General features: G+C 64.2%; 45 protein-coding genes, 3 tRNA genes and 1 pseudogene. 26 read left to right on the top strand and 23 right to left on the bottom strand.

Going from position 1 to position 53,210, the window contains the following annotated elements; all coding sequences use genetic code 11:
- Positions 1-185 precede the first annotated feature (185 nt).
- The 10 genes from IZU87_RS12920 to ffh all read right to left on the bottom strand — a co-directional run bounded on the left by IZU87_RS12920 (position 186) and on the right by ffh (position 10,970).
- On the bottom strand, positions 186-1,991 hold the full coding sequence (locus IZU87_RS12920) for a single-stranded-DNA-specific exonuclease RecJ (RefSeq protein ID WP_213114779.1): 1,806 nt from the start codon (positions 1,989-1,991) through the stop codon (positions 186-188).
- Positions 1,992-2,150: 159 nt separating this feature from the next.
- Complete coding sequence (thrC, locus tag IZU87_RS12915) at positions 2,151-3,542, bottom strand: threonine synthase (protein WP_043336430.1); 1,392 nt, start codon at positions 3,540-3,542, stop codon at positions 2,151-2,153.
- Between the two features lie 115 nt (positions 3,543-3,657).
- Positions 3,658-4,974, bottom strand: a complete 1,317-nt coding sequence (locus tag IZU87_RS12910) for a homoserine dehydrogenase (RefSeq protein ID WP_107335882.1) — start codon at positions 4,972-4,974, stop codon at positions 3,658-3,660.
- Between the two features lie 172 nt (positions 4,975-5,146).
- Complete coding sequence (locus tag IZU87_RS12905) at positions 5,147-5,917, bottom strand: DsbC family protein (RefSeq protein ID WP_213114777.1); 771 nt, start codon at positions 5,915-5,917, stop codon at positions 5,147-5,149.
- 39 nt (positions 5,918-5,956) lie between these two features.
- Positions 5,957-6,862: a site-specific tyrosine recombinase XerD gene (gene xerD, locus IZU87_RS12900; RefSeq protein ID WP_213114778.1), complete on the bottom strand. Its 906-nt coding sequence runs from the start codon at positions 6,860-6,862 to the stop codon at positions 5,957-5,959.
- A gap of 270 nt (positions 6,863-7,132) precedes the next feature.
- On the bottom strand, positions 7,133-7,489 hold the full coding sequence (gene rplS / locus IZU87_RS12895; RefSeq protein WP_043336437.1) for a 50S ribosomal protein L19: 357 nt from the start codon (positions 7,487-7,489) through the stop codon (positions 7,133-7,135).
- Between the two features lie 196 nt (positions 7,490-7,685).
- Positions 7,686-8,438, bottom strand: a complete 753-nt coding sequence (gene trmD / locus IZU87_RS12890; protein ID WP_213114776.1) for a tRNA (guanosine(37)-N1)-methyltransferase TrmD — start codon at positions 8,436-8,438, stop codon at positions 7,686-7,688.
- Positions 8,439-8,463: 25 nt separating this feature from the next.
- Positions 8,464-9,030 carry a ribosome maturation factor RimM gene (gene rimM, locus IZU87_RS12885; protein WP_082388946.1) on the bottom strand — a complete coding sequence of 189 codons (567 nt, stop codon included), beginning with the start codon at positions 9,028-9,030 and terminating at the stop codon, positions 8,464-8,466.
- Between the two features lie 7 nt (positions 9,031-9,037).
- Positions 9,038-9,289 carry a 30S ribosomal protein S16 gene (gene rpsP, locus IZU87_RS12880; protein WP_043336448.1) on the bottom strand — a complete coding sequence of 84 codons (252 nt, stop codon included), beginning with the start codon at positions 9,287-9,289 and terminating at the stop codon, positions 9,038-9,040.
- A 223-nt stretch (positions 9,290-9,512) separates the two neighbouring features.
- Complete coding sequence (ffh, locus tag IZU87_RS12875; protein ID WP_213114775.1) at positions 9,513-10,970, bottom strand: signal recognition particle protein; 1,458 nt, start codon at positions 10,968-10,970, stop codon at positions 9,513-9,515.
- A gap of 384 nt (positions 10,971-11,354) precedes the next feature.
- Here ffh and IZU87_RS12870 point away from each other — a divergent pair, with 384 nt between their 5' ends.
- The 3 genes from IZU87_RS12870 to IZU87_RS12860 all read left to right on the top strand — a co-directional run bounded on the left by IZU87_RS12870 (position 11,355) and on the right by IZU87_RS12860 (position 15,082).
- Positions 11,355-12,152 (top strand): cytochrome C assembly family protein, encoded by a 798-nt coding sequence (locus tag IZU87_RS12870; protein ID WP_043336454.1) that lies wholly within the window; start codon positions 11,355-11,357, stop codon positions 12,150-12,152.
- A 99-nt stretch (positions 12,153-12,251) separates the two neighbouring features.
- A complete protein-coding gene (locus IZU87_RS12865) occupies positions 12,252-13,529 on the top strand; it encodes an HlyC/CorC family transporter (RefSeq protein WP_043336457.1) in 1,278 nt (425 codons plus the stop codon).
- Positions 13,530-13,846: 317 nt separating this feature from the next.
- Positions 13,847-15,082, top strand: coding sequence for a multidrug effflux MFS transporter (locus IZU87_RS12860; protein ID WP_213114774.1), 1,236 nt, complete (start codon positions 13,847-13,849; stop codon positions 15,080-15,082).
- A gap of 122 nt (positions 15,083-15,204) precedes the next feature.
- On the opposite strand, the gene IZU87_RS12855 is transcribed toward IZU87_RS12860, so the two are convergent.
- Both IZU87_RS12855 and IZU87_RS12850 read right to left on the bottom strand, forming a co-directional pair.
- Positions 15,205-17,097 (bottom strand): MFS transporter, encoded by a 1,893-nt coding sequence (locus IZU87_RS12855; protein ID WP_213114773.1) that lies wholly within the window; start codon positions 17,095-17,097, stop codon positions 15,205-15,207.
- The gene (locus IZU87_RS12850; RefSeq protein WP_043336466.1) at positions 17,094-17,738 is read right to left on the bottom strand and encodes a TetR/AcrR family transcriptional regulator; all 645 of its coding nucleotides are present in this window, start codon (positions 17,736-17,738) and stop codon (positions 17,094-17,096) included. Before IZU87_RS12850 ends, IZU87_RS12855 begins: the two co-directional genes overlap by 4 nt.
- A 295-nt stretch (positions 17,739-18,033) precedes the next feature.
- On the opposite strand from IZU87_RS12850, the gene IZU87_RS12845 reads away from it, so the two are divergent.
- Positions 18,034-18,744, top strand: a complete 711-nt coding sequence (locus tag IZU87_RS12845; RefSeq protein ID WP_279878444.1) for an SOS response-associated peptidase — start codon at positions 18,034-18,036, stop codon at positions 18,742-18,744.
- A 140-nt stretch (positions 18,745-18,884) separates the two neighbouring features.
- On the top strand, positions 18,885-21,869 hold the full coding sequence (locus IZU87_RS12840) for an insulinase family protein (protein WP_213114772.1): 2,985 nt from the start codon (positions 18,885-18,887) through the stop codon (positions 21,867-21,869).
- Between the two features lie 164 nt (positions 21,870-22,033).
- Here IZU87_RS12840 and sbcB read toward each other — a convergent pair whose 3' ends face one another.
- From sbcB to minC, 4 genes are all read right to left on the bottom strand, one after another.
- Positions 22,034-23,509, bottom strand: a complete 1,476-nt coding sequence (sbcB, locus tag IZU87_RS12835) for an exodeoxyribonuclease I (RefSeq protein ID WP_043336470.1) — start codon at positions 23,507-23,509, stop codon at positions 22,034-22,036.
- Positions 23,510-23,675: 166 nt separating this feature from the next.
- Entirely contained in the window at positions 23,676-23,936 is a 261-nt protein-coding gene (gene minE, locus IZU87_RS12830; RefSeq protein ID WP_213114771.1) for a cell division topological specificity factor MinE, read from the bottom strand.
- Positions 23,933-24,751, bottom strand: a complete 819-nt coding sequence (gene minD / locus IZU87_RS12825; protein WP_054557277.1) for a septum site-determining protein MinD — start codon at positions 24,749-24,751, stop codon at positions 23,933-23,935. Before minD ends, minE begins: the two co-directional genes overlap by 4 nt.
- An 82-nt stretch (positions 24,752-24,833) precedes the next feature.
- Positions 24,834-25,592 (bottom strand): septum site-determining protein MinC, encoded by a 759-nt coding sequence (minC, locus tag IZU87_RS12820; protein ID WP_213114770.1) that lies wholly within the window; start codon positions 25,590-25,592, stop codon positions 24,834-24,836.
- Positions 25,593-26,117: 525 nt separating this feature from the next.
- Here minC and IZU87_RS12815 point away from each other — a divergent pair.
- Positions 26,118-28,961, top strand: a complete 2,844-nt coding sequence (locus tag IZU87_RS12815; protein ID WP_213114769.1) for a DUF349 domain-containing protein — start codon at positions 26,118-26,120, stop codon at positions 28,959-28,961.
- Positions 28,962-29,112: 151 nt separating this feature from the next.
- Here the strand turns inward: IZU87_RS12815 and phbB are convergent, their stop codons facing one another.
- Positions 29,113-29,859 carry an acetoacetyl-CoA reductase gene (phbB, locus tag IZU87_RS12810; protein ID WP_213114768.1) on the bottom strand — a complete coding sequence of 249 codons (747 nt, stop codon included), beginning with the start codon at positions 29,857-29,859 and terminating at the stop codon, positions 29,113-29,115.
- Between the two features lie 370 nt (positions 29,860-30,229).
- On the opposite strand from phbB, the gene IZU87_RS12805 reads away from it, so the two are divergent.
- From IZU87_RS12805 to IZU87_RS12785, 5 genes are all read left to right on the top strand, one after another.
- Positions 30,230-30,306, top strand: a tRNA-Met gene (locus IZU87_RS12805).
- A 52-nt stretch (positions 30,307-30,358) separates the two neighbouring features.
- Positions 30,359-30,435 (top strand) — tRNA-Met (locus IZU87_RS12800).
- A 43-nt stretch (positions 30,436-30,478) separates the two neighbouring features.
- A tRNA-Met gene (locus IZU87_RS12795) sits at positions 30,479-30,555 on the top strand.
- A gap of 199 nt (positions 30,556-30,754) precedes the next feature.
- Positions 30,755-31,234: an EVE domain-containing protein gene (locus IZU87_RS12790; RefSeq protein ID WP_213114767.1), complete on the top strand. Its 480-nt coding sequence runs from the start codon at positions 30,755-30,757 to the stop codon at positions 31,232-31,234.
- Positions 31,235-31,368: 134 nt separating this feature from the next.
- Positions 31,369-32,334 carry a tetratricopeptide repeat protein gene (locus IZU87_RS12785; RefSeq protein ID WP_213114766.1) on the top strand — a complete coding sequence of 322 codons (966 nt, stop codon included), beginning with the start codon at positions 31,369-31,371 and terminating at the stop codon, positions 32,332-32,334.
- 564 nt (positions 32,335-32,898) lie between these two features.
- Here IZU87_RS12785 and IZU87_RS12780 read toward each other — a convergent pair.
- On the bottom strand, positions 32,899-34,053 hold the full coding sequence (locus tag IZU87_RS12780) for a MalY/PatB family protein (protein WP_043336521.1): 1,155 nt from the start codon (positions 34,051-34,053) through the stop codon (positions 32,899-32,901).
- Positions 34,054-34,173: 120 nt separating this feature from the next.
- Between IZU87_RS12780 and IZU87_RS12775 the strand changes: the two genes are divergently transcribed.
- From IZU87_RS12775 to IZU87_RS12735, 9 genes and pseudogenes are all read left to right on the top strand, one after another.
- Positions 34,174-34,599: a hypothetical protein gene (locus tag IZU87_RS12775; RefSeq protein ID WP_213114765.1), complete on the top strand. Its 426-nt coding sequence runs from the start codon at positions 34,174-34,176 to the stop codon at positions 34,597-34,599.
- Between the two features lie 482 nt (positions 34,600-35,081).
- A complete protein-coding gene (locus IZU87_RS12770; protein ID WP_043336528.1) occupies positions 35,082-35,519 on the top strand; it encodes a universal stress protein in 438 nt (145 codons plus the stop codon).
- 80 nt (positions 35,520-35,599) lie between these two features.
- Complete coding sequence (locus IZU87_RS12765; RefSeq protein ID WP_054557282.1) at positions 35,600-37,141, top strand: alanine/glycine:cation symporter family protein; 1,542 nt, start codon at positions 35,600-35,602, stop codon at positions 37,139-37,141.
- Between the two features lie 216 nt (positions 37,142-37,357).
- The gene (locus IZU87_RS12760) at positions 37,358-38,380 is read left to right on the top strand and encodes a zinc-binding dehydrogenase (RefSeq protein WP_213114764.1); all 1,023 of its coding nucleotides are present in this window, start codon (positions 37,358-37,360) and stop codon (positions 38,378-38,380) included.
- Positions 38,377-39,198 (top strand): hypothetical protein, encoded by an 822-nt coding sequence (locus tag IZU87_RS12755; protein WP_043336537.1) that lies wholly within the window; start codon positions 38,377-38,379, stop codon positions 39,196-39,198. Before IZU87_RS12760 ends, IZU87_RS12755 begins: the two co-directional genes overlap by 4 nt.
- Before the next feature lie 47 nt (positions 39,199-39,245).
- A pseudogene (locus IZU87_RS12750) lies at positions 39,246-39,635 on the top strand (acyl-CoA thioesterase); the annotation flags it as partial.
- Between the two features lie 95 nt (positions 39,636-39,730).
- The gene (locus IZU87_RS12745; RefSeq protein ID WP_054557284.1) at positions 39,731-40,210 is read left to right on the top strand and encodes an aminoacyl-tRNA deacylase; all 480 of its coding nucleotides are present in this window, start codon (positions 39,731-39,733) and stop codon (positions 40,208-40,210) included.
- A gap of 78 nt (positions 40,211-40,288) precedes the next feature.
- Positions 40,289-40,618 carry a hypothetical protein gene (locus IZU87_RS12740; RefSeq protein WP_043336543.1) on the top strand — a complete coding sequence of 110 codons (330 nt, stop codon included), beginning with the start codon at positions 40,289-40,291 and terminating at the stop codon, positions 40,616-40,618.
- Positions 40,596-41,123, top strand: coding sequence for a DUF501 domain-containing protein (locus tag IZU87_RS12735; protein WP_043336547.1), 528 nt, complete (start codon positions 40,596-40,598; stop codon positions 41,121-41,123). Before IZU87_RS12740 ends, IZU87_RS12735 begins: the two co-directional genes overlap by 23 nt.
- Positions 41,124-41,220: 97 nt before the next feature.
- Here the strand turns inward: IZU87_RS12735 and IZU87_RS12730 are convergent, their stop codons facing one another.
- A complete protein-coding gene (locus IZU87_RS12730; RefSeq protein ID WP_192839475.1) occupies positions 41,221-42,561 on the bottom strand; it encodes a sodium-dependent transporter in 1,341 nt (446 codons plus the stop codon).
- A 349-nt stretch (positions 42,562-42,910) separates the two neighbouring features.
- Between IZU87_RS12730 and IZU87_RS12725 the strand changes: the two genes are divergently transcribed.
- Positions 42,911-43,453, top strand: a complete 543-nt coding sequence (locus IZU87_RS12725) for an LOG family protein (protein ID WP_213114763.1) — start codon at positions 42,911-42,913, stop codon at positions 43,451-43,453.
- Positions 43,454-43,577: 124 nt separating this feature from the next.
- Here the strand turns inward: IZU87_RS12725 and olsF are convergent, their stop codons facing one another.
- Complete coding sequence (gene olsF / locus IZU87_RS12720; RefSeq protein ID WP_213114762.1) at positions 43,578-45,359, bottom strand: bifunctional ornithine lipid synthase OlsF; 1,782 nt, start codon at positions 45,357-45,359, stop codon at positions 43,578-43,580.
- Positions 45,360-45,571: 212 nt separating this feature from the next.
- Here olsF and IZU87_RS12715 point away from each other — a divergent pair, with 212 nt between their 5' ends.
- Entirely contained in the window at positions 45,572-46,540 is a 969-nt protein-coding gene (locus IZU87_RS12715) for an NAD(P)H-quinone oxidoreductase (RefSeq protein WP_043336555.1), read from the top strand.
- A 209-nt stretch (positions 46,541-46,749) separates the two neighbouring features.
- Here the strand turns inward: IZU87_RS12715 and IZU87_RS12710 are convergent, their stop codons facing one another.
- Both IZU87_RS12710 and IZU87_RS12705 read right to left on the bottom strand, forming a co-directional pair.
- Entirely contained in the window at positions 46,750-47,250 is a 501-nt protein-coding gene (locus IZU87_RS12710) for a 3'-5' exonuclease (protein WP_043336558.1), read from the bottom strand.
- 253 nt (positions 47,251-47,503) lie between these two features.
- Complete coding sequence (locus tag IZU87_RS12705; RefSeq protein ID WP_043336560.1) at positions 47,504-47,989, bottom strand: tetratricopeptide repeat protein; 486 nt, start codon at positions 47,987-47,989, stop codon at positions 47,504-47,506.
- A 317-nt stretch (positions 47,990-48,306) separates the two neighbouring features.
- Here IZU87_RS12705 and IZU87_RS12700 point away from each other — a divergent pair, with 317 nt between their 5' ends.
- The 3 genes from IZU87_RS12700 (at position 48,307) to yaaA (ending at position 50,767) form a co-directional block, all read left to right on the top strand.
- Positions 48,307-49,338: an NADP(H)-dependent aldo-keto reductase gene (locus IZU87_RS12700; RefSeq protein WP_213114761.1), complete on the top strand. Its 1,032-nt coding sequence runs from the start codon at positions 48,307-48,309 to the stop codon at positions 49,336-49,338.
- A gap of 80 nt (positions 49,339-49,418) precedes the next feature.
- The gene (locus tag IZU87_RS12695) at positions 49,419-49,871 is read left to right on the top strand and encodes a DMT family transporter (protein ID WP_043336565.1); all 453 of its coding nucleotides are present in this window, start codon (positions 49,419-49,421) and stop codon (positions 49,869-49,871) included.
- A gap of 107 nt (positions 49,872-49,978) precedes the next feature.
- Positions 49,979-50,767 carry a peroxide stress protein YaaA gene (gene yaaA, locus IZU87_RS12690; RefSeq protein ID WP_213114760.1) on the top strand — a complete coding sequence of 263 codons (789 nt, stop codon included), beginning with the start codon at positions 49,979-49,981 and terminating at the stop codon, positions 50,765-50,767.
- Between the two features lie 27 nt (positions 50,768-50,794).
- On the opposite strand, the gene IZU87_RS12685 is transcribed toward yaaA, so the two are convergent.
- A complete protein-coding gene (locus IZU87_RS12685; RefSeq protein WP_235507073.1) occupies positions 50,795-51,400 on the bottom strand; it encodes an isochorismatase family protein in 606 nt (201 codons plus the stop codon).
- A gap of 74 nt (positions 51,401-51,474) precedes the next feature.
- On the opposite strand from IZU87_RS12685, the gene IZU87_RS12680 reads away from it, so the two are divergent.
- Complete coding sequence (locus IZU87_RS12680; RefSeq protein ID WP_213114759.1) at positions 51,475-52,374, top strand: Tim44 domain-containing protein; 900 nt, start codon at positions 51,475-51,477, stop codon at positions 52,372-52,374.
- Positions 52,375-53,210 lie beyond the last annotated feature (836 nt).

The following is a 53,210-nucleotide window of genomic DNA, read 5'->3' as shown; positions in this document are numbered from 1 at the left end:
GCCCGGGATTGTCAATCGATGATCTTCGAAGCGGACTTCAAAAACCTCAAGCAAAACAACCACCTGCAAACCTCTTTCACCGCTGGTAACGCCATGCGTCCCCGGCAGCGGATGCGTACTTTACGCAGGAATCGGCTTGATGGCAAGGGCTTTTTGGCCAGATATCCCTGTCAATTCAAACAAGCTCATGCAGGCACTGCGTGCTCCAGCATCAACTGCAGTGACTCTCTCCCCCGCCAGCGATTGCGCGACAACTTGTAAGCACACTTCAGAGAGGCCCCCACGCCAAATGCCGGTGATTCCCCCGGTGACAGCGCACGGAACCAGATCGCCTTGAGGCGCGTACGCCCGAGCGAGAGTTCCAATGACAGGTGCGTGCCATCGGCGCCTACCGGCCTGAGGCTCTCGACCAGGAAGCTGCCCTCGAAGAGAGGCGCCTCGAACTCACGCCCGAAGGGCGCCAGACGCTCTAGCTCATCCAGCGTCTCCAGACTCAACTGCCCTTCCACCAGCTCACCATCGCTGAGAATCAAGGGATTGAGCGCCCTCTCCCCCAACTGCTCCGCGGCTGCCTGTTGCAGGGCACGAGTGAAGGTATCCTTTTCCGTCAGCGGCAAGCCCACGCCGGCGGCGCCGCGATGCCCACCGAAGCGCGGCAGACACTGCGGCGCGAGATCATGGGCACGCTGCAGCGCATCCCGCAGGTGCAATCCTTCAATGGAGCGCCCGGAGCCCGTCAACATGCCGGGCACCGCGGCTGGTGTCAGCACGACGGTCGGTCGCCCGAACTGCTGCACCAGGCGCGAAGCGACAATGCCCTGCACCCCGGGATGACCATCCTCAAGATGGACCACGATCACCTGATGCCCTTCCCGCAAGGAGGTGAGCGCCATGGCACGCGCCGACTCGACCATCTCGGCTTCGATCGCCTTGCGGGACTGGTTGTCCTGATCGAGCACTTCCAGCGCACGCTGCGCCGCGTCATCTTCACGCGCCAACATGAAATGCAGCGCGGCGTACGGGTCATCCAGACGCGAGCGGGCATTGATACGCGGCCCCATCTGGAAAGCCAGCGTCTCGGCATTGAAGGGCACGCTATCTGCCCCGAGCCGTTCTGCCATCGCGCGCCAGCAGGGTTCCTGCATGCGGTTGATCAGCGCGAGGCCCAGATTGACCACCGCGCGATTGATCGCACTCCCCCCCAGTGACACACAGTCCGCCACCGTCCCCAGCGCCACATACGACAGCCACGGCGACAGCTTGGGGGCATCGCTCGGCAACCTGCCCTGTTCGATCAAGACGTTACGGGTCAATGACATGGTCAGCCAGGCGACCATGCAGCCGGCAATGGTCGCATCGGGATAGGCGCAGTCATCTCGTGTCGGATTGACCGTCGCGTAGGCGGAAGCCGGCGGCCCTTCCTGAGGCAACGCATGGTGATCCGTCACCACCACCTCTATCCCCGCCTCCTTGAGCAACGCCAGACGCGCCTCATCACTGGAGCCGCAGTCCGCGGTCACGATCAGAGACGGACGCGGCGACAGCGTCATGATGCGCTCGACCAGCGGCAGACTGATGCCATAGCCATCATGGATGCGATGGCCGATCAGACTGTGCACGCGGTCGTAGGGCACATCGAACAGCTCGGTCAGCGTGCGCAGCATCACCACATGCGAGGTGATGCCATCCACGTCATAGTCGGTGAGGATGCCGATATGCTCCCCCTCGGCGACGGCGCGCGCGATGCGCTCTGCCGCGCGCCGGCCATCGGCCAGCCGCTCGGGATGCTCGATATGCCGCAGCGCCGGCGTGACCAGCGCCTCCAGGGGTGCCTTGCAGCTCTCCAGCGTCAGGCGCCCTGCCAGCACACGTGCCTGCAATTCGCTGAGCCCGGTCGCAATGCCCTGTTGATAGAGTCGCTCGTCACGCACGCGCGGCTGAATGACCCGCGCAATGCTGGCCGCAAGCGTGCGCTCGTCCGGATGACTCATGGAGTCTTGCGAGAATGGGGGCGACACGGGGGAAGTGACAGACATGAAGAGCTCCTGACAAACGACATGGCCGTCATCTCGGCAGCGGACTGCAGACATGACGGCCATGAAAAGATGACTGCCGATCACCCCGAACGGGCCAACCGGCAGTTGTTGCAATCACCCGCGGCGATTCTCGCGCACGAAGTCCTGCACTGCCGCCAACTCCGCCGGCAGTACGCTGTAACGCTCCTCGCGCTCCAGCAAGTCATGCAGATGCGGCGGCAGATCGACGCCAGCAAAGCCGGCACGCGCCACGGCCTCGGCAAACTTGGCCGGATGCGCCGTCGCCAGCGTGATCATCGGCGTCGCGCTATCGGTACGGCAGACCTCAGCCGCACGATAGCCGGTTGCCGTATGCGGATCGAGAATCTCGCCGGTGCGATGGTGCGCCTCACGGATGACCTCGAGGATCGTCTCGTCATCGACACTGTGACTGGAGAACAACTCACGCAGCTTCGCCAGCGGGGCATCCGCCAGTGCTGCCGGTTCCCGCGAGAAGTGCTCGAGCAGCTCACGGATCGCCTGACCATCGCGGCCATAGGCTTCGAACAGCAGACGTTCGAAGTTGGAGGACACCACGATATCCATCGACGGTGCCAGCGTCGCCTTCAGCTCCTGACGTGAGAAGTCATTGGAGGAGATGGTGCGATGCAGGATGTCGTTGGCGTTGGTGGCGATCACCAGCTGGCGTACCGGCAGCCCCATGCGCGAGGCCAGATAGCCGGCAAAGATGTTGCCGAAGTTGGCCGACGGCACCGTGAAGCTGACCTGACGCGCCGGAGCGCCCAGCGCCACACCGGCGGCCACGTAGTAGACGGTCTGGGCCATGATGCGCGCCCAGTTGATCGAGTTGACCGCGACCAGACGCGTGCCGTTCAGGAAGTCCTGATCGGCGAAGCTGGCCTTCACCATCGCCTGGGCATCATCGAAATTGCCTTCGATGGCGATGTTGAAGACGTTGGGCGCCAGCACGGAGGTCATCTGGCGACGCTGTACTTCGGAGACACGGTTGTGCGGATGCAGAATGAAGATATCCACATGATCGCAGGCACGGCAGCCTTCGATGGCGGCGGAGCCGGTATCACCGGAGGTCGCACCCATGATCACCGCACGCTCGCCGCGCTTGGCAAGGAAGTGATCCAGCAGGCGACCCAGCAGCTGCAGCGCGACATCCTTGAAGGCCAGTGTCGGGCCGTGGAACAGCTCCAGCAGGTAATGGTTGCTGTCGAGCTGATTGAGCGGCACGACGGCATCGTGACTGAAGGTCGCGTAGGTCTCGCGCACGATGTCACGGAAGGTCTCGTCATCGATGGCGCCATCGACGAAGGGCTTCATGACACGGAAGGCGATTTCCGCGTAGGACTCACCGGCCATCGCCGTCAGCTCTTCGGCGCTGAACTGCGGCAGGGTTTCCGGCACGTACAGGCCGCCATCACTGGCAAGCCCCGTGAGAACCACATCTTCAAAACCGAGCGCCGGCGCCTGGCCGCGCGTGGAGATATAACGCATGTCGTGTCTTCCCGTGGCTCTTGCCACCGTTATGATTCTTGCTCTTCCGGCCTGCGCCGGCTGCCCAGCGGGGCGGTGCCATCACCGTCGATAGCCCCACCCCGTTTGCCCGCGATCAGGCGTTGTCGTCGAGATCCTCGACACGTATGCGCACCACGGAACCCGCGACATCCACCAGCGCTTCCAGCTGGCGAATCGCTTCGTTCATGTGCAGTTCGCGCGCACGGTGCGTGAGCAGAATGATCGGCACCAGCTCCCCTTCGGTGGCTTCCTTCTGGATGATCGCCTCGATGGAGATGCCCTGCTCGGAGAGGATCGACGCGACACGCGCCAACACGCCCGGGCGGTCCACTGCTTGCAGACGCAGATAGCAGGCCGTCTCGATCTCTTCCATCGGCAGGATCGGCAGGGTGTCGCCGTGCTGATTGATCTCGGCGAAGGCCAGATACGGCACACGGTAGCGGTGGTCGGTGGCGATATCGCGCGCCACGTCGAGCAGGTCCGCGACCACGGCAGAGGCCGTCGGCTCGGCACCGGCGCCGGCGCCGTAGTAAAGGGTCGGACCGACAGCGTCGCCCATCACCTCGATGGCATTCTTGACGCCATGCACATTGGCCAGCAGACGCCCCTTGGGAATCAGCGTCGGATGCACGCGCAGCTCGAGGCCCTTGGCCGTGGCGCGGGTGATGCCCAGATGCTTGATGATGTAGCCCAGGTTATCGGCCTGCTCGATGTCCTCGGCCGTGATGCGCGAGATGCCTTCGGTGTAGGCCTTGTCGAACTGCAGCGGCACGCCGAAGGCAATCGAGGCCAGGATGGTCAGCTTGTGCGCGGCATCGATGCCTTCGACATCGAAGGTCGGATCGGCTTCGGCATAGCCCAGCGCCTGCGCCTCGGCCAGCACGTCCTCGAAGCTGCGACCTTCATCACGCATCGCGCTGAGGATGAAGTTGCCGGTGCCGTTGATGATGCCGGCCAGCCACTGGATGCGGTTGGCACCCAGGCCTTCACGCAGCGACTTGATGACGGGAATGCCACCGGCCACTGCGGCTTCGAAGGCCACCATCACGCCTTTCTCGGCGGCGGCACGGAAGATCTCGTTGCCGTGGACGGCGATCAGCGCCTTGTTGGCGGTCACGACATGCTTGCCGTTGGCGATGGCTTCCATCACCAGCTGATAGGCGACATCGTAGCCACCGATCAGCTCGACCAGCACGTCGACCTCGGGATTGCGCGCGACCTCGAAGATGTCGTGCGTGCGGCTGACGCCGGTGATATCGCAGTCAGGATTGTCGCGTCGTGCGCCGACCTGTTCGACGATGATCGGGCGTCCAGCACGACGCGCAATCTCATCGGCATTGCGAATCAGCACGTTATAAGTGCCGCCGCCTACGGTCCCTAGACCACAGATTCCTACTTTCACCGGTTTCAACGTCGCTTTCCTCTCTTGTTACGGTATCCAGCCTTGAGGGCCGCGCCACTGTCAGCGACGGCCTTGCCGATCTCACGTCGGTCTATTATCCAGACATCCTGCACGTACGTCTGTCGTGACCACGGTAGCAAGGCAGGACGCCCTGTCAACGCGCAGTCTTGTCGCCTGTGGCTCAGTCATCAATGCCCAGCATGCTGGCAAGACGCTCCACCGGCAGGTAGCCAGGCACCATCTGGCCATCCGGCATCACGATGGCCGGGGTGCCCTGCACCCCCATGCGCGTGCCCAGCTGATACTGGCTTTGCACCGGCGCATCGCAGCTGGCCGCCTGCTTGGGCACTTCGCCTTCATTCTTGATCTGGTTCATCGCCTCGGTGGGATTGTCCGCACACCACACCTGCGCCAGTTCGCGCGCGCCCTGCGAGCGCATGCCACCGCGCGGGAAGGCCAGATAACGCACTTCGATGCCACGTGCATTGAGTTCCGGCACTTCCTGGTGCAGCTTGCGGCAATACGGGCAGGTGGTATCGGTGAAGACACTGATCACCGCCTTGACCTCACCCGCCGGGCGGAAGATGACCATATCATCTTCACTGACCTCGGCCAGCAGCTCGAGGCGCTCGCCATTGGCCTTCTGCTCGCTGAGATTGACCAGCCCCTTGTCGCCATCATTGCGGTACATCTCACCCACGATCAGATGCTTGCCGTCGATATCGGTAAAGAAGCTCTCGCCACTGGTCAGGCGCACCTCATAGAGGCCGTCGATGGGGCTTGAGGCCAGTGATTCGACCGGCAGCGGCTGGCCATTGACGACGAGCTTGTCGCGCAGATCATCCAGCGCATCAGCCTGGGCCAATGGCGCCACAAGCGTCAGCACGGCGCCGGCGCTCAGGAGGCGGATCGCACGGGACAGGGCCTGCGGACGACGGAAAGACTTGCTCATCAAACACTCCTTGGCGTCCGCGCGCAGAGGGAAGGACACTCAGCCACGCGGATGATGTTCGGCATGCAGACGCTCCAGACGCGCCTGGGCCACATGGGTATAGATCTGGGTCGTGGAAAGATCACGATGTCCCAGCAACAGCTGCACGACACGCAGGTTGGCACCGTGATTGAGCAGGTGCGTGGCGAAGGCATGGCGCAGCGTATGCGGTGACAGAGGCTTGCTGATGGCCGCAGTCACGGCGTGACGCCGGATGCGATGCCAGAAGGTCTGTCGCGTCATGGCCTTGTCGTGTCGGCCGGGAAACAGTGCCGGACGCGCCTGGTCGGCCATCATCGCAGGTCGGCCAACGGACAGCCAGCGTGACAACCAGTCACAGGCCTCCTCGCCCAGCGGCACCAGCCGCTCACGATCGCCCTTGCCGGTGACACGCACGACGCCCTGGCGCAGATTGAGCGCATCGACACTCAGGTTGACCAGCTCGCTGATGCGCAGGCCCGCTCCATAGAGCACTTCGAGCATGGTGCGGTCGCGCAGCCCGATGGGCGTGTCGAGATCCGGCGCCTCCAGCAGGCGCTCGACCTCCTCCTCATCCAGCGTGCCCGGCAGGCTGGGAATCACGCGCGGCAGGCGCACCTCATGCAGTGGGTCCGCCTCGATCATGCCTTCGGCCAGCGCCCAGCGATAGAAGCGCCGCAATGCCGACAGCAGACGCGCCGTGGAGCGCAGCGCATGTGACTCACGCCGCGAGTCACAGAAGGCCTGCACCTGCTGCGGTGCCACGCTCAGCAACGGCACCGTGTCAGCGCCCGCCTCCGCCTGATCGGCCAACCAGCGCCGCCAGGCCGTGAGATCACTGCGATAGGCGCCGAGCGTATTGTCACTGGCACCCCGCTCTAGCCACAACGTATCGAGAAAGGCCTCGACCAACGCATCGTCGTCCATCATTCCCGCTTCCCCGTCCTGAATGACGCGCCATCCACGCTCGCCGTGGCCGTCATGTACCGCGGCACCTGACCTGCGTGAGCCTCGATTCTACCGTGATGCCCTGACGATGAAATGAACTCTCTGCAAGTCACGCCGGATTTCCCTGGTGCACAAACACGAAGACCCCGCCATGCGATGCATGGCGGGGTCTTCATATGGCGGAGGAGCAAGTGGCAATTCGCTCCCCCGCAGTACTGCCGAGTTCTGCAGTCAGGGAATGCGGAGCGCTTAGCCCAGCTTTTCCTTGATGCGTGCAGACTTGCCGCTACGCTCACGGAGGTAGTACAGCTTGGCCTGACGGACGTCACCACGACGCTTGACGTCGATAGCGGCAACCTGCGGGCTGTAAGTCTGGAAGGTACGCTCGACGCCCACACCGTGGGAGATCTTGCGGACGGTGAAGGCGGAGTTCAGACCGCGGTTACGCTTGCCGATCACCACGCCTTCGAAGGCCTGCAGACGCTCGCGAGTACCTTCGACGACCTTGACCTGGACGACGATGGTGTCGCCCGGTGCAAAGGCCGGGATTTCCTTGGCCATCTGCTCGTTTTCGATCGCCTGGATCAGTTTATTCTTGCTGCTCATCGCTAGCTCCAAATTCGTTAGCATCAATCCTGGGATTGATGTTCGTCATGACCCCGGCACCGCAAACGGCCTTGAACACGGGGATCGACCTTGTGTGTGACGCGCCACGGACCTCCCGCAAGATGACTCCGGGCCGTGCCGCACCTCCGCCACGGTGGCGGCCTTCTCCTGACAGCGAACCTTCGGTTCGCAGCGGTCAGGCCTTGCCTTTCCGGGCGTGCTGCGCGATGAACTCGTCGAGCAGCTTGCGCTCCTCACGAGTCAACGTGCGACTCTCCAGCAAATCCGGACGCCTGAGCCAGGTACGTCCCAGAGACTGCTGCAACCGCCAGCGCTTGATCAGGGCATGATTGCCACTGAGCAGAACATCCGGCACCCGCTTGCCGTCGATGACTTCAGGGCGGGTATAGTGCGGACAATCGAGCAGGCCATCGGTGAAGGAATCCTCCTCCGCGCTGGCTTCATGCCCGAGTACGCCCGGCACCAGGCGTGCCACCGTATCGATCAGGACCATGGCCGGCAGTTCCCCGCCAGACAGGACGTAATCGCCGATCGACCACTCCTCGTCGATCTCCTCTTCCACCACGCGCTCATCAATGCCTTCATAGCGTCCGGCCACCACGATCAGACGCTCTTGCGTCGCCAGTTCGCGGGCACCGGCCTGATCCAGCTTGCGGCCTTGCGGGGAGAGATAGATCACACGAGCGTTTTCACCGCCAGCGGCGCGGGCGTCACGAATGGCGCCACGCAGGGTCTCGACCTTCATCAACATGCCGGGACCACCGCCGTAGGGACGATCATCGACCGTACGGTGCCTGTCGGTGGCGTAGTCGCGAGGATTCCAGACATCGACCTCGAGCAGGCCCTTGTCGACCGCTCGGCCGGTCACGCCACTGGCGGTAATCGCCGTGAACATTTCCGGAAACAGGCTCACTACACCAATCCACACAGGCGTCAGCTCTCTGTGCTTAACATCAGAATTCGGGATCCCAGTCGACGCTCATGCGCCCAGTGGTGAGATCCACATCGCGAACCACCTGATCGGGAAGGTACGGCACGAGCCGTTCCTTCTCATCGATGCTGTCGTCGTTCGGCTTTATCACCAGAACGTCGTTGGCACCGGTTTCCATCAGGGTACTCACTTTCCCGAGGCGCTGGCCATCCAGCGTTACCACCTCGAGACCTTCCAGTTGATGCCAGTAGTACTCACCGACTTCCAGCTGCGGCAGGTGCTGCTTGGGCAAGAGAATCTCCGCCCCGGCCAGCTCCTGTGCTGCTTCGCGACTGTCGATACCTTCGAGCTGTGCCACCAGGCCCTTGCCATGGCGACGTGCCTGAGCGAGGCGGGCGGGAATCTGCTTCCCGTCCAGCTTCAGCATCCAGCCAGCGTAATCGAAGATGCCGTCAATCGGGCTGGTGTAGGAATACACCTTGAGCCAGCCTTTGACGCCATAGGGGCTGGTAAGCTTCCCCATCACCACGACATCATCGTCATGCGATGACGCTGCGGTCGGCTGCGGGTTGTTCGGTTGAGTAGGCATCCTGGAATCAAGCCTGCTGCTTGCCAGCTTCCTTGATCAGCTGAGCGACACGGTCAGAGACCTGTGCGCCCTGCTGCTGCCAGTGAGCGACGCGCTCGAGATCGACGCGCAGACGCTCTTCCTGGCCGCGAGCGACCGGGTTGAAGAAGCCGACGCGCTCGATGAAGCGGCCATCACGGGCTGTGCGGGAATCAGCCACAGCGAGGTGGTAGAAGGGACGCTTCTTGGCGCCACCACGTGCCAGACGAATGGTAACCATTGCGTAATCTGTCCTTCGTGTTGAAGTGAAAATCGTGCCACAGAACTCGTCTTCGCATGGAGGGTCCACACGAAGAGGCGACATTCTACGGAAATTGGCAAGCCTTGGAAACCTTTTTCCAAGGCCATACACACGCTCCGCGACACGGGACGTGCCACGGAGCGCAATTCCTGGTGTCAGCGCCCATGTCTCATCAGCGCTGCATCGGGCATCGGGTCAGCAATCAGCGACGCGGGAAGCGTCCGCCGCCCATGCCGCCCATGCCGCCGGGGCCACCCATACCGCCCATGCCACCCATACCGCCGGGGCCGCCAGGACCACCGCCAGGACCACCGCCACCGCCCATCATGCCGGACATGCCACGCATCATCTTCTGCATGCCACCTTTCTTGCCGGCCTTCTTCATCATCTTGGCCATCTGCTTGTGCTGCTTGAGCAGACGGTTGAGGTCCGGCACCTGGGTACCGGAGCCCATGCAGATGCGGCGCTTGCGCGACCCGTTGATGAGATCCGGGTTGCGGCGCTCCTTGGGCGTCATGGAGTTGATCATCGCCTCCAGCTTGCCCAGCTCCTTCTCGCTGGCCTGGCTCTGGGCGACTTCCGCCAGCTGCCCCATGCCCGGCAGCTTGGACATCAGGCTGCCCATGCCACCCATGTTCTTGAGCTGCTGGAGCTGGTCACGGAAGTCCTCGAGATCGAAGCCTTCGCCTTTCTTGACCTTGCTGGCCAGCTGCTCGGCCTTGCTCTTGTCGACGGTGCGCTCGGCTTCCTCAATCAGCGACAGCATGTCGCCCATGCCGAGGATACGCGAGGCGATCCGGTCCGGGTGGAAGGGTTCGAGGGCGTCGACCTTCTCCCCCATGCCCATGAACTTGATCGGCTTGCCGGTGATGTGACGTACGGACAGGGCCGCACCGCCACGCGCATCACCGTCGGCCTTGGTCAGCACGACACCGGTCAGCGGCAAGGCTTCATGGAAGGCCTTGGCGGTGTTGGCGGCATCCTGACCGGTCATCGCATCGACGACGAACAGCGTCTCGTCGGGGTTGACGCTGCGGTGCAGGGCGGCGATCTCGTCCATCATGTCGGCATCGACATGCAGGCGACCGGCGGTATCGACCAGCACCACGTCGTGGAACTGGATACGCGCGTGCTTCATCGCCGCTTCGGCGATGGCCACCGGCTGCTGGGAGGAGTCAGAGGGGAAGAAATCGACCCCGACTTCCTTGGCCAGCGTTTCCAGCTGGTCGATGGCGGCCGGACGATAGACGTCCGCCGAGACCACCAGCACCTTCTTCTTCTCGCGCTCGCGCAGGTAGCGTGCCAGCTTGGCGACGGTGGTCGTCTTGCCCGCACCCTGCAGGCCTGCCATCAGGATGACGGCCGGACTGCCCTTGAGCGTCAGACCTTCATTGGCCTCGCCCATGATCGCTTCCAGCTCCTGCTGGACGATCTTGACGAACTGCTGGCCCGGCGACAGGCTCTTGGACACTTCCTGACCGACGGCACGTTCGCGCACTCGCTCGATGAAGGCCTTGACCACCGGCAGCGCGACATCGGCTTCAAGCAACGCCTTGCGCACTTCGCGCAGGGTGTCCTTGATGTTGTCTTCCGTCAGCTTGGCCTGGCCGGTAATCGACTTCAGCGTATGCGACAGGCGATCACTCAAACTTTGAAACATGGGCCTCTCCGGCTAGGGACGTCTGGGGTCCGCGCTGCGGGGACGAGGGCGTAAGCCACCTCGTGACCGGCGCACGGCATGACGCCCCAGCGCGTGAATGGTTATCCTGTCGCGCATTATACGCACAGGGCGGCCGTGTCTCCATGCATGCAAGACTTGCAAGTCGCCATCCTGGCGATGACATGCATGAAGGAAGCAGCGCCGACAATCGTCATGCAATGCGGAGTCTGTCGCCGCGCAGGCCTCATCGCCCGCGAGAGCACGCGACAGGACACCGCGAGTGGATGCAATCCCGGCGGCGCATTCGGTATAGTCTCTGCAGATAGACAGTGCCTCAAGCGAGGCCTGATCTCCCGCTACCCTCCGGCACCTGGACAACAGCACATGCAGGCTCTGCCTTTTGCCTTTCTGGCCATCATCTTCTATCTCGGCGCCGGCCTCTGGCAGGGCCTTACCCTGACACGCCGCGTGCCGGCACGCACGCGTCTGGTGCGCAGTCTGGCGCTGATCGCCGTCGCCTGCCATGCCGTCATCGTCTGGGTCACGCTCAACCACGGTGGCGCGCTGCACCTCGGACTGTTCGAGAGCGCGTCGCTTGTCAGCTGGGCCATCTGCCTGCTGCTGGTCATCGCCAGTCTGTTCAAGCCGGTGATCGCTGGGGGCGCGGCGCTGTTCCCGGTCGCCGCCGCCTGCGTGCTCGGCGTGATGAACCTGCCGAGCGCCACCACCGAGAACCCGCTCTCCCCCGGTCTGGTCGCCCACATCTTCACCTCGGTGGCGGCATTGGCCTTCTTCAGCATCGCGGCCATGCAGGCTGGACTGCTGTCGCTGCAACAGCACGCGCTCAAGAAGCGCCATACCCGCGGCATCGTCCAGGTGCTGCCGGCACTGACCAGCATGGAGCGTGCGCTGTTCGAGCTGATCTGGGCCGGCATGATCCTGCTCAGCGTGTCGATCATCAGCGGCACCATCTATCTGGACAACATGTTCGCCCAGCATCTGGCTCACAAGACGGTGCTCAGCCTCGGTGCCTGGATCATCTTCGCCGTGTTGCTGTTCGGGCATCACGTGCTGGGCTGGCGCGGCCAGCGTGCCGCCCGCTGGACACTGGGCGGCTGCCTGGTACTGGCGCTGGCCTTCTTCGGCACCAAGTTCGTGCTGCAAGTGGTATTTTCCCACTAAGCCCTGCCACCCCGACAGAGATCGCTCGCTGCGCCTGATGCATTGCAGCGAGCGTGTCAGTATCATGCGCCTAAATCCGCCACCGAGGACCCTTCACTCTTGAGCGACGACACCCCGTTGGGGCTGCTGTTCGGCCTACTGGTCATCCTGATCATCCTGTCTGCCTTCTTCTCGAGTTCCGAGACCGGCATGATGTCGATCAACCGCTACCGTCTCAGTCACCGTGCCAAGGGCGGTGAGCGCGGCGCCAAGCGTGTTACCCGCCTGCTTTCCCGTCCGGACCGCCTGATCGGCGTCATCCTGATCGGCAACAACTTCGTCAACAACCTGGCCGCCTCGCTGGCGACCATCATCGCGATCCATTACTTCGGTGATGTCTCGGGCCCGGCCGTCTCGACCGCCGTGCTGACCATCGTGGTGCTGATCTTTGCCGAAGTGACGCCCAAGACCATGGCCGCCGTGAACCCGGAGCGCATCGCCTATCCGGCCTCGCTGGTGCTGGAACCGTTGCTCAAGCTGCTCTACCCGCTGGTCTGGCTGGTCAATGGCATCTCCAATGGCCTGCTGCGCCTGTTCGGCGTGCGCGATGTCAGCGGCGGCGCCGACAGCCTGACCCGTGACGAGCTGCGCACCGTGGTCCACGAAGCCGGCAGCATGATCCCGCGTCGCCACCAGGGCATGCTGCTGTCGATTCTCGATCTCGAGAACGTCACCGTCGATGACATCATGGTGCCGCGTCAGGAGATCTTCGGCATCGACCTGGACGATGACCTCGACATCATCCTCAGCCATATCCGCGCCAGTCAGCACACGCGGGTGCCGGTCTACAAGGGTGACATCAACAACATCATCGGCATCCTGCACCTGCGCAACGCGGCGCGCTTCCTGTCGCTGGACGAGGTCACCAAGGCCTCCATCATCCAGGAAGCCCGCGAGCCCTACTTCATCCCGGAATCCACGCCGCTGCATACCCAGCTGCTCAACTTCCAGAAGCAGAAGCGCCGCATCGGCATCGTGGTCGACGAGTATGGCGATGTGCAGGGGCTGGCGACGCTGGAGGACATCCTCGAGGAGATCGTCGGCGAGTTCACCACCGATGTCGCCGGTACGCATCAGGAGATCCACCCGCAGGACAACGGCAGCTACGTGATCGAAGGCACCGCCAACATCCGCGAGATCAACAAGGCCATCGGCTGGCAGCTGCCGACTGACGGCCCCAAGACGCTCAACGGCCTGATTCTGGAACATCTGGAATCCTTCCCGGATGCCCCGGCCAGTCTCGCCATCGGCACCACGCGCATCGAGATCCAGCAGGTGAAGGACAACCAGATCACCTCGGCACGCTGCTGGCAGGCGGCTCGCACCACGCGCAGCTGACGCCCACCCGCATTGCCACGCAGCACGGCACTCTCGACGACAGGCCCGCCAATTGGCGGGCCTGTCGCGTCTGGGGCACGGCAACTCGCCCAGGTGCTCATTTGCAGGTACTCATTTGCAGGTGCTCAGACACAGCTGCTCAGGTGCAAGAACCAGCTGCAATACGGTGTTGCAGATCACGACACGCAAGCGGCCCGAACCCACGCTATGCTGTGCGCGTTCGCGCTGCCCGCCAGCGCCAGACGTCACGGACCTGCGCCAGAGCAGGCTGACTCACCGCTCCCGCTGCAATGCCCCACAACCTTCGAATGGCCCTCATGACTTCAGCTTCCGCCCCAACGGCGTCCCCCGCTCTGCATCGACAACCTCGCTTCACCGTGCTGCTGGCCCTGATGGTGGCGCTCGCCCCGCTATCGATGGATGCCTTCCTGCCCGCCATCCCCGCCATGGCCGCGGAATTCGGTGTCGATCACTCCCGCCTCGGCCTGACCATCACCTTCTTCCTGGCCGGCTACGCCTTCGGTCAGCTGAGTGGTGGCCCGCTGTCGGACAGCCTGGGCCGTCGCCCGATCGCGCTGGGCGGCATCGTGCTGTTCTTGATCGCGAGTCTCGGCTGCGCCATGACACATAGTCTGGAATGGCTGATGGTCTTCCGCGTCCTGCAGGGGATCGCGACCGGCATGACCGGCGGCGTCTCTCGCACCGTGGTGCGCGATGTCGCGACCGGCAAGGACGCCGCGCGCCTGATGACCAACGTCATGATGGTGCTGATGGCAGCACCGCTGGTCGCCCCCAGCCTCGGCGCCCTCATCCTGGCGCTGAGCACCTGGCAGATGGTCTTCATCGGCCTGGCCGTCTATGGCGTGATCGCCGGAGTCGCCATTCGCCAGTGGCTGCCGGAGACCCTGCCTGCCAGCGAGCGTTCACCGCTCAGCCTGCGCGGTGCATTGGCCAGCTATCGCACGGTACTGACCACGCGCGGCGTCCCCGGGCACCTGATGCTGCTGCTGTGCGGACCCGGCATCATGTTCACCTTCCTGACCAACGCGAGCTATCTCTATCAGGGCGTGCTGGGGCTGAACTCCGGTGAGTTCGCGCTGGCCTTCGGCGCCAATGTCGGCGCGATGCTGATCGGTAACCGCCTCAACCACTTCGGCCTCAAGCATCTGCGCACGCGCAAGCTGGTTCAGGTGGCGCTGTGCATGCAGGGGATCGGCATCACCTGGCTGATCTCGCTGGTCATCACCGACAACGTCCAGGTCGCCACCCTGATTCCGGGCATCCTGTTCGTGCTGGGCGCCGGCGGCATGATCACGCCCAACGTGATGGCCGACTACCAGTCGCTGTTCGCACGTGGCCATGGTGCCGCCAATGCCATCTCCGGCACGGTGCTGTATCTCGGCGGCGGCCTCTATGGCGCCCTGGCCAGCCTGTGGCTGAGCGGCGATGACATGCTGTCGGTGCCGCTGGTCATGCTGGGCGCCTGGGCCATCGGCGGCTTCGGCTTCTGGGTCACGCGCCACACCGCTCCCTCCGAGCAGTCCAGCGACTGACGCGACGCCGCGCTCACCACCAGTGGCCATCCGCTGGTCGCCAGAACGTGAAATGCCGCCCCTGCCTGACGATCGTGTCGGCATGGGCGGCATTTTCATGCAGCACTGAAAAACAGGAGCGGCTAGCGGGAGCGCGCCAGGCGTGTCGCCTTGCGATGCAAATCACGCACGGCCTCTTCGAGCTCCACCGCCTTGGTGCCGACAGGGCCGAAGGTACGCCCGACACACAGCTCTACCCGCCCGCGCAGGCGCCGCGGAAACTTGGCGAAGGCAGGCCCGCCGCCGTGGGAGAACCAGGAGCCCCACAGTCCACCCAGCGCCATCGGAATCACCGGCACCGGGTCACGCGCCAGAATCAGCTCCAGCCCGCGCCGGAAGCGACCGACCTCACCGTCGCGCGTCAGCTTGCCCTCGGGGAAGATCATCACCACCTCTCCCTCGCGTAGCGCCTTGCCGACTTCCTCCAGCGAGCGGCGCACCCCTGCCGGGTCCTTGCGTGAGGAATCCACCGGTATCGCCCCGGCGATGCGGAAGAACCACTTCAGCCACGGCGAATGATAGATCTCGGCATCCATCAGGAAACGCAGCGGGCGCGGACTGGCCCCGCCCAGAATCAGCGCATCCATGAAGCTGACGTGATTGCACACCACCAGCGCCGCCCCTTCCGCCGGTATCCGCCAGCGCCCCTTGAGGTGCAGGCGATACATCAGATGGATGAGGATGAAGATATTGAGGCGCAGGAAGGGCCGCGGGTCACGCAGCATGCAGACCACCGCGATCAGCCCGCTGATCAGGGACAGCAGCAGCAGGAAGTCCGGGATATCGCGCCCCATCACGCCCAGCACCAGAATGCCAGCACCGGCCGACAGCACCATCAGCAGGGCATTGAGCACGTTGTTGGCGGCGATCATGCGCGCGCGGTGATCTTCAGGACTGCGGATCTGCAGCAGGGTGTAAAGCGGCACGATATAGAGGCCGCCGCCGAAGCCGATGACGCCGAGATCCAGCCACATGCGCCAGAAACCGGCGATGCCCAGCAGCTCGATCAAGGGCGTGGCCATCTGCGCCTCGGCCAGTGCCGGGCGCAGGGCAAGATCCAGCCCGCCAGCGAAGATGATCAGCGCGCCGAAGGGCACCAGTCCCGTCTCGAGACGCCCGCGCGAGACACGCTCACAGGCCAGCGACCCCAGCCCGATGCCGATGGCAAAGGCCGCCAGCAAGGCAGAGGTCGCCCCTTCGGCCCCATGCACGATATCGCGCGCATAGGCCGGCAATTGCGTCAGATAGCTGGCGCCGAGGAACCAGAAGGCACTGATGCCCAGCAGCGCCCAGCGTAGCCGGCGATTGCTCAGCCCTTCACGCATCACCGCGATGCTGCCGGAGAGAGGCCGCCACGGCACGGGGCCGGGCGAAGCGGAGGGTGCCGGCGGAATCTTGCCGGCCGCCATCACGCCCAGCAGGGACAGCGAGACCAGCGACGCGGAGAGCGCCCAGCGTGCCAGCTCGCCGCCCAGTGCCATCAAGGCCGCAGCGGCAAGGGTACCGATCAGGATGGCGAGGAAGGTGCCCAGCTCGACCCAGGCATTGCCGCTGACCAGCTCATCCGGCTTGAGGTGCTGGGGCAGGATGGCGTACTTGACCGGGCCGAAGAGTGCCGACTGGGTGCCCATCATGAACAGCAGCGCCAGCAGCAACTCCCAGGCCTCGAAGATCAAGGCGCCGGCCGCCACGCTCATGGTGGCCAGCTCCAGCCACTTGAGTCGCACGATCAGGCGCTGCTTGTCGAGGCGATCAGCCAACAGGCCGCCCCAGGCGGAGAACAGCAGAAAAGGCAGGATGAACAGACCGGCCGCCAGATTGTTGACGATGCCGGTGTCCCAGCCCCGCTGCTCGATGACCACGAAGGTCATCAGCAGCAGCAAGGCGTTCTTGAACAGATTGTCATTGAAGGCCCCGAGGGCCTGGGTCCAGAAGAAGGGCGCAAAACGGGGGCGCCGAAGCAGTTCTCGACTCATTTGCCAGCTTCCGTGGCATCCCCCGCACACGCAGCCTCGCTGCGTACCTTGAGCCCCGCCAACATGGTGTCCAGCAACTGATCGAGCAGCTCCGTCACTTCCAGTGGCTGCCCCTGCCAGAGTCCCAGACGCTCGTTCATGCCCAGCTGCACCAGACCGTGCACGCTACCCCACAGCGTGCGCGCCATGCGCTTGGCCTCGACGGACTCGACGCGTGGGGCGTACTCGACCAAGGCCCCCTCCACACGTTCGAACAGCCCTTCGATCATCGCGTTCTGACGCTGGTCCAGCTCCCCTTCCTGCGCGAGCGGGAAGTCGAACAGCAGCTGCCAGCGGTAAGGGTCGCGCTGGGCGAAGCCCCAGTAGGCGCGCGCCAGGGCCTTGAGGCGCTCCGAAGGACTCGGCGTCTCCTGTCCGGCTATCGCATCGCGCAGCCTGTCCAGCGTCGCCAGATTGACGTGCTGGAGCAGGTTGCCGAAGCTGCCATAAAGCTTGAGCAGGGTGCTGGGCGCACAACCGACTTCGCGAGCCAGGTTGCGCAGAGACAGGGCGTGAACGGGCTGCTCTTTGAGCCATTCATCGCAGGTCTCCATTACCCGCGCATGCAGCGCTTCCGGTGCATGCTGACGTGGACGGGCCATCGAATTCCTCTGATGCTTGAGATGCGTTACCGCGTAGCGAATCTGACGCGGTGTGTGTTCGGACAGCACGGGTGGGCAAAGGGTTGCGACGCCCTGCGGGCATCTCTTGGAGCACCCCGTATCGGTCATTGAATCGAACAGTGTTTCCGTCCAGCATATCGAGACTGAGCACAAACGCAAGCACCACCAAGGTGTGGCATGCTGGCATCCGTGGCGTGCAGCGCGATCCACACCCCATCTCAGGCAGCAGCTGCCGCTGCATGTTCCCTTCGCCTCATCGCCTCAAAGGATTCTCGTGGCCGGTCGTCTGTACATCCCCCCCTACCCCGCTGACCTGCCCCCCGACGAACTGTTCGGGTCGCTGGCGACTCCCGCGCTCGAACGCCAGTTGCGCAGCGAACTGCTGGTCAGCGCCAATCGCGCCCCGCGCATGCCCGCCTCGATGCTGCGCATGGAAGGCCCCCGCCTGCGCCTGGTGCCGGCACTCTGGGGCCTGACTCCCAGCTGGCTGGAGATCATGGACCACGCCCCGCACGTGGCACGTGCAGAGTCGCTGGAAACGCGACGCATGTTCCGCGAGTCGTTCATCAGCCAGCGGGCACTGATCCCCGTCGGCGGTGTCTATGTGTGGAAGGAACAACCGCGCATGAAGCAGCCGTTTCTGGTCACGCACCCGACCCGTGCCCCGCTGTTGCTGGCCGCCCTGTGGACGCGCCACTTCAGCGCTCCCCTGATGGAGGGGCTGCCCCCCGAGGGTCGCGACAGCTTCGCGTTGATCAGTGTCGAGTGTGCCGGGGTCACGTCACGCCTGACCGATCGCATGCCCGCCGTGATCGCGCCGCATCAGGTACGCGACTGGCTGAATGCCGAGACGCCGCTGGAGACGGTACGCAATATGCTGACCCCGAATGCCAGCCTGGCCGCCTTCCCGGTCGCACGTCTCGTCAACGACCCCGAGCATCAGGAGTGGAGCGTCGCGCACCCCACCGGCCCGATGCTGACCTGAATCCGCCTGCGCCGACGGCACGTATCGAGGATGGCGGCACTGCATCGCTCTACCGCCTCGCGCGCATGTTCGCCCAATGAGAACCATCACCGAGTCAGCGCCACCAGCCCGAGCAGCGGTGGCGTGAATCAGGAGAGAAGATGTCACTGCCTTCAGGATTTCGCCCTCTTGCACTGAGCACGGCCATTGCCGCCATCGTCATGAGTGGCCTGGCGCCGGCCATCAGCCATGCCGATACCCGCCCGGCTTCCGCGCCCGCGTCGTCCCTCGCGCCGGCCGCCAACTCCGCCTCAAGCACGGCGCCCGCCAGAGCCGAGCAGGCCAGTCCCGTCATCAAGAGCGAGAACGACCAGCGACTCTATCGCAGCCTGACCCTCGACAACGGCCTCAGGGTCCTGCTGGTCAGTGATGCCAAGGCCGACAAGGCCGCCGCCGCCGTCGATGTCGAAGTCGGCAGCGCCCAGGACCCCGACGATGTCCCGGGGCTGGCACACTTCCTGGAGCACATGCTGTTCCTCGGCACCGATCGTTATCCGAAGCCGGATGCCTACCAGGACTTCATCACCAAGCATGGCGGCCAGCACAACGCCTTCACCGCCAGCCAGGACACCAACTACTTCTTCGACATCGACCCGGATGCCTTCGATGAGGCACTGCCGCGCTTTGCACGCTTCTTCGTCGCCCCGCAGTTCAATGCCGACTACGTGGATCGCGAGCGCCATGCGGTCAATTCCGAGTATCAGGCACGCCTGCAGGACGATGGCCGGCGCATCTACGAGGCTGTCGAGGCGGCCCTCAACCCGCAACACCCCTTCAACCGCTTCAGTGTCGGCAGCCTCGAGACCCTCAAGGACACCGAGGCCGACAGCCTGCGCCAGCGACTGGTCGACTTCTATCAGGCTCACTACGGCGCCAACGTGATGCGCCTGTCCCTGGTCGGGCCACAGTCGCTGGAAACGCTCGAACAGCTGGCCCGTGACAACTTCAGTGATGTCCCCGACCGCGGGCTGTCGCGCCCCGAGATCACCGCGCCCCTGGCCAGCGGTGACGAGCTGCCGGCACGCCTCGAGGTCAAGGCGCTCAAGCAGGAGCGCAAGCTGTCGTTCATGTTCCCCATCGACGACCCGATTGCCCACTACCGCTCACAGCCGGTCAGCTACCTGGCCAACCTGATCGGTCATGAGGGCGAAGGCAGTCTGCTGGCGGTGCTAAAGGACAAGGGCTGGGCAGATGGCCTCTCGGCCGGCGGTGGCCTCAGTGATGGCGAGCATGCCCTGCTCAGCGTCGACATCAGCCTGACCCCGGAGGGCGCGCAGCATCAGGCGGAGATCCGTGCCGCGCTGTTCGACTATCTGGCCCTGATCCGCGCTGAGGGCATCAACGACTGGCGCTATACCGAACAGGCACAGCTGGGCGAGCAGAGCTTCCGCTTCCAGCAGCGCAGCTCGCCGGTCAATCTGGCCAGCAATCTGGCGATGATGATGACGCGCTACCCGATCGAGGACGTGCTGGCGGCGCCCTACCTGATGCAGGACTTCGACCCGGACCTGATCGAGGACACCCTCGCTCGCCTGACACCCGACAACCTGCTGGAGGTCTACTCCGGCCCGCAGGTGGGGGGGGATCAACAGGGCGAGTGGTTCAAGGCGCCCTATACCCTGACGCGCCTGACGGCGGATGCCGCTGCTCAGACCGCCGGCGACGACACCCTGGCCAGCCAGCTGGCGTTGCCCAGACCCAACCCCTATCTGGCCAAGGACTTCCGCGTACTCGACCTGGCCGACGCCAAGCCGAGCCAGTTGATCGATGAGCCCGGTGCCGAGCTCTGGTATCAGGGCGATGCAAGCTTCGGCGTGCCGAAGGCCGAATGGCGCTTCGGTCTGCTCAATCCCGACGTCAGTCGCTCGGTGGATGACCAGGCCATGAGTCAGGTGCTGGCGGCGTGGCTGAATGACAGCCTCAACGCGCGTCTGTATCCGGCACGTCTGGCCGGACAGGATGCGCTGGTCTATGCCCATGGACGTGGCATCACCCTGCAGTTCAGTGGCTGGCGCGATGGTCAGCAGCCGGAAATGCGTGAAGTGCTCGACCAGCTGGTGAATGGCGAGATGGCCCCCGCCACCCTGGAACGCATCACTCAACGCCTGCGCCGCAGCCTGCAGAACCGCGTCCAGGCACCGCTCTACACGCGCCTGGGCCGCAGCCTCAGCGAAACGCTGGTCGGCCTGCCGAGCACCGCCGAGCAACAACTGGCGGCCCTGGACAAGATCGACGCCCAGTCACTGGACAGCTTCCGCAAGCGCTTCCTTGCCAAGCTGCACGTGCAGGCGATGGTGACCGGCAATCTGACCGCCGACCAGGCCCGCGAGACCGGCCAGCTGGTGATCAACGGGCTTGCGCCGCGCATCACGCGCGAGGCGGTGCCAGACCTGGAAGTGCGTCAGGTCACCCAGCACACGGTACTGCGCCCGGACAGCACACGCGGCGATGCCGGTGTCCTGCGCTACCTGCAGGGCAAGGACCGTACGCTGCAGTCCCAGGCCCGCATCGCGGTGCTGGGTCAGCTGCTCGAAGCGCCCTTCTACAGCCAGCTGCGCACCGAGGAGCAACTCGGCTATATCGTCTCCGCACGCTATTCGCCCATGCTCGATGCGCCGGGGCTGAGCCTGCTGGTGCAGTCGCCGTCCAAGGACAGCAAGACGCTGTTTTCGCGCATGGATGCCTTCCTCACCCGCTTCGACAACCGCGTACAGTCATTGGATGAGGCGGCGCTTGCCAGCTACCGCGACGCCGTCGTCGACAGCCTGACCCAGAAGCCCCGCAAGCTGTCCGAGCTGGCAGCGCGCAACTGGAGCGAGCTGAGCTTCGGCTGGACAGGCTTTGACCGCCGCCAGCAACTGGTCGCGGCCGTCGAGCAGGTCAGCGCGCAGGATATCCGCGCCATCTGGCAGCAGCTGAATGACTCCAGCGCGCTGGAACTGGCCTTCGACCCCGGCACGCCCAGCGACTTCGACCAGCGCCTTACCGAACTGGACCTGCCGCCGCTGCCCGAGGCGCCGCGCGCCGAGACAGGCGCGACCCTGGCGGCACCCTCTGCCGAAGCCAGCGGCAATGCCCAGCATTGAGTCTCGCCGGCCCGCCAGCGGCTTGGCGGGCAAACAAGACGCCGGCCCTCACCGGACGGGCGCCTGAAACGACAAGACCCCGACGCGGTGCAGTTCAATAACCGCGTCGGGGTCTTGTTCATTCATGCCTTGCCGGCAAGCACAGCGGGCCGGCTAGCCCGTCATCAGCCGAAGGCCTGCGGCGGCATGATGCCTTCCACGTACATCGCCAGTTCTTCGAGAATCTGCACGCGGTCCGGGTCCTGTTCGCTCTGGGCCAGCCGCTGGATCTCGCTGACGAAGCCCTTCACGGTCAGGCTCGCGACCTGCTCATCGTTCATGCGCTCCCAGCGCCACTGCTCCCAGCGTTCGCGCTCGGCGGAATTGAGCGTGTAGCCGTAGCTGCGCGCACGATAGCGGAACAGCATCTCCTCGAGTCGGCCATCCTGGAAGGCGAACGGCGTATCGTCGAGCGCCTCGGGATGGGTGGCCCGTACCCGCTCCATCTCCTTGCGGTCCGCAGGCGAGAAGAAGCCACCGGAATAGAGCATCAAGTCCGGATCAGCCGGGCCGGCCGGCGGTGCCTCGGCGAATACCTGCGCCACCTTCACGCCGACACCGGCGTTGTCCTTCAGCCACTTCCAGTGCACGCGACACTGGGCGGGGTCGATCTTGAAGCGCGCGGCGATCTCGCCGTACTCGCCCTCATGCGGCCCGGACACATCCTTGAGCGCATTGGCCGGCAGCAGCACCGGACTCTTGTTGAGATGGATGACCTTGAGCGGAATCCGCTCCTCGCCTTCCGCGAGGTCATCGGCACTGGCGAAGACACGGGCACGTATCTCCTCCGGTGACAGCTCCATCAACGGCGCCGGATCTACCGAGAGGTCATAGACGATCACGCCATTGGCATTCGAAGGATGCTCCGCCAGCGGCACCACCAGCGCGCCACAGGCCCGCGAGGCCGGATAGCGACGCGAGATGTGCAGCATCGGCTTGCGTGCGCCGATATCCAGCAGGCTGGCGACATGGCGCTTGTTGCGCAGCTTGAGCAGGTAATCGAACAGCCGCGCATTGCGCGACTTGAGCAGACGTGCCAGCGCAATGGTGGCGCGCACATCCACCAGCGCGTCATGCGCGCCGGCGTGCTCGATGCCATTGGCCGCCGTCAGGTGCTCCAGACGGAAGCTGGGCGCACCATCTTCTCGCTTGGGCCATTCGATGCCTTCCGGGCGCAGGGCATGGAAGGCGCGCACGACATCGATCAGGTCCCAGCGTGAATTGCCGTTCTGCCACTCACGCCCGTAGGGGTCGAGGAAGTTGCGGTAGAACAGATGACGGCTGACTTCATCATCGAAGCGCAGGCTGTTGTAGCCCAGCGTGCAGGTCCCCGGCACGCTCATCTCGTCATTGATGCGCCCGGCAAACTCGGCCTCGGGAATGCCGCGACGCTCGGCCTGCTGCGGGGTGATGCCGGTGATCAGACACGCCATCGGCTGGGGCAGGAAGTCATCGGCCGGCTTGCAATAGAGGGTCAGCGGCTCGCCGATCTCATTGAAGTCAGCATCGGTACGGATGGCCGCGAACTGCGAAGGACGATCACGGCGCGGGTCGGCGCCGAAGGTCTCGTAGTCGTGCCACAGGAAGGTGGGCTCTGCCACAGGATGTCTCCACGCGGGCGGTCGAAAAATGAACGTGCCAGAGCACCGTCTCCAGCAAGGCTGGCACGGTGCTCTGGCAGGCAATGGGCATGGGCTGGTTCGGGACGTCGCAGGCGCTGCCCGCTCGGCAACGCCTCAGGTGGCAAGCACCCGACGCCCCGCGAACTCAGGTCTCGCCGGGGCGCGGCAGAGTGACGTTGAGTTCCAGCACCGAGCAGTCGTCTTCGCGGTCCAGCGAGATGTTGATGGCATCCTGGTCGACCTGCACATACTTGCGAATCACCTCGAGCAGCTCACGCTCCAGCATCGGCATGTAATCCGGCTGGTCACGCTGGCTACGCTGGTGCGCGACGATGATCTGCAGCCGCTCCTTGGCGACATTGGCGGTCTTCTTGCGCTCTCGCTTCAGAAAATCCAGTAATTTCACTTGCGCCCCCCTCCAAACATTCTGGCCAGCAGACCGCGCTTCTCGACTTCATGGAAACGAAGCTGCACTTCCTCGCCCAACAGGCGGGACACGCAATCCACGTACGCCTGGCCGGCATCGCTCTTCTGGTCATGCGTGACCGGCACACCCTGGTTGGACGCGCGCAGCACGGCGTCGGATTCCGGAATCAGGCCGATCAGCGGGATCGACAGGATTTCCTGGATATCGGTCAGGTTGAGCATGTCACCGCCGGTGACGCGCGCCGGATGGTAACGGGTGATCAGCAGGTGTTCACGCACCGGGGTGTCGCCGTTCTCGGCGCGACGCGTCTTGGAAGACAGCAGGCCGATGATGCGGTCGGAGTCACGTACCGAGCTGACTTCCGGGTTGGTCACCACCACGGCCTCGTCAGCGAAGTACATCGCCAGCTGGGCACCGCGCTCGATACCGGCCGGCGAGTCACAGATGACGTAATCGAACTCCTCGCGCAGCGCGTCGAGCACCTTCTCGACGCCTTCCAGCGTCAGCGCGTCCTTGTCACGGGTCTGGGAGGCCGGAAGGATGTGCAGGTTGTCGATGCGCTTGTCGCGGATCAGGGCCTGCTTGAGATTGGCTTCGCCCTGGATGACGTTGACCAGGTCATAGACCACACGGCGCTCGCAGCCCATGATCAGGTCCAGGTTACGCAGGCCCACATCGAAATCGATCACTACGGTCTTGTTGCCGCGCAAAGCCAGTCCGGTGGCAATGGCGGCGGCGCTGGTCGTCTTGCCGACTCCGCCCTTGCCTGACGTCACTACGATAATCTTGGCCAAAGGTATCTTCCTTGCTGAGAGTCCCTCGCCGAGCGAGGATCACCTGTAAATATTGGATATCGTTCAGAACACAGTGCTGGGGTCAGCCGAGTCGTGCGATACAGAGTTGGTCGTGTTCAAGCACGACTTCGACATTGGCACCCAGCAGGCGATTGTCGATGTCATCGAGTCGCTTGTAGGTTCCGGCCACCGAGAGCAGCTCGGCGTGCAGTTCTTTGCAGTAGATGCTGGCGTTGCGATCGCCATGGATACCCGCCAGCGCGCGGCCACGCAGAGCGCCATAGATGTGCACACTGCCGGCGGCCAGGATCTCGGCGCCGGCATTCACCGCGCCGATGATGACCAGATCGCCCTCCGGTGCGCTGACCTGCTGGCCCGAGCGCACCGTGCCGCGATACACCTTGCTGGCGTGGGCTGGCCCCGCTTTCTCAGCCGCGCTGTCCGCGACTGTCTCGGCAGGTTCGGCGACCGGTTCAGCGGCCACCGGCGGCACGGACTCGAGGGAGCGCCCGCGATTCTCCTGCGGCGGGAACCACCCCAGCCCCAACGCCCAGGCGGACTGACGCACCGGGTCTCCACCGCCACGCACCGCGACCGGCAGCAGCTTGTGCCCTCGGCAGACGGCACAGATGCGCTCCAGCGCCAGATGCGGCTCGTCGAGCTTCTCGACGCTCAGCACCACCGGCGTATGTTGAAAGAAGGCCGGCGACTGGCTGAGCTTGCTGGCCAGCTGAGCACGGATCTGCTCCGGATCACCGCTGACCAGCTCCATGACCGTCATCGGCAGCATGCCGCCCTTGAAGGTGAAGGCCTGAGGGGCCCTGTCCGTACTGAGACTCATGACCTGACTCCGGTTGCGTAAGGAGTGTCGAAGCCCTCCGACACTCTTGATGATGCACGTGCTGTTCACGGCATCCTCAAGGCGACCCTCGATTGGAAAGGCCACCTGAATAACATAGCTCGCCGTCGCACACGGCACAGCGACTGCTTGATAGGCGCCGAGCATGAATGACAGACACTGAATGGCATAGCGGTAACGTACAAAACTATGTGAGCGAACACAGTGCTGCAACTGATGATACGGCCAGCAGCAGGCACTGTCAGGTGTCGCGAGCCTACGACGTGGCTCCCTTGCCGACCTGTCACCCGCCGCCGGTCGCCCTGCACGCCGCCGCGCGCGTGCAATAAGGCACATCGATCGACATGCGATACCACACAACGGGGGGCTGTGACTGGTAAGATAGCGGGGTGACGAAATTCATGCGCCGTCACTCCGCCCACTCCGTCGTGCCCACCCGATTGCACCCGCCGAGTGTGCGGCCAATTGTTGCGCCCCTCTATTTTTTGCCTGGATAACCGCTCTCTCATGACCGGACTGCTCTCCCGCCTCACTGGCCGCCTGTTCACTCCTCGCTGGCAACACGCCAACCCTGCCATTCGCTCCGCTGCCACTGACCAGCTTGATCCGGAGATTCCAGACCAGCGCAAGATCCTGGAGACCCTGATTCTCGAAGATGACGCCCTGGAAGTGCGCCATGCCGCCCTGACGCGCATGCAATCTCCCGAGCGTCTGCTGCCGCTGCTCGACCGCGCCGATGGCCTGGTACGCGAGCGCCTGATCGAACTGTTGAGCGGCGGCCAGGATGCGCCCTCACTGTTGAGCCGTGAACAGCTGGTCGAGCGCCTGGACGATAGCGAACTGCTGTCCGCCGTGGCGTCCCGCGGCGACAACCAGCAACTGCGTCTGACCGCACTGAGCCGTCTGGAAGATGAAGAGGCGCTGATCCATCAGGCCTGCCACAACACCATCGCCGCCGTGCGCCATGCCGCTGCCGCCCGCATCACCAGCCAGGCCGGCCTCGAGCGTCTGGTGCGCGATGCCAAGCGAGACCGTCACGTGCAGCGTCAGGCGCGCGACACCCTCGCCCAGCGCCGTGCCGATGCCCAGCAGGCCGACGCGCTGGCCGCCAGCCGCGACAACCTGCTGCGCCAGATGGAGAAGCTGCCGCGTCAGGCGTGGGAAGACAGCGTGCCCTCGCGTTACCGCTCGCTGCTGCGCGAGTGGGAGCGTCTGCCGGCCGCGGACTACGAGATTCAACAGCGCTTCGAAGAGGCACGCCAGCAGGCGCACAAGGTCATCAGCGACCATGAGGCCCGCGAGGAAGCCATTCGCGCCCATGAGCGTCTGAGCGCCAACCTCAATACGCACCTGGAAGAGATCCTCAGCGCCGTGGATCAGGCGCGGGAAGACCTCTACAGCCGCGACTGCGTCAATGACCACGACTTCGCCAGCCTGCAGGCCCAGCGCCGTCTGCAGGGAGAGCGCTGGAGCGAGTTGACCGACCAGTTCTCGGCCCCGGCCGAACTGCTCGAACGTCAGCAGCGCCTGCAACAGCAGCTGCAGGACGCCCTCGATGCCTGGCATCGCCATCAGCTGTGCCAGGGCGAGCTGGATGCCGCGCTGGTCGACAATGACATCGACCAGTTGCGTCGTCTGGAAAGCGAAGTGGCCTGGCCTGCGGGTCTGCCGCAGACCGCCAGCCTGAGTGCGGTGCGTCAGGCGATCAGCGCGGCGCAGCCGGAAGAGCCGGCAGAGGCAGCGCAGGAGCAGGACGCGCTCGATGGCAGCCCTGCACAAGACGCCGAGTCAGCTGACGCCCCCCGCGCGGCCGACGGCAAGGCGAGCCTGGATCTGGACGCACTGGATGCCGAACTGGCACACCTGGAAGCGGATCTCGATGCCGGCAAGCTCAAGCCGGCCAGCCGTCTGCATCGCTCACTGCGCGATCGCACCGAAGGCCAGCTCGACAATGCCCGCCAGACACGCCTGCGCCAGCTGGGCGCGCGTGTCGCGGAACTCCGTGACTGGCAGAACTTCGTCGCGGCGCCCAAGCGCGAGCAGCTGCTCGAGGCCATCACCACCCTGAGCGAGCGCGATGACATCAGCGATGAGCAGCGCGACCGCCAGCACCAGCAGCTGATTCAGCAATGGCGCGAGCTGGGTGATGCGGCCGCCAGCCGCGATGCCAGCCAGGCCTTCCGCACTGCCTCTGACGCCATCAAGTTGCGCCTGCGGGATTACCGCGAATCGCGCAAGCAGCTGCGTGAACACAATCTGGCCATGCGCGAAGCGCTCTGCGAGCAGCTCGAATCGCTCAACGGCCACGCCATGGACGATGCCGACCCCGACTCCCTGCGCCAGATCCGTGATCGCGCCCGTGAGGAATGGCGTCGCCACACGCCGGTGCCCGCAGGTCCCGGTCGCCAGCTGTCGCACCGCTTCGGTGAGGCACTGACGGCACTGCAGGGGCTGATCGACAGCCGCGCGGGCCAGATCGCCGCCGCCAAGCAGGCACTGGTCGACGCCGTCGAGGCGCTGGCCAATGAGGACTCACCGGCACGTGCCCGCGCCGAACAGGCCAAGGCACTGCAGAGTCGCTGGCGCGAGATGGGCCGCGCGCCCAAGGGCGAAGAGCAACGCCTGTGGGCCGCCTTCCGCGCGGCGTGCGATCGCATCTTCGCTGCACGTGATCAGGACCGCGAAGACCGCGACAGCCGCGAGCAGGCACGTCTGGATCAGTGGCAGGCGCTGATCGAACGCCTCGACAGCTGGGAGCCGGAGACACTGGAAGACGCCGCCCTGCTTGATGATGCCCTGAAGGAAGCCGACACCCTCGGCCCGCTGCCGCGCGGCAAGCGGGGCGACGGCATGCGTCGTCGCTGGACCGGCATTCTCAAGCGTCGCGAGCAGCGTCTGGATGAACTGCACGCCCTGCAGCTGCGCGAGGAATGGCAGCAATGGCGTGACCTGCTCGAACAGCACGCCGTGGCGGATGCCAGCGCGCGCAACGGCGACGTGCAGGATGTCGAGCTGCCGAACACCTCGGCCTTCGACGACAACAGCCGTCAGGCCAATGCGGCGCGCAACCAGATGCGCCAGGCCCTGCCGAGCAACTGCAGCGCCGCCAATGAGCGCCTGGCCGAGCTGCGTGTCCACCTGGCCATTCTGTTCGAGGCCCCGCTGGGCAGCGAAGATGAATCACGCCGCCTGACCGTGCAGGTCGCGCGCATCAACCAGCAGCTGGGCGAGCGCATGGAGCGTGAAGAAGAGCTGGATGAGGTGCTGGATGCGCTGCTCGCCAATGGTCCGCTGGACTGGGACGCCTGGCAGACCGAACTGCCGCGCTTCGATGCGCTGTTCAATCACTGAGCCAGTGCTCTTGAGCTGGTGACGACGCGCTCGCAAGATTGAAGTCATGGCAACGAAAAGCCCCCGTCTCGATAGAGACGGGGGCTTTTTCATTCTCTTGCCAGAGGGGGCCGGGTGCCAACCCTGCTCTGGCTCACTCTAGCGCAGAGCATCAGCCCATGAACTGGCCGCCATTGATATCCAGGTTGGCACCGGTGATGAAGCCGGAGTTCTCGTCGGCCAGGAAGGCGACCGCACGTGCGATCTCGTCCGGCTGACCATAACGCTTGACCGGGATGGTCTCGCGGATCGATTCACGGATCTCTTCGGGGATCTTCATGATCATGTCGGTGGCGATGTAGCCCGGTGAGAGGGTGTTGACGGTAATGCCCTTGGTCGCGGTTTCCTGCGCCAGCGCCATGGTCAGACCATGCATGCCCGCCTTGGCGGCCGAGTAGTTGACCTGCCCGAACTGGCCCTTGCGGCCATTGATGGAGGAGATGTTCACGATGCGGCCGTACTTGTGCTCCAGCATGTCATTGATGACGGCACGGCAGGTGTTGAAGACGCTGTCGAGGTTGCAGTTGATGACTTCGCGCCACTGCTCATAGCTCATCTTGCGCATGGAGGTATCACGCGTGATGCCGGCGCAGTTGACCAGTACCGCGATCGGGCCGAAGCGCTCGCGGATTTCGTTGACGCCTGCCTGACAGGCTTCGAAGTTGTCCAGCTCGATGCCGGACAGTGCGATGTTCTCGAACCCGGCAGCGCGCTGTTCCGACAGCCACCCCTCTGCCTTTTCCTTGTTCCTGTAACCCGCAATTACCTGATACCCTTGGTTCGCCAGCTCGCGGCAGATAGCGGAACCAATGCCACCGGTACCACCGGTAACCCATGCGACGGGTGCTGTTTGTGTCATCTTATTGTGTCTCCCTAATCCTGGAACGTCCTGTGTCCTTGGCTTGGGCACAGCTTGGCGAATCTGCGGACATCCCCGCCCTGAGAAAACGAGAATGCCTGCAACGACAACAATGACCCGCGTCTCTAACAGCCTGATGACAATCGTGCACTCTGTGACGCCTGCCATCCGCCTGTGCGAGGCGCGTCCTCTTCAGTATGGACAGGATGCAGCGGGAATGTATGTAGCAGATCTCTCACACAAGATGCCGATAATCGCTCAAGAGGCACAGACGGGTTGGTGATGACTCACCGGACACGAGAAGTTTGCGTCAATTACGGGATAACGGTTGACGCAGCACTGTATATCCTTATACTACGCCCCACGTTGATGCGGGGTGGAGCAGTCTGGTAGCTCGTCGGGCTCATAACCCGAAGGTCATCGGTTCAAATCCGGTCCCCGCTACCACTGACAAGTCGTTGCTTATCAGGCAATTGCCGGTCAGACACCAACGTGATGTTGCGGGATGGAGCAGTCTGGTAGCTCGTCGGGCTCATAACCCGAAGGTCATCGGTTCAAATCCGGTTCCCGCTACCAACCTCTGATGCGTCAGAGTTGGAGCAAAGGCAGTACCCAGTGTTGCGGGGTGGAGCAGTCTGGTAGCTCGTCGGGCTCATAACCCGAAGGTCATCGGTTCAAATCCGGTCCCCGCTACCAAGAATTCGAAAGGCCTGATGCCATGCATCAGGCCTTTTTCGTATGCGTGAAATTCCTGTGCGATGATGGCGAGGAAGCCGGTTCACGGGCCTGGCTACCCCTATCCATACTCGGCCTCTCCAGACCAGCCATCTTCACGCCGGGCCTCTCCACACCTGGCCCTTCACACTCATCACGTCAGTCCCAAGGGAGTGCCTGCATGCGCCACTGGCTGGTCAAGACCGAACCCGATGCCTTCTCGCTGGATGACCTGCGCCGCGAATCACCGGCGCTCTGGGATGGCGTGCGCAACTATCAGGCGCGCAACTTCCTGCGCGAGATGCAGCTCGGTGATGTCGTGCTCATCCAGCACTCCAGCTGCAAGGTGCCTGCGGTGGTCGGACTGGCCGTCGTCAGCGAGCTCGCCCTGCCCGACCCGACGGCCAGTGATCCTGAGCACAAGGGCTTCGACCCACGTCAGGTGGCAGATATCGATGCCGACAAGCCTCCGCGCTGGGTCGCCCCGCGTCTGAGCTACCTTCGCCCGCTGCGCACCACCCTGCCCATCGCGCGCCTGAAGGCCCGGCCCGAGCTGGCGGACAGCCACCTGGTGCGCCGCGCACGCCTGTCCGTGATGCCGCTCAGCGAGAGCGAAGCCGCCTGCATCGCCAGCCTAGCCGACGACACCCTGCTGCCGTGAACCGACGCGCCCGGGGCGCTCGCGCGAGGAAGTGTCCGGCAGCGCCTTGAACTCCACTGCGACGGGCCGCATCATCAGGCCAACCGGCTCGCGCGCGAGCCTTGAATCGCAGACAGAATTTCGGGGCATGCACCATGATCATCGATCCCAATACCGGCCAGCCACTGACCGGCAATGACACCACCGCCGCCCAGCCACAAGGGGTGGTCGGCGGCGGTGCCGCCAGTGCACCGCGCCAGGCAGAAGACGCCAACACCTACATCATCGATGTCGACATGAGCAATCTTCAGCAGGTGCTGGAAGCCTCACAGCAAGTGCCGGTACTGCTGGATTGCTGGTCGCCGCAGAGCGAGCACTGCCTCGTCCTGACGCCGATCCTCGAGAAGCTGGCACGTGAATATGCAGGCGGCTTCATCCTCGCCAAGCTGAACGCCGAGGAACAGCAGGACATCGCCGCACAGCTGGGCGTGCGCTCGGTGCCGGACGTCAAGCTGGTCATCCAGGGCGGTCTGGCAGGCAACTTCACCGACGCACGTCCGGAGGCCGAGATTCGCCAGTTCCTCGAGCAGCACAAGGTCCAGCCGGCGGCAGGGGCAGGTCCCAGCCTCGCGGAGCAGGCGGCCACTGCACTGGAAAGCGGCGACCTCGTCACCGCCAAGGCGCTGTATCAACAGCTGGCGCAGGAATCCCCCGAGACACCGGAATACCGCATCCACCTCGCCTCGGTGCTGGTCGCCGAAGGCAATGGTGAAGAGGCCCGTCAGCTGCTGGACTCCCTCAAGCCGGAAGACCGTGACGGTGCCCAGGCGCGTGGCGTACGTGCACGTATCGACTTCATCGCCGAGGCACCGTCTCCCGAAGAGGTGCAGGCGATGATCGAGCGGGACGACAGCGAAGCCCGCTACCAGCGCGCCATGCGTGACCTGGCGGATGGCCACTACGAGCTGGCGCTGGATGCCCTGATCAGCCTGGTGAAGACCGATCGCCAGTACGGCGATGATCTGGCACGCAAGACGCTGCTGCGTGTCTTCGACGCCCTCGGTGCGACCCATGAGCTGACCGTGCGCTTCCGCCGCCAACTGTTCGCTCTGATGTACTGATCGTGCTGATGCGCTGATCTTGCTGCTGACCGCACTGATGAGCTGAACACGCCACGCAGACGACAAGGCCCCGCCTCCGGTAAAGGAAGCGGGGCCTTGTCATTGAGGGCCTGCCGTCGCGCCGATTCAAGGGCTAACGACGGCTCCAGCCCTTGAGAAGCGAGGGGCGAGCACGCGATTCGCGCACGCTGGGCGGAAAGTCCACCTCTAGTTCCTGGCCCGCAGACTTCACGGCGTCTGGCGCAGACGGGGTGGCAGATGACGCCGCGGGTGCACGGTAGCGGGAAGATGGCGGCGATGAACGCGCCAGGCGCAGGCTCCCGCCCTGACAACACCATTCACGACAGGCCGTCACGCCTGCATCCCTGCTTGCTGGCCGCCCCTGTCGCGGCGTCTCTGCCACCTCATGTCTCATCGTCGCATCTCCTGATGACAAGCCCCTCGCGATGAGCGGCCTGGCTTCAGAGCTGACGATAATGATTCTCAATTCAAGTTTGCGATGAGCGATAGCTGCCAACGAAACGCCGCAGGCTGACCCAGATCAATTTCGCCTCTCTACCGAACTCAGCCTTTCTGCAGTCGCTCATCCATCTGCTGCAGCGCCTTCTCCAGCTGCACGCGCGTGGTACCGTAGTTCAAGCGCACGAAGCCCGGCCAGCCGAAGTCTGCGCCATCCGACAGCGCGACATCGCATTCCTCGAGCAGGGTCTGCTGCGGAGACTCCCCGAGCCCTGCCTTGCGCATATCGAGCCAGGCCAGATAGGTGGCCTGCGGGCGCGACATGCTGACGCCGTCCCAGCGTGCCACATGGCTCTCCAGCAGATCGAGGTTGTCACGCAGCACGCTCAGCAACTCCTGACGCCACGGTTCGCCCTCGCGCCACGCCGCTTCGGTCGCGGCCATGCCCAGCACATTGGTATCGGGCATCAAGCCATTGGCGGCGCCGGTGAAGCGTGCACGCAGCTTGGGATCGGTGATCACCGCGCAGGCGAATGTCAGCCCGGCGGTGTTGAAGGTCTTGGAGGGCGCCCACAGGGTCACGCAGCGCGCCGCCAGTCGCTCGCTCAGGCTGGCCAGCGGAATATGGCGGGCCGTCGGGTCCACCACCAGATCAGCATGCAGCTCATCGGAGACCACCAGCAGGTCGTGACGCTCGACCAGCTCCGCCAGCGCCTCGAGCTCTTCCTCGCGCCAGACGCGGCCGGTAGGATTATGCGGGTGGCACCATAGCAGCAGCTCGGTCTCGGGCGTGATGGCCGCTTCCAGCGCCTCCAGATCCAGACGCCAGGGGCCGCCTTGTGTCTCGGGCTCTGCCAGCGGCGCCATCTGCGCCAGTCGCCCGGTCTTCTGGGCCACCTTGAGGAAGGGCGGGTAGATCGGGGTCGTCGTGACCACACCCGCGCCGGGAGAGGTCAACGCCAGACTGGCCAGGTGCAAGGCCGGCACCACGCCCGGCAGCCAGACGATGGCGTCACGCGGCACCTCCCAGCCATAATGCTCGCGACTCCAGTCACACAGGCTGTCATCGAGGCCCTCCGACGGCTTGGCATAGCCATAGACCGGGTGCGCCACTCGCTCGGCCAGCGCTCGCGTCACGGCGGGCGGGGCGCTGAAGTCCATGTCGGCGATCCAGAGGGGCATGACGTCCGAGGCGTAGCGATCCCACTTCTGGGAAGGATACTGGCGTCGATCGAGCGGGGTGATGAAATCGAATGGCAAGATGGAGTCTCCCTGTGGCGGGCAAATTTGGCAGGCAACGCGAGCAGTGCTCTCGACTCACGCCGCCCTCGGGCGGCGAGAAGAATACCTGTGGACCAACTACAGCATAAGGCTTTGTGCATGTCTGAAGACACCTTTTACCCACAGGCCCAGCGCGGGCTGCCCGGTCTGTTGCGTGCCTGGCTGACCCATGGCCGCGGCGACAGCGAGCGTCTCGCCGTGCTGCTGGCCGATACCGCGCGCGTCGCAAGTCTTGGCCAGCCCGCCAGCAATCCCGATGGCGAGACGCTGGAGCAGTGGGCCGCCGAGGGCGGTGCGCCGCTGTGGGCACCCAAGGCAGCGCTGTTCCTGTTGATGCAGATGCCGGCACGCCCGGTGCCGCAGAGCCCGGATGATGCCTGCGCCTGGGCCTATTGCTGGTTGCGCATGCGCGAACACGACAGTCCCACGGCCGCCCTGATGGCGCTGCCGGAACACCTGCGTCAGCCACTGGCCTGGCCCATCGAAGCCGCCTGGCAAGACCTGACGCATCAGCGGCTGATCTAGCCGCGGTCGATTGTCGAGCGCCCGCAGCGCTGTTGCTAAGCAGCGCTGCGTTTTTTCTACTCTCCTCTGCTCTCCTTCCTCACCTCCCCATCCTCTGCTTTCCCTCCCCTGCTTACCCTCTCTTGTCCGCTCTATTCTCTTGTCCGCTCTCACTCCCGCCCCCTGCCACTGACAGCGATTCTGATGGTGACCCTGCTGGCGCCCTAAAGGACAGCTCGTCCTGCTCTCGGCATTGCTGACAGCCATGGGTAGCAGTTTTCTCAGCGAATATCGTCACCAGCGGCTAATGGCGTAGCGGAAACCTGAGACTCGTCAACGCGTAACTGACGCCATTTCGTTTAATCATCGTTTTGTGAAGCGTTACACCCGAAGGGATTTCTTGTGTGAGCGAGGAGTAAAGTTCTTTCAACCGCAACGAAACGGTAATTCAACAAGAATCCGCTGGCGCGACACGACGACCAGCAAGCTTCAGGAGAAGCTCCATGACCACCTCCCTGATTGTCGGACTGGATGGAACCCCGGGCGGCGACAGTGCCATTGCCTATGCCAAGCGCGTCGCCTCTCTGGTGGGCGCGGAAACCAGGATCATTCTCTGCTACGTGGTCGAATGGTCGCCCTACAGCTTCAACACGCCGGAAGAGAACGCCCAGCGCGCCAGCCGCCGCGAGAACGAGATCAAGCTGGCCCGTGAGCGTGTGCTGGCGCCTGCCATCAGCGAGCTGGAAAAGGAGGGCTATCAGGTCGAGGGGCGTGTCCGCCACGGCGATGCCGCCGAGATCCTCAGCCTGCTGGCGCGTGAAGTGAATGCCGAGCAGATCATCGTCGGCCGCAAGGGGGAAAGCGTGCGCTCACGCATCTTCGGCAGCGTCACCGCCCATCTGATTCAAGAGGCCTCGGTGCCCGTCACCATCGTTCCCTGAGACAGGCGCCTCCCGCACCCGCCGCCTGCAGAGATTCGCACCAGACAATAACGACAATTCGCTTTTCGAGGTTACCTCTCATGAGTCGATTCCGCTCCCTGGCCCCCTGGGCTGCCGCGATGGCAGCCCTCATGGCCGCAAGCTCTGCCCGTGCCGAAGGCATGGACCAGGCCATCAGTGACATCGTCGGACCGATCGTCAATCCGATCGTCTCGACCATCTTCTATTCCGTGCCGGTGGCCGGCACCCAGTTCCCGCTGATCGTCGGCTGGCTGATCATCGCGGCCGTCATCTTCACGCTCTATTTCGGCTTCGTGCAGTTCCGCCTGTTCGGCCATGCCATCCGCCTGGTCAAGGGCGACTACACCGACCCGAAGGATGAAGGCGAGGTATCCCACTTCCAGGCATTGGCCACGGCGCTGTCCGGCACGGTCGGCCTTGGCAACATCGCCGGCGTCGCGGTCGCCGTCTCGCTGGGCGGCCCGGGCGCGACCTTCTGGATGATTCTGGCCGGTCTGCTCGGCATGGCCTCCAAGTTCTGTGAATGTACGCTTGGCGTGAAGTACCGCAACGTCAACGCAGATGGTTCCATCTCCGGCGGCCCGATGTACTACCTGTCCAAGGGCTTCGCGGAAAATGGCAAGGCGGGTCTGGGCAAGATTCTGGCGATCTTCTTCGCCATCTGTGCCATCGGTGGCTCCATCGGCGGCGGCAACATGTTCCAGGCCAACCAGTCCTATCAGCAGGCCGTCAACGTCACCGGCGGTGATGCCAGCTTCCTGGTCGGCTACGGCTGGCTGTTCGGTCTCGTGATGGCCGCCATCGTCGGCATGGTCATCATCGGCGGCATCAAGTCCATCGCACGTGTCACCGAGAAGCTGGTGCCGATGATGGCTGTCATCTACGTGATCGCGGCACTCATCATCCTCGGCTTCAACTTCAGTGCGATTCCGGCCGCCTTCGGCGCCATCATCGAAGGTGCCTTCGCACCGGTCGCGGTCGGCGGCGGTATCGTCGGCGTGCTGATCCAGGGCTTCAAGCGTGCTGCCTTCTCCAATGAAGCCGGTATCGGCTCCGCGGCCATCGCCCACTCTGCCGTCAAGACTTCCCAGCCGGCGACCGAAGGGATCGTCGCCCTGCTCGAACCGTTCATCGATACCGTCGTCATCTGCACCATGACCGCGCTGGTCATCGTCATCACCGGTGCCTATCAGGTCGAAGGCCTCGGCGGCGTCCAGCTGACCTCCTACGCCTTCGAGACCGCCTTCCCGTGGTTCCCGTATGTGCTGGCTCTTGCGGTGCTGATGTTCGCCTTCTCCACCATGCTGTCCTGGTCCTACTACGGCCTGAAGGCCTGGACCTACCTGTTCGGTGAGAGCAAGGGCTCCGAGATCGTCTACAAGCTGATCTTCCTCGCCTTCGTGGTCATCGGTTCCTCCATGAGTCTCGGCCCGGTCATCGACTTCTCCGACGCCATGATCTTCGCCATGTCCATCGCCAACATCATCGGCCTCTACTACCTGATGCCGGTCGTGAAGCGTGAGCTGGCCCAGTACATGGCCAAGCTGAAGTCCGGCGAGATCGCACCGGTCGACAAGGAGGCCAAGCGCCAGAACGCGTGATCCCCATCACGCCCAGGCGGGCCTGACACAGCTGTCAGCCGCCGCATGACCCCAAGCCCCTGCCCATCGGCAGGGGCTTTTTCGTTGTCGATCATGCAATTCCGTGCATTGGACGGCTGAAACCACCCAAGTCGGATTGCCGCAACGCAGCGCAATGGGTAGGGTGTGGCGCTCACTGGCCACACTGGCCGGAACCCGTATCAACGAGGACGTCTCATGCTCGCTTCCATGCATGCCATGGTGCTGCGCAATCCCGGCCCGGATGCCGACTTCGTGGCGACCGAATGCCCGCTACCCACTCCCGGCTCCGGCCAGGTGCGCATTCGCATCGCTGCCTCCAGCGTCAATCCACTGGATCTCAAGCTGGCCAGCGGCCAGGTGCCTCTTTTGCCGCAAGAGCCCTGCGTGCTGCACGGCGACGTGGCCGGTGTGATCGATGCCGTCGGTGATGACGTGCTGGCCTTCTCGCCCGGCGACGAGGTGCTCGGCTTCGCCGGCGGTGTCGCCGCTCATCCGGGCGCGCTGGCGGATTACATGCTCGCCGACGAGCGCCTGATCACCCGCAAGCCGCGCCGCCTGAGCTTCATGGAAGCCGCCGCGTTGCCGGCAGTGTTCATCACCGCCTGGCAGGCACTGGTGGAGCGTGGCCGGCTGGAAGCGGGACAACGCGTGCTGATCCACGGCGGCGCCGGTGGCGTCGGCCATGTGGCATTGCAGATCGCCCGTTGTATCGGTGCGGAAGTCGCCACCACGGTGTCCAGCGATGACAAGGCCCGGGCGGCTCGTGACTGCGGCGCGGACCACGTCATTCGCTACCGCGAGGAAACCGTGGCCGATTACGTGGCCCGGCTGACGGGTGGCGAGGGCTTCGATCTGGTCTTCGACTGCGTCGGTGGTGACAACCTGGCCGCCAGCTTCGCCGCCAGCAAGCTGGGCGGACGCATCGTGACCATCAATGCGCGCACCACGGTGGATCTCTCGCCGCTGCACGCCGGCAGCCGCAGTCTGGAAGTGCTGTCGATCCTGCTGCCGCTGACCGCGGGCATCGGGCATGAGCAGCAGCGCCAGGCGCTGGGCAAGCTGGTGGAGCTGGTCGAGGAAGGCGAGTTCAAGGTGCGCCTCGATGAGCGCCAGTTCGACTTCAGCGAGGTCGCCGAGGCCCATCGTCATCAGGCCTCCGGCAAGGCAGTGGGCAAGATCTCGCTGGTGCGTCGTCAGTTCTGGGACGCCGCCCAATGAGCGCAGCGCTTCAGGGTGAGCTGGGCCTGCAACTGCTCAAGCTGCTGATCTCTGTGGCGGTGGTGATCGGGCTGTCATTGATCGCGGAGCGCCTCTCGACACGCATGGCCGGACTGCTGTCCGGCTACCCGCTCGGCACGGCCATCACGCTGGGCTTCATCGGCGTTGAGATCTCCCCCGAGTTCGCCGGCCAGAGCGCCGTCTACACTCTGGCCGGCTTCTCCTCGACGCTGGCGCTGGGGGTCGGCTACTGGCTATGCGGGCGTGCACAAGGACTGCGCGGCGTCATCAATGGCACCCTGGGCGGCCTGCTGGGTTGGCTGCTCGCCAGCCTGGTGCTGGCGCAGTTCGAGTTCACGCGCGTCAGCGGCGTGATCGTGACGCTGATCGCCATCGTGCTGTGCATGCGCCTCTATCGCGGCGTACCGGAGAGCACGGCGCGCAAGTCGCCCTTCTCCTGGGTCTCGCTGCTGGCGCGCGCCGGACTGGCCGCCGGCATCGTGTTCGGCATCACCGCGCTGGCCCATCTGCTGCCACCCTCGTGGGCAGGCCTGGTGGCGGCCTTCCCGGTCACCATGTACCCGCTGCTGGTGATTCTGCATCTCACCCAGGGGCCAGTGGCCGTCGCGACCGTCATCAAGCACTACCCGGCCGGCCTTGGCTCGCTATTGTGCTATGCGCTGGTGGTCTCGCTCAGTTACCCCGGCATGGGGGTCGGCCTGGGCACCCTGCTCGGTTTCATCGTGGCGACGGCGTGGCTGGGCGTGTTCACGCCGTTGCAACGTCGACTAGCCTCACGACGTACAGCCAGCGCCTGAGCTTCCTGATAGGCTGAAATGCCGCATGGATGCCCAGGAGCGATGACATGTACTTCAAGACGCTGGAACCGGCCTTCTACGACACCGATGCCCTCGGGCACGTCAACAACACGCGCCTGCCGGCCTGGTTCGAGTGGGCGCGCAATGACCTGTTCCGCGTCTTCGTGCCGGACCTCGACCCGCGCAAGTGGCCGCTGATCATGGCGCGCATCGAGGTCGACTTCCTCGCCGAGCTGCAATACGGCCAGCCGGTGGAGATTCGCACCTGGCTGTCGCGTCTCGGCGGCAGCTCCTTCACCGTGACCCAGGAAGCGTGGCAAAGCGGCGTCTGCGGCGCGCGCGGCCACTGCGTGCTGGTGCAGTTCGATCATCATGCCAAGCAGTCGCTGCCCATCGAGGGCGAGCTGCGCGCGACCCTGGTCAGCCATGTGCACGAGCACACCGACAGCGCCGAACTGGATGTCCCGGCCCTGCGCGAGGCCGCCCGGGCACTCGGGACGCACAGCGCAGCCTCCGAGGGGAGCGTGCCGGCATGACACCCGCGCTCAAGCTGCTCAAGGGCAAGCCGCACCGCACACTCGAATATGCCCACGACCCGCGCGCTCCCGCCTACGGAGAAGAGGCCGCCCGCACGCTGGGGCTTGATCCCGCCCAGGTCTTCAAGACCCTCGTCTGCCAGCTGGAAGGCGGCAATGCACGTCAGCCGCTGGTGGTCGCCGTGGTGCCGGTCAGCGGTACGCTCGACCTCAAGGCACTGGCACGCGCCTGCGGGGCACGCAAGGCGGCACTGGCCGCGCATGAGGCCGCCGAGCGTGCCACCGGCTATGTGGTTGGCGGTATCAGTCCGCTGGGTCAGAAGAAGCGCCTGCCACTGTGGGTCGATGACAGCGCCGCGACACAGGCGGAAATCTTCATCAGCGGCGGCCGCCGTGGACTGGAGATAGCGCTCGCCCCCGCGTTACTGTGTGAGCTGGGCAATGGTCAGTTCGCCCCGCTGGCCCGTGACGACTGATGACCACGGGCCAGGCACTGCATGATGGACTCTCCATGACGAGCACCCGCCACAGCACCGCGTCAGCGAGGAGGCCCGATGGGCATTCGCTACAGCAAGTGGATCTACCCGGACATGACCGAGCTGCATGCGCAGGTCGAGGCGGCGCTGGAGCACTGGTTCAGTGAGCGCTTCGCCGACTACCCGCACATCAGCTTGCCGGGCCTTGACCCCTACGATTATGATGGCTGGTTCAATCGTCTGGCCCCGGAGCTGATGGCGCGCGGCAGTGACTACTGCGAGCGTGAGTGGCATGGCTATGTGCCGAGCCCCCAGCAGCTCAACCAGGCTTTCTTCCGGGCCGTATCCCGGTCCAACAAGTGTGTGCTGGAGCCTGACCGCAAGCATGGTGATCCTGACCAATCATAGTCCCGACGCGCGGGAGCTCGAGATCATCGAGCGCCAGCTCGGGCGCAAGCCGCGCGGCATCCAGGCCGTGGCCGCCACCGATGGCGAGGGCACTCCGCTGGTGCTGCGCATGCATTCGCTGGTGGACGGCAAGCCCTTCCCGACCCTGTACTGGCTGTGCGATGAACGCCTCAAGATCTCGCTGTCACGCATCGAGGCCGAAGGCGTCATCAAGGGGCTGGAAGAACGCCTCAAGACCGACGAGGAACTGCTAGCGCGCTACCGTGCCAGCCATGAGGCCTACGTCGCCGAACGCTGGAGCTTCATGAGCGAGGCCGAGCGCAGCGCCATCGAGTCCCAGGGCTTCGCCGACCTGATGCGTGAACGTGGCGTCGGCGGTATCCGTGACTGGAATCAGGTGCGCTGCCTGCACACCCAGTACGCCCAGCATCTCGCCTACGCCGAGGGCAACGCCATCGGTCACTGGGTCGATGCCCATTACGACGTGCTGTCCGAGCTGCCCTGAGCCCTGGCGACGATCGATCCGATGCCGTCGGCTTGAATGCAGAAGACGAAGAAGCCCGCCAATTGGCGGGCTTCTTGCGTCGGGACGAGCGTCAGGCCTACAGCGAGTGCGCGAAGACCAGCGCGATGCACAACGGGCAGATCAGGCGCACGTACCACGGCCAGATCTTCCAGAACAGGCTGGACTCGATGTCCGGCGCCCCGCTCTGGATCTCCTTGAGCAGCGCATGGCGCGACATCGCCCAGCCGACCAGCAGGCACATCACCAGCGCGACCAGCGGCTGGCTGTACTGGGTGGTCAACATGATCACCAGGCCGAACAGTGCCCCGAAGTTGGCGGCGATGGTCAGGCTGATGGCCATGATGGCGGCACCGACGGCCAGGGTGGCGGCACGCCGACCCAGCCAACCACGTTCGACCACGAAGGACACCGGCACTTCCAGCATCGAGATGGAAGAGGTGATGCCCGCCACGCTCATCAGCGCGAAGAACGCCACCATCAAGACGTCACCTGCCCCGCCCATCTGGCCGAACAGCGCCGGCAGCGTGTCAAACAGCAGAGTGTCCGAGCTCTTGAGCAGGCCATCGGCATCGAAGATCTCGACGCCCAGATGACGCGCGGCGTACATGGCCGGAATCACCAGCAGGCCGGCGAGGAAGGCGATGCCGACATCGATCAGCGTCACCAGCACCCCCAGACGTGGCAGGTTCTGCTCCGGCCCCAGATAGGAGCCGTAGATCAGCATCGCGCCCACGCCGAGAGACAGCGAGAAGAACGCCTGGCCCATCGCGCTCAGCATCAGGTCGGCATCGAAGATGCGGTCCCACTGCGGCGTCAGATAGACACTCAGGCCTTCATCGGCGCCCGGCAGGGTCAGCACGTAACCGATCAGTCCGACCAGCAGCATCAGCAACAGCGGCATCAGACGCGTGGACCACTTCTCGATCCCGCCGCGCACGCCGCCGACCACGATCGCCATCGTCAAGGCGAGGAAGACCGCCGTCAGCGAGACATTGCGCGTGAAGTCGAAGGTGGTCAGCCAGCTGGCGGCGGAGCTCATGCCCAGCGCCTCGCTGACCGGCGCGGCGGTATAGCCCAGCAGCCAGCCCGCGACGATGGCATAGAAGGCCAGAATCAGACTGGCGGTCAGCATGCCCGCCCAGCCCGCCAGCGCGCCGAAGCGCTTGGTGATGCCTCGACCGAGACTCATGCTGGTGACGATGTTGGCCTGACCATGACGGCCGATGACCAGCTCGGCCATCAAGGCCGGCCATGCCAGCAGGAAGGCCAGCACCAGATACATCACCACGAAGGCCCCGCCTCCGTTGTTGGCCGTCTGGGACGGAAAGCCCCACACGTTGCCAAGTCCTACTGCCGAACCAGCGGCGGCCATCAAGAAGCCCAGCCGACTGGCAAAGCGTCCGCGCACCTGCGCCATCTGCCTCTCCTGCCTTGTTGTTCCGCGTCCGTCGAAGACGACGTCGCGATGAGTCCACGCTCGCCGAAGGCGGCGTCGCGATGAGTTGGGGTGCATCCCGATGCAAGCTCACGGGGCGCCAGCGCCCGCCAGCCGTCGCCTGCGGGGGCGGCAAGGGTAGCAGAGCAGGCCCGCGAATGCAGGCGACAACGCCGAAAGTCAGCACGTGCCCGCGTTGGCCACGGGGCAATGCCGAGTTCCTCACCGGCGTCATAGCGTCGCCGCACAACTCGCGTAGGATAGGAAGGACATGACATCAAGGCACGGCAGCCAGCAGTGAGCGCCGCCGAGAAACATTCAGGAGAGCAACATGCATCGCATCTGTGTCTATCTGGGCTCCCGCGAGGGCGTCTCCCCACAGCACCGCCAACTGGCCGAAGCCCTGGGCACGGCCATCGCCGAGCGTGGCTGGGGACTGGTCTACGGAGGCGCGCGCGCCGGGCTGATGGGGGCGTTGGCAGATGCCGCGCTGGCAGCGGGCGGTGAGGTGATCGGCGTGATCCCCCAGGCACTGGTACGCAACGAGAAGGCGCATACCGGTCTGACACGCTTGATCGAGGTGGCGGACATGCATGAGCGCAAGGCGCAGATGGCCGCACTGGCGGATGCCTTCGTGACCCTGCCCGGCGGGATTGGCACCCTGGAGGAGTTGTTCGAGACCTGGACCTGGCAGTATCTGCGCTTTCACGCCAAGCCGATCGCCGTCCTCGACAGTGACGGCTTCTTCGCGCCCCTGCTCGAGTTTCTGGACCGCACCGTCGAGGCGGGCTTCCTCGATGCGGACACTCGCGCGCGCCTGATCAGCGAGCGCGAAATCGCGCCCCTGCTGGAGCGACTGGCGCCTGAGAGCTGAGAGCTGAGAGCTGAGGCCTGACAGTCTGGCGCGTCACTCCCCATCAAGCGCATGACGCCAGCGCCATGGGGAGTGACTCTGCGAGCGACCGTCTCAGTTCCGCGTGCTCTTTCAGCAGTGCGCCTCAGCTCAGCGCCGTCTCACCAACAGCCTCAACGGCGTCGTCCGAGGCGGCCTGCTGCTGGGCGGGTTTACCGATATAGCGCGCCCGCTTGCTGGCGGTGACCTGCTCGACATCGACCATCACCAGGCCGTCGATGCAGTAACCGAAATCGGCGTCGACACTGAAATCGAGGAAGCGGGTGCCACCGGGCTCGGTGACCTCGGCGTACTGCTTGTAGAGCGTCGGCACCGTCACGCCCATCGCATCCAGCTGGGCACGCAGGCGGCGGAAATCGCCATCGGCGTCCTGACCATCGAACAGCCGCTCCGCTTCATGGGCGGCGCTGCCCGGCACGCTCTGGGCGACCGGTGCCCGTGCGCGCGCCAGCCCCTCATCATCCCCGTAATAGTGACGGTAGTAGCTGACGATCAGTGCCCTGGCGGCCTCCGGATAGCTGTTGGAGAGCGTGACCGGGCCGAACAGCCAGCGAATCTCGGGATGACAGCGCAGATAGGCACCCAGCCCCTGCCACAGGTAATCGAGGCTGCGCCGCCCCCAGTAACGCGGCTGCACGAAGCTGCGCCCCAGCTCCAGACCGTCCTGCATGCGCTCGAACATCTCCGGCGTGAAGCGGAACAGGGTCGGACTGTAGAGCCCCTTCTCGCCATGTGCCGCCATGATCTTGCGTACCTCACCGATGCGATAGGCACCGGCGATCTCGAGATCGGCGTCATCCCACAGCACCAGATGACGGTAGTGGGCGTCATAGCGATCGATATCGCGCCGCTCACCGGTGCCCTCGCCGACCCGCCGGAAACTGATCTCGCGCAGACGACCGATCTCGCGCATCACGCTGGAGCCGGGGAAGGCATCGAACAGATAGATCTTCTTGCCGTCGCGGGTCTCGCCCAGCAGTTCACAGGGCGTCAGTTCCTCACGCAGCGCCTGGCGTTCCTCCGGATGGCCGATGGCCTTCTCGGTCACGAACAGGCCACGCTTGCCGCGCCCGATGCGATACAGGTGCTTGCGCAGCAGACGCGTCTTGGCGTTGGTATTGAGGGCATCACTGTCGAGGCGCTCCAGCGGGATCAGCTCGCCGATGCGCAGCTTGAGCTGCCGCTCGCGCTGGCGAAACATCTCGTGGGCCAGCAGGGGCGTGCCGAAGCTGCGGTTGATCGATGACAGCGCATAGAAGAGCGTCGAGTTACGCCCGCTGACGTGGATAGGCAGCACCGGCGCGTTGGTCTTGCGCGCGAAATGCAGGAAGCCCGACAGCCACTTGCCATCGCGCGGCCCGGTCGGGCCTGCACGCGAGACCTCACCGGCCGGGAAGATGATCACGGCTTCTTCATTCATCAGCGCATCGCAGATCTGACCACTGCTCTTGCGATAGCCACGGCGACTGAGGTTGTCCAGCGGCAGCAGCAAGGGTGCCAGCGGCTCGACCTTCATCAGGATGTCGTTGGCGACGATCTTGACGTCGCGGCGCACTTCGCCGACCAGCTTGAGCAGTGCGAGGCCATCCAGTGACCCCAGTGGATGGTTGGCGACGATGACGACACGCCCGTAGGCCGGAATGTTCTCGCGCTCCCGCGAGGACACCGAGTACCCGAAGGAGAAGTGATCGAGCACGCGGTCAATGAAGTCGAAGCCGCGCTGGTCCGAGTTCTCGCCGAGGAAGGCATTGATCTCGCCCTCATGCACCAGGCGCCGCAGCATGGCCAGAGCTGGCCGCCGGATCAGCGGGTGACGTTTGGCAAAGGCAGGATACTTGGCAGCGATGACGCGGGCAGTATCGATCATGCTCTCTCCTTGGCCGCACGGAGTGCGGAACGCGATGTCTGGATCATGGGGCTTGATATCACGTCAGGTTCGCGCCACTTCATGACAGATGCGTCACAGTCCCCGTACAGTGAGATGACAGTCGCCCACGTGATCCGCGGCCGATGCGCCCCGGCACAGAGATCATCCGCGTACGAACAGGCAGCGCGACTGCCACGCCAAGGAGAGAGCGAATGTTTGCGATAGCCGTCGAGAATGAATCACTGGTCTGGCAGGAAACCGAGGCCCCGCACGGGATCGCCTCGGATGAGGTGCGTATCGAGGTGGCCTGGGCCGGCGTCAACCGCGCCGACCTGATGCAGCGTGCCGGGCAGTATCCGCCACCCGAAGGTGCCAGTCAGATTCTGGGGCTGGAGGTCAGCGGTACCATTCGCGAGGTCGGCCGCCACGTCGAGCGCTTCAAGGTCGGTGATCCGGTCTGTGCGCTGCTGTCCGGTGGCGGCTATGCCGAGGAGGTGGTCGTCAATGCCCTGCAGGTGTTGCCGGTGCCGGAGGGCTATAGCCTGCGAGACGCCGCCGCGCTGCCGGAGATGTTCGCCACCGCCTGGCTGAACCTGTTCATCGAGGGCAACCTCAAGCACAAGGAGCGCGTGCTGCTGCACGCCGGTGCCAGCGGCATCGGTACCACCGCCATCCAGTTGTGCGGGCTGTTCGGACATCCGTGCTTCGTGACCGTCGGTAGCCAGGAGAAGCTGGAGACCTGCCTGCGACTCGGCGCGGATGCCGGCTGGAATCGCCACGATGGCAGCTTCGTCGAGGCCGTGAACGACTGGGGTGGCGCCGACATGATTCTCGACCCGGTGGGCGGCGGCTATCTGGCCGACAATCAGCAGGTGCTGAAGCAGGATGGCCGCATGGTATTGATCGGCCTGATGGGCGGGCGCATGGATGAGCTGGATCTGGGTCGCATGCTGATGAAGCGTCAGCGCCTGATCGGCTCGACCCTGCGGTCGCGCTCCCCCGATGGCAAGGGCATGGTGCTGGATGCGCTCTACGTGCATGTGTGGCCACGCCTGGCACGGGGTGAGCTGCGCCCGCATATCGACAAGAGCTGGCCGATCCAGGAAGCCGATGCCGCGCATGCCTATGTGCAGGACAACGCCAGCACCGGCAAGGTGTTGCTGGCGGTGACGGGCGCCTGAGCCTCGTCATGGCGCTGATGACATCAGCATGAAAAAAGCACCAGCATAAAAAAAGCACCAGCATAAAAAAGCGGCAGCCCAGTGGGCTGCCGCTTTTTTGGCTTTATTGGCGCTATCTCGTGCTCACTGCTCCGCCTGACAAAACACCCGGCCTGACAGCAGTGTCGCTCATGCCGCCAGGCGTAGACCCCGAGGCACCTGGCAGAGGCTTATTCGCTGCGCCCGATCGACTGGGCTTTCTGCCAGGTGAGTTGCAGCAGACGGGCGTCGTCTCCGGCGCGATGGCGCTGGATGCCACCCTCGGCGATCACCGCTTCCTTGAGCTCCGCCCAGCAATTCAGCTGCTCCTCATCGAGCAGCCGTCTGAGCGCCTCGAGACGAAAGCGCGGCAGCATGCCGGCATGATAGAACAGCAGCGAGAGCCAGGTATTGTCGTAGCCCCAGCTGTCGCTGTAGGCGATTCCGGCCTCACCCAGCTCATCATTGACCCACTGCGCCACCTCACGCACTGGCCGCCCTTCGCGTGCCAGCCGTGCCCGTGAGATGCCGTGCAACAGCTCCGCCTTCGGGTCCCAATGCACCCACTCATCAAGAGGCTGTATCAGGAAGGCGCAACTGCTGCCGTCGGCACGCGCCAGCCCGATCTCGATCGGATAGCTACCACGGCCAAAGCCGGAGGCTTCAATATCGAGCAGAATAGGCAGCGTCACACGAATCTCCCAAGGTATCTCAGGCAGACAGGGCCCGGGCGAGAAGAGGTTGAATGTCCTCAGGTTACGGGAATTGCCCCCTGCTTGGCGAGTCCTGAGCGCGACGCTGTCAACGCAGGCATCAGGTCGATCTGCTCCATCACGCTGGCATCACGTTCAAGAGACGCGCGCGGGAGGGCCAGAGACGACAACGCCCTCACGAAGAGGGCGTTGTCAGTGGCAGCGAGGGCAGTACCGCAGCTGGTACATCTGGTCAGTGCAGGTCTGCCTCGCCACCCGTGCGGGCGTGGGCTTCCCACTGCTCGGCCTTGTGCGGGCAGACCGCCAGACCGAGGGAGCCTTCACGATAGGCACGCGCCAAGCGCTGGGCCGCGAGAGCATGGCGGCACTCGGCGGCACGTGCGTACCAGGTCACGGCCTTGGCCGGATCGCTCTGATACTGGGCACAGCCATACTCATAGATACGCGCCGCCTGATACTGGGCATGCACGTCGCCGGCCTGCGCGGCCTTGATGACGAAACGCGCGCCCTTGGCCTTTTCCTGAGCGGAGTTGCCGCGCTGGAACAGCATGTGCCCGTACAATGACAACGCACCGGTGTGACCGGCATTGGCGCAGTGATTGAACAGACGCATGGTCAGACGATGCTTCTGCTGAGAGCCGGACAGCCAGGAGGCGTGGAACAGACGCTCCGCCAGGCGGTATTTCAGTCCAGTCATCAGGGTTGGGGCCTGCGGCATGACGAGTAACCTTGATACAGAATAAGAGGGGTGACGCCGTGTCCTGGCCCGATCCTGAGCCCGCGACGCTATTCTCCTTGCCAACACTGTCAGTTTGCCCTTGCGGGCGGCCTAGAAAGACTGCTCCCCTGACAGCGGGGCGCCAAGCATACTCGCGCAATCGGGGGGACTCAAGCCCGCCTTGTGGGTTTTTGTTACGCTGCTAATATGTGCGCCATCCTTGGGGTAAAGTACGCGCGCGAACCGCGCGCCACACGCGTGCTGGAAGCACTCGTCCTGCCCGCTACATTGACACCTACCCGATAGGGGAATCCTGCATGCAACGTAGAGCTCTTGGCCGTACTGGCATCGACGTCAGTCTGCTATGCCTTGGCACCATGACCTTCGGCGAGCAGAACAGCGAAGCCGATGCCCACCAACAGCTGGACCGTGCGCTCGACGCTGGCATCGACTTCATCGATACCGCCGAGATGTACCCGGTGCCCCCGAATGGCGAGACCCAGGGCCGTACCGAGGAATACATCGGCAGCTGGCTGGCGGCTCGCGGCAATCGTGATCAAGTCAAGATCGCCACCAAGGTCACCGGCCCGGGCATGGATTACCTGCGCGGTGGTTCGCGCCTGACGCGTGAGCAGATCATCGCCGCCTGTGACGACAACCTGCGTCGCCTGGGCACCGATTACATCGACCTCTATCAGCTGCATTGGCCGGACCGCAAGACCAACTTCTTCGGCAAGCTGGGCTACCAGCCGACCGAAGACGAAGACATGACGCCGCTGGAAGTAAGCCTGTCGGCACTCGGCGAGCTGGTCACCGCCGGCAAGATTCGCGCCGTGGGTCTGTCCAACGAGACGCCGTGGGGCGTGATGCAGTGCCTGAACCTGGCCGAGCGCCTGAACCTGCCGCGCGTGGCCAGCGTCCAGAACCCGTACAACCTGGTCAACCGCAGCTTCGAAGTGGGCCTGGCCGAGTTCGCGCACCGCGAAGATGTCGGCCTGCTGGCCTACTCGCCGCTGGCCTTCGGCACACTGTCCGGCAAGTATCTGGACGGCGCCCGTCCGGAAGGCGCTCGCCTGACGCTGTTCGAGCGCTTCCAGCGCTACAACGCCGAGCCGGCTCAGCACGTCATCGCCTGCTACGTGGACATCGCGCGCCGTCACGGCCTGAACCCGGCCCAGATGGCCCTCGCCTTCGTCAACACTCGCCCGTTCCTGACCAGCAACATCATCGGTGCCACGACGATGACCCAGCTGGAAAGCAACATCAAAAGCCTCGAGGTGGAGCTGAGTGAGGAAGTGCTGGCCGAGATCGAGATGATCCACAACACCGCGCCCAACCCGTGCCCCTGAATCGCCTCTGACCCGTAACGGATACACAACCCCGACAGGCCGGTCATCATGACCGGCCTGCTCGTGACCAAGGACCCCTCATGAATCCCGCTGAATTGAGCATGATCCTCATGGCTGTCGCCGCCGGTGCCATGATGCCGATTCAAGCTGGCGTCAATTCCACGCTGGCCCTGCAGACCCACAGTTCGCTCATGGCTGCCATGGTCAGCTTCGTGGTCGGCTCGATCGCGCTGGTCGTCATCGTGCTGGCCATGCGCCTGCCCATGCCGGGCGTCGGCGCTCTGAAAGCGGCCCCTTGGTGGAGCTGGACCGGCGGTCTGCTGGGCGCCTTCTTCGTCGCGGCCAGCGTGATACTGGTGCCCAAGCTGGGTGCTGCCACCATGATGGCCACCTTCCTGGCGGGGCAGCTTACGGCCTCGGTGGTGCTGGACCACTTCGGCTGGGCAACCTTCCCGCAGCATGATCTTTCGCTGGGGCGCGTGGCAGGCGTGTTGCTGCTGTTCGCGGGGGTCTTCCTGATCCGCCGCTATTGATGCCTCTGGCGTCACGCAGTGCAATCTATGGCCCCGATAGTCCTGGCGGACTCGGGGCCATCTTGTCTGCCTGATATACTGAGACCTTTCCCTGCTAGGAGGTCTACATGCTGAGTGTGATTTCGCCCGCCAAATCGCTGGATTTCGACAGCGCCCCCGTGACCTCCCGTCATAGCCAACCCGATTTTCTCGAGCAGGCTCAACCGCTGATCGACATCCTGCGCGAGCAGTCGCCGCAGGACATCGCAAGCCTGATGAAGCTCTCCGACAAGCTGGCCGGCCTCAATGCCGCTCGCTTCCAGGAATGGCAGTCGCCCTTCACGCCGGATAATGCCAAACAGGCGGTGCTGGCCTTCCAGGGGGATGTCTATCAGGGCATGGCGGCGGATTCGTTCAGCGAGGAAGATTTTGAGCGCGCACAACACAAGCTGCGCATTCTCTCCGGCCTCTATGGGCTACTGCGCCCGCTGGACCTCATCCAGCCGTACCGTCTCGAGATGGGCACGCGTCTGAGCAACCCGGCCGGCAAGGACCTTTACGCCTACTGGCGCAAGACGCTGACACCGGCACTGGAGCAGGCCGTCGAAGACAGCGGAACGCCGATACTGGTCAACCTGGCCTCCAATGAATACTTCAAGGCCATCGATGCCAAGGCGTTCCGCCACCGTATCGTGACGCCGGTCTTCAAGGACGAGAAAAATGGCCAGTCCAAGATCATCAGCTTCTACGCCAAGCGTGCACGCGGCCTGATGAGCGCCTGGATGCTCAAGCACGACATCGAGACAACCGAAGACCTCAAGGACTTCGACGTGGCCGGTTATCGCTTCTCCAATGCCGCCTCTGAAGGCGATACGCTGGTCTTCACGCGCAGTGAGGCCGACGCGGCACGCACCTGATACGTGACCGCCGGGTCACTTGACGCCTCATCCGCCCAGCCCCGGGAAAGTCAGGTGTTCTGCGGCGCGTGGTTTGAGGTAACGGCGATGAATATCGCCGAACAGGACGTGATCCGCACACCCAAGCCATTCATACGCCACCATCTCGGCACTGACGATACTGGCGCCCGCGGCCTCGCAGCGGGCCACTCCCAGCGCCGCCTCCCGCGGGCGGCGACTGGCGACCCCATCGGCGACCAGCGCCACGCGATAGCCTGCGCCACACAGGGACAGCACGGTCTGCATCACACAGACGTGCGCCTCGGCACCACATACCACCAACTGGTCACAGCCACTCTGCTCCAATGCCTTGCGAAAGTCCTGCGCATCCAGCGCGCTGAAACTGCGCTTGGTAAAGCAGCGGGTGCGCTCGCTCAGTAGATGCGTCATCGGAGCACTTGCGCCCAACTTGTCGGGGCAGTGTTCGGTCAGCCAGACGGGAATTTCCAGCGCCTGGGCGATTCCGCCCAGCCAGATGGCACTGTTGATGGCCTCGGTTCCGCCACTCAGAACCGGCATCAGGCGAGCCTGGAAATCGATCAGCAACAACAATGATCGCCTCGCCATCAGGTGTTGAGACTTTTCGTCGTCCATTGGTCCTCCCACGACGATTCTAAGGCTAGAATGGAGCTTCCACTTACACGCTAGCGCATCCAAGGAGATCCCACATGCGCCATCTGTTCATCATGCTGATGGTCGGCTTGCTCGGCTTCGGTCTGAGCGTCGAACACGCAGAGGCCAAGCGCCTCGGCGGCGGCAAGAGTTTCGGTAGCTACTCACGATCCGCTGACAGCGGAAAATCCTCCAGCTCACTGTTTGGCAGCAACAAGGCCACCAACAGCAGCACCGCAGCGAAGTCCAAACCCTCCAGCGGCCTGTCCAAGTTTGCCGGACCTCTGGCAGGCCTGCTGGCAGGCGGCCTGTTGGCATCGCTGTTCTTCGGCGGCGCCTTCGATGGTCTGCGCATGACAGACTTCCTGATCATCGCGGTGATCGCCTTCATCGCCTTCAAGTTCCTCAGCGCGCGCAAGAAGGCCGCCATGGCGAGCGGCGGGCCGGCAGGTAGTGGTGGTGGTTCCTCTACACGCCACGACGACCAGCCGCGCAATGTGCAGGCGCGTGAAGCGCATGAGCCGCAAGGCGAGTCGCTGGCGCCGGCCGGTGGTATCGGGGCAGGCCTGACCGGCGGTGCCCCGACCAGCGAACCGGCCTGGTTCGACAAGGAGCAGTTCCTCGGCGGCGCCAAGGAACACTTCATGACGCTGCAGCGCGCCTGGGACAACAATGACCTGCCGCGCATTCAGGAGTACGTCACGCCAGAGCTCTACAATCTGCTGCGTGAAGAGCGCGCTCAGCAACCGGCCAACAACCGTACCGAGATCGTGCGTCTGTTTGCTGAACTGGGCAGCGTGCAGGAGATTGGCAAGCAGGCGGAAGCGACGGTCCTGTTCCACGGCGTGCTGGATGAAAATGGCGAGCAGAACGAGTTCAACGAGACCTGGCACCTGGTCCGTGAGCTGCGCGATGGCGCCGACTGGCACATCCAGGGCATCGAGCAGAACAGCTAAACCGTTCCTTGCTCACTGACGTGACCTTCACTCCGTGAGGGCCACATCAGATGCCAAAGCGGCCGGATGATCACTCATCCGGCCGCTTTTTTGTGTCTCGCTGCAGATGACCTACCAGGGCTTTGCAACAGCTCGCCGAAGACCACAAAGGCATCGCCCGAATGACAGGCATAAAAAAACCGGCCACTGGGGAAGTGACCGGCGGATAGGCTGCTCGACTGCAAGGCAGGAGCGCCAGATCGCAAAAAGTCTGCTGATGGGATAGCACAGACAAGTTTCTAAGCAAGGGAACGTCGAAACTCACATACTCAGAGTCGCCGATTGAGCTTTAGTTCAGCCTGATCGTAAAAAACATGAGCAACCCTGAGGTGCAGAACCCGCGACGCCTGATCAGCCCCCATCATCAGCCGGCTGTACCCAAGGTTTCAGCAAGGCTTGCCTACTCCTGGAAACTCCTCCTGCTCGACAAGCCCTTGTGGATAATTCAGGTGCCGCTCCCATATTCCGGTTGTCCACAGGCGGCCCCCTGCGCGCTCCCCTTCCTCAGCAGGGCGCCTTGCGCCTCTATGCACTGCCACAGACAACACTGCCCCTGCAGCAAGGCGACAGGGGCGGTGCGGGACAAGTGCCTGACGAGCTTTTCATGACTGTCGTGGGGCGGCCCTCCGCGACTCTTGCAGGGAGAAACTGTTCTAGCCGCATTCTTTCCGTAAGCGACCGGTGATCCCATCTACCGCAGAGTCCTGAATTCCGTCACGTTAGATGTCCACCTATCAATAAGTGGACACTTATCATGACGGAATCAAGCGTGTTGGAAGTTCCTCGCAAGCGTCGCC

It is taken from the genome of Cobetia sp. MC34 (genome assembly GCF_018340035.1).
Taxonomy (GTDB): domain Bacteria; phylum Pseudomonadota; class Gammaproteobacteria; order Pseudomonadales; family Halomonadaceae; genus Cobetia; species Cobetia amphilecti.
Note: the sequence above shows the minus strand (reverse complement) of the source record. Positions and strands in the feature narration are given on the sequence as shown.

Excerpts from the sequence above, each read along its gene's own strand:
- IZU87_RS12850 (WP_043336466.1), bottom strand. The coding sequence starts at position 17,738 with ATGGCCCGTCCACGTCAGCATGCACCGGAAGCGCTGCATGCGCGGGTA.
- IZU87_RS12860 (WP_213114774.1), top strand. The coding sequence starts at position 13,847 with ATGACTTCAGCTTCCGCCCCAACGGCGTCCCCCGCTCTGCATCGACAA.
- xerD (WP_213114778.1), bottom strand. The coding sequence starts at position 6,862 with ATGGACGACGATGCGTTGGTCGAGGCCTTTCTCGATACGTTGTGGCTA.
- IZU87_RS12840 (WP_213114772.1), top strand. The coding sequence starts at position 18,885 with ATGTCACTGCCTTCAGGATTTCGCCCTCTTGCACTGAGCACGGCCATT.
- thrC (WP_043336430.1), bottom strand. The coding sequence starts at position 3,542 with ATGCGTTATATCTCCACGCGCGGCCAGGCGCCGGCGCTCGGTTTTGAA.
- IZU87_RS12740 (WP_043336543.1), top strand. The coding sequence starts at position 40,289 with ATGGGCATTCGCTACAGCAAGTGGATCTACCCGGACATGACCGAGCTG.
- IZU87_RS12855 (WP_213114773.1), bottom strand. The coding sequence starts at position 17,097 with ATGAGTCGAGAACTGCTTCGGCGCCCCCGTTTTGCGCCCTTCTTCTGG.
- rimM (WP_082388946.1), bottom strand. The coding sequence starts at position 9,030 with ATGCCTACTCAACCGAACAACCCGCAGCCGACCGCAGCGTCATCGCAT.
- minC (WP_213114770.1), bottom strand. The coding sequence starts at position 25,592 with ATGAGTCTCAGTACGGACAGGGCCCCTCAGGCCTTCACCTTCAAGGGC.
- IZU87_RS12725 (WP_213114763.1), top strand. The coding sequence starts at position 42,911 with ATGCATCGCATCTGTGTCTATCTGGGCTCCCGCGAGGGCGTCTCCCCA.
- ffh (WP_213114775.1), bottom strand. The coding sequence starts at position 10,970 with ATGTTTCAAAGTTTGAGTGATCGCCTGTCGCATACGCTGAAGTCGATT.
- IZU87_RS12755 (WP_043336537.1), top strand. The coding sequence starts at position 38,377 with ATGAGCGCAGCGCTTCAGGGTGAGCTGGGCCTGCAACTGCTCAAGCTG.
- IZU87_RS12770 (WP_043336528.1), top strand. The coding sequence starts at position 35,082 with ATGACCACCTCCCTGATTGTCGGACTGGATGGAACCCCGGGCGGCGAC.
- IZU87_RS12680 (WP_213114759.1), top strand. The coding sequence starts at position 51,475 with ATGCGCCATCTGTTCATCATGCTGATGGTCGGCTTGCTCGGCTTCGGT.
- IZU87_RS12790 (WP_213114767.1), top strand. The coding sequence starts at position 30,755 with ATGCGCCACTGGCTGGTCAAGACCGAACCCGATGCCTTCTCGCTGGAT.
- IZU87_RS12765 (WP_054557282.1), top strand. The coding sequence starts at position 35,600 with ATGAGTCGATTCCGCTCCCTGGCCCCCTGGGCTGCCGCGATGGCAGCC.
- IZU87_RS12695 (WP_043336565.1), top strand. The coding sequence starts at position 49,419 with ATGAATCCCGCTGAATTGAGCATGATCCTCATGGCTGTCGCCGCCGGT.
- IZU87_RS12685 (WP_235507073.1), bottom strand. The coding sequence starts at position 51,400 with ATGGACGACGAAAAGTCTCAACACCTGATGGCGAGGCGATCATTGTTG.
- IZU87_RS12745 (WP_054557284.1), top strand. The coding sequence starts at position 39,731 with ATGACACCCGCGCTCAAGCTGCTCAAGGGCAAGCCGCACCGCACACTC.
- IZU87_RS12700 (WP_213114761.1), top strand. The coding sequence starts at position 48,307 with ATGCAACGTAGAGCTCTTGGCCGTACTGGCATCGACGTCAGTCTGCTA.
- yaaA (WP_213114760.1), top strand. The coding sequence starts at position 49,979 with ATGCTGAGTGTGATTTCGCCCGCCAAATCGCTGGATTTCGACAGCGCC.
- IZU87_RS12920 (WP_213114779.1), bottom strand. The coding sequence starts at position 1,991 with ATGAGTCATCCGGACGAGCGCACGCTTGCGGCCAGCATTGCGCGGGTC.
- rpsP (WP_043336448.1), bottom strand. The coding sequence starts at position 9,289 with ATGGTTACCATTCGTCTGGCACGTGGTGGCGCCAAGAAGCGTCCCTTC.
- IZU87_RS12730 (WP_192839475.1), bottom strand. The coding sequence starts at position 42,561 with ATGGCGCAGGTGCGCGGACGCTTTGCCAGTCGGCTGGGCTTCTTGATG.
- olsF (WP_213114762.1), bottom strand. The coding sequence starts at position 45,359 with ATGATCGATACTGCCCGCGTCATCGCTGCCAAGTATCCTGCCTTTGCC.
- IZU87_RS12775 (WP_213114765.1), top strand. The coding sequence starts at position 34,174 with ATGTCTGAAGACACCTTTTACCCACAGGCCCAGCGCGGGCTGCCCGGT.
- rplS (WP_043336437.1), bottom strand. The coding sequence starts at position 7,489 with ATGAGCAGCAAGAATAAACTGATCCAGGCGATCGAAAACGAGCAGATG.
- IZU87_RS12760 (WP_213114764.1), top strand. The coding sequence starts at position 37,358 with ATGCTCGCTTCCATGCATGCCATGGTGCTGCGCAATCCCGGCCCGGAT.
- IZU87_RS12870 (WP_043336454.1), top strand. The coding sequence starts at position 11,355 with ATGCAGGCTCTGCCTTTTGCCTTTCTGGCCATCATCTTCTATCTCGGC.
- IZU87_RS12815 (WP_213114769.1), top strand. The coding sequence starts at position 26,118 with ATGACCGGACTGCTCTCCCGCCTCACTGGCCGCCTGTTCACTCCTCGC.
- IZU87_RS12715 (WP_043336555.1), top strand. The coding sequence starts at position 45,572 with ATGTTTGCGATAGCCGTCGAGAATGAATCACTGGTCTGGCAGGAAACC.
- IZU87_RS12705 (WP_043336560.1), bottom strand. The coding sequence starts at position 47,989 with ATGCCGCAGGCCCCAACCCTGATGACTGGACTGAAATACCGCCTGGCG.
- IZU87_RS12735 (WP_043336547.1), top strand. The coding sequence starts at position 40,596 with ATGGTGATCCTGACCAATCATAGTCCCGACGCGCGGGAGCTCGAGATC.
- phbB (WP_213114768.1), bottom strand. The coding sequence starts at position 29,859 with ATGACACAAACAGCACCCGTCGCATGGGTTACCGGTGGTACCGGTGGC.
- IZU87_RS12785 (WP_213114766.1), top strand. The coding sequence starts at position 31,369 with ATGATCATCGATCCCAATACCGGCCAGCCACTGACCGGCAATGACACC.
- IZU87_RS12905 (WP_213114777.1), bottom strand. The coding sequence starts at position 5,917 with ATGAGCAAGTCTTTCCGTCGTCCGCAGGCCCTGTCCCGTGCGATCCGC.